General features: G+C 68.4%; 47 protein-coding genes and 1 pseudogene (1 of these 48 running past the window's edge). 32 read left to right on the forward strand and 16 right to left on the reverse strand.

Translation table 11 applies throughout. The features are described from left to right. From A5747_RS25050 to rfbA, 13 genes and pseudogenes are all read left to right on the forward strand, one after another. The coding region (locus A5747_RS25050) for a hypothetical protein (protein WP_076123540.1) at window positions 1-1,884 on the forward strand (1,884 nt) is incomplete at its 5' end. Between the two features lie 237 nt (window positions 1,885-2,121). Next, complete coding sequence (locus A5747_RS09350) at window positions 2,122-3,573, forward strand: hypothetical protein (protein WP_083700265.1); 1,452 nt, start codon at window positions 2,122-2,124, stop codon at window positions 3,571-3,573. A gap of 134 nt (window positions 3,574-3,707) precedes the next feature. Then, complete coding sequence (locus A5747_RS09355) at window positions 3,708-4,802, forward strand: hypothetical protein (protein WP_076123607.1); 1,095 nt, start codon at window positions 3,708-3,710, stop codon at window positions 4,800-4,802. Between the two features lie 178 nt (window positions 4,803-4,980). Further along, window positions 4,981-6,468: a hypothetical protein gene (locus A5747_RS09360; RefSeq protein ID WP_233147999.1), complete on the forward strand. Its 1,488-nt coding sequence runs from the start codon at window positions 4,981-4,983 to the stop codon at window positions 6,466-6,468. 86 nt (window positions 6,469-6,554) lie between these two features. Continuing rightward, complete coding sequence (locus tag A5747_RS09365) at window positions 6,555-7,880, forward strand: UDP-glucose/GDP-mannose dehydrogenase family protein (RefSeq protein WP_076123542.1); 1,326 nt, start codon at window positions 6,555-6,557, stop codon at window positions 7,878-7,880. A 392-nt stretch (window positions 7,881-8,272) separates the two neighbouring features. Further along, window positions 8,273-11,875, forward strand: a pseudogene (locus A5747_RS09370) (nitrate reductase subunit alpha); the annotation flags it as partial. Window position 11,876: 1 nt separating this feature from the next. After that, window positions 11,877-13,481 (forward strand): nitrate reductase subunit beta, encoded by a 1,605-nt coding sequence (gene narH / locus A5747_RS09375; protein ID WP_076123544.1) that lies wholly within the window; start codon window positions 11,877-11,879, stop codon window positions 13,479-13,481. Further along, complete coding sequence (gene narJ / locus A5747_RS09380) at window positions 13,478-14,164, forward strand: nitrate reductase molybdenum cofactor assembly chaperone (protein ID WP_076123545.1); 687 nt, start codon at window positions 13,478-13,480, stop codon at window positions 14,162-14,164. Before narH ends, narJ begins: the two co-directional genes overlap by 4 nt. Beyond that, window positions 14,161-14,904: a respiratory nitrate reductase subunit gamma gene (gene narI / locus A5747_RS09385; RefSeq protein WP_076123546.1), complete on the forward strand. Its 744-nt coding sequence runs from the start codon at window positions 14,161-14,163 to the stop codon at window positions 14,902-14,904. Before narJ ends, narI begins: the two co-directional genes overlap by 4 nt. 112 nt (window positions 14,905-15,016) lie before the next feature. Beyond that, on the forward strand, window positions 15,017-16,459 hold the full coding sequence (locus A5747_RS09390; protein ID WP_076123547.1) for a NarK/NasA family nitrate transporter: 1,443 nt from the start codon (window positions 15,017-15,019) through the stop codon (window positions 16,457-16,459). 35 nt (window positions 16,460-16,494) lie between these two features. Beyond that, entirely contained in the window at window positions 16,495-17,244 is a 750-nt protein-coding gene (locus A5747_RS09395) for a maleylpyruvate isomerase family mycothiol-dependent enzyme (protein WP_076123548.1), read from the forward strand. Window positions 17,245-17,279: 35 nt separating this feature from the next. Beyond that, window positions 17,280-17,654, forward strand: coding sequence for a nuclear transport factor 2 family protein (locus tag A5747_RS09400; RefSeq protein ID WP_076123549.1), 375 nt, complete (start codon window positions 17,280-17,282; stop codon window positions 17,652-17,654). Window positions 17,655-17,670: 16 nt separating this feature from the next. Beyond that, complete coding sequence (rfbA, locus tag A5747_RS09405; RefSeq protein WP_076123550.1) at window positions 17,671-18,537, forward strand: glucose-1-phosphate thymidylyltransferase RfbA; 867 nt, start codon at window positions 17,671-17,673, stop codon at window positions 18,535-18,537. Here rfbA and A5747_RS09410 read toward each other — a convergent pair. The 8 genes from A5747_RS09410 to A5747_RS09445 all read right to left on the reverse strand — a co-directional run bounded on the left by A5747_RS09410 (window position 18,488) and on the right by A5747_RS09445 (window position 29,010). Further along, complete coding sequence (locus A5747_RS09410; RefSeq protein ID WP_076123608.1) at window positions 18,488-19,753, reverse strand: YibE/F family protein; 1,266 nt, start codon at window positions 19,751-19,753, stop codon at window positions 18,488-18,490. The genes rfbA and A5747_RS09410 overlap by 50 nt on opposite strands. A 31-nt stretch (window positions 19,754-19,784) precedes the next feature. After that, window positions 19,785-21,074 carry a pyridoxal phosphate-dependent aminotransferase gene (locus tag A5747_RS09415; RefSeq protein WP_076123551.1) on the reverse strand — a complete coding sequence of 430 codons (1,290 nt, stop codon included), beginning with the start codon at window positions 21,072-21,074 and terminating at the stop codon, window positions 19,785-19,787. Between the two features lie 30 nt (window positions 21,075-21,104). Continuing rightward, window positions 21,105-23,903 (reverse strand): (Fe-S)-binding protein, encoded by a 2,799-nt coding sequence (locus A5747_RS09420; RefSeq protein WP_076123552.1) that lies wholly within the window; start codon window positions 23,901-23,903, stop codon window positions 21,105-21,107. A gap of 118 nt (window positions 23,904-24,021) precedes the next feature. Beyond that, window positions 24,022-25,683, reverse strand: a complete 1,662-nt coding sequence (locus tag A5747_RS09425; protein ID WP_076123553.1) for an Hsp70 family protein — start codon at window positions 25,681-25,683, stop codon at window positions 24,022-24,024. A 54-nt stretch (window positions 25,684-25,737) separates the two neighbouring features. Then, window positions 25,738-26,160, reverse strand: a complete 423-nt coding sequence (locus A5747_RS09430; RefSeq protein WP_142245503.1) for a hypothetical protein — start codon at window positions 26,158-26,160, stop codon at window positions 25,738-25,740. Window positions 26,161-26,256: 96 nt separating this feature from the next. Then, a complete protein-coding gene (locus A5747_RS09435; protein ID WP_076123555.1) occupies window positions 26,257-26,805 on the reverse strand; it encodes a hypothetical protein in 549 nt (182 codons plus the stop codon). 35 nt (window positions 26,806-26,840) lie between these two features. Then, a complete protein-coding gene (locus tag A5747_RS09440) occupies window positions 26,841-27,392 on the reverse strand; it encodes a hypothetical protein (RefSeq protein ID WP_142245508.1) in 552 nt (183 codons plus the stop codon). Between the two features lie 163 nt (window positions 27,393-27,555). Next, on the reverse strand, window positions 27,556-29,010 hold the full coding sequence (locus A5747_RS09445; RefSeq protein ID WP_076123557.1) for an amino acid permease: 1,455 nt from the start codon (window positions 29,008-29,010) through the stop codon (window positions 27,556-27,558). Window positions 29,011-29,160: 150 nt separating this feature from the next. Here A5747_RS09445 and A5747_RS25055 point away from each other — a divergent pair, with 150 nt between their 5' ends. The 5 genes from A5747_RS25055 to A5747_RS09470 all read left to right on the forward strand — a co-directional run bounded on the left by A5747_RS25055 (window position 29,161) and on the right by A5747_RS09470 (window position 35,015). Continuing rightward, entirely contained in the window at window positions 29,161-30,606 is a 1,446-nt protein-coding gene (locus tag A5747_RS25055) for a hypothetical protein (RefSeq protein WP_076123558.1), read from the forward strand. Window positions 30,607-30,869: 263 nt separating this feature from the next. Further along, on the forward strand, window positions 30,870-32,738 hold the full coding sequence (dnaK, locus tag A5747_RS09455; RefSeq protein WP_076123559.1) for a molecular chaperone DnaK: 1,869 nt from the start codon (window positions 30,870-30,872) through the stop codon (window positions 32,736-32,738). Next, entirely contained in the window at window positions 32,735-33,400 is a 666-nt protein-coding gene (gene grpE / locus A5747_RS09460; protein ID WP_076123560.1) for a nucleotide exchange factor GrpE, read from the forward strand. Before dnaK ends, grpE begins: the two co-directional genes overlap by 4 nt. Before the next feature lie 53 nt (window positions 33,401-33,453). Then, on the forward strand, window positions 33,454-34,629 hold the full coding sequence (gene dnaJ / locus A5747_RS09465; protein WP_076062775.1) for a molecular chaperone DnaJ: 1,176 nt from the start codon (window positions 33,454-33,456) through the stop codon (window positions 34,627-34,629). Then, the gene (locus tag A5747_RS09470; protein ID WP_076117103.1) at window positions 34,629-35,015 is read left to right on the forward strand and encodes a heat shock protein transcriptional repressor HspR; all 387 of its coding nucleotides are present in this window, start codon (window positions 34,629-34,631) and stop codon (window positions 35,013-35,015) included. Before dnaJ ends, A5747_RS09470 begins: the two co-directional genes overlap by 1 nt. A gap of 11 nt (window positions 35,016-35,026) precedes the next feature. Here A5747_RS09470 and A5747_RS09475 read toward each other — a convergent pair whose 3' ends face one another. Further along, complete coding sequence (locus A5747_RS09475) at window positions 35,027-35,917, reverse strand: aldose 1-epimerase (protein ID WP_076123561.1); 891 nt, start codon at window positions 35,915-35,917, stop codon at window positions 35,027-35,029. A gap of 9 nt (window positions 35,918-35,926) precedes the next feature. Next, window positions 35,927-37,099, reverse strand: coding sequence for an FAD-binding oxidoreductase (locus tag A5747_RS09480; RefSeq protein WP_076123562.1), 1,173 nt, complete (start codon window positions 37,097-37,099; stop codon window positions 35,927-35,929). Window positions 37,100-37,203: 104 nt separating this feature from the next. Between A5747_RS09480 and clpB the strand changes: the two genes are divergently transcribed. The 9 genes from clpB to A5747_RS09525 all read left to right on the forward strand — a co-directional run bounded on the left by clpB (window position 37,204) and on the right by A5747_RS09525 (window position 48,704). Further along, window positions 37,204-39,750: an ATP-dependent chaperone ClpB gene (clpB, locus tag A5747_RS09485; protein WP_076123609.1), complete on the forward strand. Its 2,547-nt coding sequence runs from the start codon at window positions 37,204-37,206 to the stop codon at window positions 39,748-39,750. Window positions 39,751-39,868: 118 nt separating this feature from the next. Next, window positions 39,869-40,720, forward strand: coding sequence for a trehalose monomycolate transport factor TtfA (ttfA, locus tag A5747_RS09490; RefSeq protein ID WP_076123563.1), 852 nt, complete (start codon window positions 39,869-39,871; stop codon window positions 40,718-40,720). Window positions 40,721-40,764: 44 nt separating this feature from the next. Further along, entirely contained in the window at window positions 40,765-41,538 is a 774-nt protein-coding gene (locus tag A5747_RS09495; RefSeq protein WP_076123564.1) for an SDR family oxidoreductase, read from the forward strand. After that, window positions 41,525-42,064 (forward strand): orotate phosphoribosyltransferase, encoded by a 540-nt coding sequence (gene pyrE / locus A5747_RS09500; protein ID WP_076123565.1) that lies wholly within the window; start codon window positions 41,525-41,527, stop codon window positions 42,062-42,064. The genes A5747_RS09495 and pyrE overlap by 14 nt, the downstream gene beginning before the upstream one ends. Before the next feature lie 12 nt (window positions 42,065-42,076). Continuing rightward, entirely contained in the window at window positions 42,077-42,982 is a 906-nt protein-coding gene (locus tag A5747_RS09505; RefSeq protein WP_076123566.1) for a hypothetical protein, read from the forward strand. Further along, window positions 42,979-43,623: an RNA methyltransferase gene (locus A5747_RS09510; protein WP_076123567.1), complete on the forward strand. Its 645-nt coding sequence runs from the start codon at window positions 42,979-42,981 to the stop codon at window positions 43,621-43,623. Before A5747_RS09505 ends, A5747_RS09510 begins: the two co-directional genes overlap by 4 nt. A gap of 63 nt (window positions 43,624-43,686) precedes the next feature. Continuing rightward, window positions 43,687-45,546 (forward strand): MFS transporter, encoded by a 1,860-nt coding sequence (locus A5747_RS09515; protein ID WP_076123568.1) that lies wholly within the window; start codon window positions 43,687-43,689, stop codon window positions 45,544-45,546. 69 nt (window positions 45,547-45,615) lie between these two features. After that, window positions 45,616-46,758, forward strand: a complete 1,143-nt coding sequence (locus A5747_RS09520) for a glycoside hydrolase family 76 protein (RefSeq protein ID WP_076123569.1) — start codon at window positions 45,616-45,618, stop codon at window positions 46,756-46,758. Further along, on the forward strand, window positions 46,755-48,704 hold the full coding sequence (locus A5747_RS09525) for an acetoacetate--CoA ligase (protein WP_076123570.1): 1,950 nt from the start codon (window positions 46,755-46,757) through the stop codon (window positions 48,702-48,704). The genes A5747_RS09520 and A5747_RS09525 overlap by 4 nt, the downstream gene beginning before the upstream one ends. Here the strand turns inward: A5747_RS09525 and A5747_RS09530 are convergent. After that, complete coding sequence (locus A5747_RS09530; protein ID WP_076123571.1) at window positions 48,666-49,382, reverse strand: DedA family protein; 717 nt, start codon at window positions 49,380-49,382, stop codon at window positions 48,666-48,668. The two genes, A5747_RS09525 and A5747_RS09530, sit on opposite strands and share 39 nt — an antisense overlap. A gap of 73 nt (window positions 49,383-49,455) precedes the next feature. On the opposite strand from A5747_RS09530, the gene fbaA reads away from it, so the two are divergent. Then, a complete protein-coding gene (fbaA, locus tag A5747_RS09535; protein ID WP_076123572.1) occupies window positions 49,456-50,487 on the forward strand; it encodes a class II fructose-bisphosphate aldolase in 1,032 nt (343 codons plus the stop codon). A gap of 80 nt (window positions 50,488-50,567) precedes the next feature. On the opposite strand, the gene A5747_RS09540 is transcribed toward fbaA, so the two are convergent. Further along, the gene (locus A5747_RS09540) at window positions 50,568-51,428 is read right to left on the reverse strand and encodes a hypothetical protein (protein WP_076123573.1); all 861 of its coding nucleotides are present in this window, start codon (window positions 51,426-51,428) and stop codon (window positions 50,568-50,570) included. A gap of 18 nt (window positions 51,429-51,446) precedes the next feature. Here A5747_RS09540 and A5747_RS09545 point away from each other — a divergent pair, with 18 nt between their 5' ends. After that, window positions 51,447-51,860, forward strand: a complete 414-nt coding sequence (locus A5747_RS09545; RefSeq protein WP_076123574.1) for a DUF3151 domain-containing protein — start codon at window positions 51,447-51,449, stop codon at window positions 51,858-51,860. Here the strand turns inward: A5747_RS09545 and A5747_RS09550 are convergent. The 4 genes from A5747_RS09550 to A5747_RS09565 are packed head-to-tail and all read right to left on the reverse strand — an operon-like array spanning window position 51,857 to window position 54,650. Next, window positions 51,857-52,756: a cation diffusion facilitator family transporter gene (locus tag A5747_RS09550; protein WP_076123575.1), complete on the reverse strand. Its 900-nt coding sequence runs from the start codon at window positions 52,754-52,756 to the stop codon at window positions 51,857-51,859. The genes A5747_RS09545 and A5747_RS09550 overlap by 4 nt on opposite strands. 40 nt (window positions 52,757-52,796) lie before the next feature. Next, window positions 52,797-53,576: a site-2 protease family protein gene (locus A5747_RS09555; protein ID WP_076123576.1), complete on the reverse strand. Its 780-nt coding sequence runs from the start codon at window positions 53,574-53,576 to the stop codon at window positions 52,797-52,799. A 9-nt stretch (window positions 53,577-53,585) separates the two neighbouring features. Next, window positions 53,586-53,960 carry a DoxX family protein gene (locus A5747_RS09560; RefSeq protein WP_076123577.1) on the reverse strand — a complete coding sequence of 125 codons (375 nt, stop codon included), beginning with the start codon at window positions 53,958-53,960 and terminating at the stop codon, window positions 53,586-53,588. Between the two features lie 33 nt (window positions 53,961-53,993). Then, window positions 53,994-54,650 carry a peptidase M50 gene (locus A5747_RS09565; protein WP_076123578.1) on the reverse strand — a complete coding sequence of 219 codons (657 nt, stop codon included), beginning with the start codon at window positions 54,648-54,650 and terminating at the stop codon, window positions 53,994-53,996. A gap of 81 nt (window positions 54,651-54,731) precedes the next feature. Here A5747_RS09565 and A5747_RS09570 point away from each other — a divergent pair, with 81 nt between their 5' ends. The 3 genes in view from A5747_RS09570 to purT are tightly spaced (at most 35 nt apart) and all read left to right on the forward strand, a layout consistent with a single transcriptional unit that may run on beyond the window. Next, window positions 54,732-56,030 carry an adenylosuccinate synthase gene (locus A5747_RS09570; protein WP_076123579.1) on the forward strand — a complete coding sequence of 433 codons (1,299 nt, stop codon included), beginning with the start codon at window positions 54,732-54,734 and terminating at the stop codon, window positions 56,028-56,030. After that, complete coding sequence (locus A5747_RS09575; RefSeq protein ID WP_076123580.1) at window positions 56,027-56,683, forward strand: PaaI family thioesterase; 657 nt, start codon at window positions 56,027-56,029, stop codon at window positions 56,681-56,683. The genes A5747_RS09570 and A5747_RS09575 overlap by 4 nt, the downstream gene beginning before the upstream one ends. A gap of 35 nt (window positions 56,684-56,718) precedes the next feature. Next, window positions 56,719-57,671: the 5' portion of a formate-dependent phosphoribosylglycinamide formyltransferase gene (gene purT, locus A5747_RS09580; RefSeq protein ID WP_076123581.1), read on the forward strand. 322 nt of this gene lie beyond the right edge of the window; the window shows 953 of its 1,275 coding nt (coding positions 1-953); the start codon lies at window positions 56,719-56,721; its stop codon lies off the right edge, out of view.

The following is a 57,671-nucleotide window of genomic DNA, read 5'->3' on the forward strand; positions in this document are numbered from 1 at the left end:
GTCAGCGCGTCCGACCGCGTGGTGGCCGCCATCCTGGCTACCCGCGAAGACTCCGACGCTGCGGGCCTCGAGCTGTCCTCCGTCGGGGTGGCGTGGACCGACCAACTCGAAGCGGCAACCCTGCGCGACGCACTCGCCGCCCACAAGCTCGAGAACGTGATGCTGGTCTCGACGTTTCTCGCCGCGGCGGCGCTCGGTCAATTCGTCGGCGGCGCAATGGGTTACGAGCGCACGGCGGTGCTTTTCGTCGAGCCCGATGCCGCCACGCTGGCCGTCGTCGAGACCTCCGACGGTTCCATCGTCGACCTCTATCGAGAACAGATCTACGCGGAGTCCTACGCCGAGGCCACCGCACAACTCACCAAGATGATCTCGGGGCTGGACGGGCTGGAATGGGGGCCGGGCGGCCTCTTCTTGATTGGTTCGGGTGTCGACATCGCCCCGATTAAGCCGACGCTGGAATGGGCGACCTCGCTCGTAGTGAGCGCGCCCGAGGAGCCCGGCACCGCGCTGGCCCGCGGGGCCGCCCTGGCCGCGGCGAACGCGCCGACGTTCGCCTCATCGACCGCTGCACTGGCCTACGCACAAGACCCGGGCACCGGTGCCGCCGTTTCAGTGCCCGAATACCTCAGTGTTTCAGGGCTTCTCGACGCTGACGACGACTTCGCTTACAGCGCCGTCCCCGACGAGGACGACGACGTCCCGACGGTCGTCATCGACCGGTCCGACGTTGCTGATCTGGAGAACCAACCCCGGCGCAGGCCGGTGCTGCTGGTCGGTAGTGGTTTGGCGGTCATTGGCATCAGCGCGGCGCTGGCCCTGGAAATCGCGCTGGCCATTGGCATCCGCGCGACCGGGACGGTCGCCTTGCGACCCACCCCGAGCCAAAATCTAATCGTCCCCACGCAGCAAACGCCCGCCCCCGCGCACCTAGAGGCATCCGTCCCGGCGCAGAAACTCAACGCCCCGATACCCCTAGCCGCGCCTATGCCGATACACCCGCAAGCCGCGCCGCTGCCCGCGGCGCCCGCGATGCCGGCGCCGCCGGCTCCCGCGGCTCCGGTGATTCCAGTGCCTGTCGTGGCGCCTCCGCTGGCGCCGGTTCCGGCGACCCCGCTCCTGGTGCCAGGTCTCGAAACGGTGATGCGACCGCCGGTGATCCAGCTCCCGCCGCGCGTATCGCCGCCGGTGGTGAATCAGCCGCCGGCCCAGGTCCCGCAGCTGCCATCGCCGCCGCAGGTGACTCCGCCGGTCCACGTGCCGCAGCCGCCGCAGGTGACCCCGCCGCAGGTGACCCCACCGGTCCACGTGCCGCAGCCGCCGCAGGTGACCCCGCCGCAGGTCACTCCGCCGGTCCACGTGCCGCAGCCGCCGCAGGTGACCCCGCCGCAGGTGACTCCGCCGGTCCACGTGCCGCAGCCGCCGCAGGTGACCCAACCTCCGGTCCACATTCCGCAGCCGCCGGTCGTAGCCCAGCCTCCAGTCCATGTCCCGCAGCCGCCAGTCATAGCCCCGCCTCCGGTCCACGTCCCGTTACCCGGCACGGGGTCCGGTAGTCCTGGCGGTGGTGGGCCGTTCGGCGGCGGGCCCCTCGGCGGAGGTGGTCACAGTGGCGGCGGGCCCTTTGGCGGCGGACCGATTGGCGGCGGACCGATCGGAGGCGGGCCCTTTGGCGGCGGCGGACCGGCCGGCGGCGGACCGATTGGTGGAGGACCGTTCGGAGGCGGCCACAGCGGCGGTGGTGGTGGGCCGTTCGGCGGTGGCGGCGGACCGTTCGGAGGCGGCGGCCTCGGCGGTGGTGGCGGCCTCGGCGGTGGCGGCTTCGGCGGTGGAGGTGGCGGCTTCGGCGGCGGCCACAGTGGCGGTGGAGGCGGCCACAAGTAACCGTCCGTCGTGTCCGGACGGGCTCGAAGTGCAACTCGAAAACGCACCGCGACGGGTACTGACCACCCCGCGGCCTCGGGGGTAGGCTCGGACAGATAAGGGCTGGTCAAGAAGATGTGCCGCCCATTCGCTAGAACTTCATAAGGCTCAGCAAATCCCGGATCGTGGGTCCTGCGCGGTGCTGCGGGACCAAAATCCTTGGGTAACAACGAGACTGTCGAGGGAGAACTTTCAGCGGTGGTGGGCGTCGTGCTTGGCGTATCGATGGCGCCGACGAAGGTCCGCATGGTGCTTGTCGAAGGTGAAAGCGCCGACGGGGCCGCCGTCGACCAGGACAACTTCGACGTCGCCGACGACTCGCCCCGCACCGCGCCCACCCAGGTCGTCTCGGCCATCCTCGGCACGCGCGAAGGCGCGGAAGAGGGTGGTTATCAGCTGCTGTCGGCCGGAGTGACCTGGACCGATCACGTCGGGGCGGCGTTGCTTCGGGACGCGCTGATTTCGCACAAGGTCGAGAACGTCATGCTGGTGTCGGCGTTCATGGCCGCGGCCGCGCTGACGCAAGCAGTCGGCGACGCCACCAACTACGCCAACACCGCGATGCTCTTCGTGGAGCCGTATACCGCGACCCTCGCCGTGGTCGATACCGCCGACGGATCGGTGTCCGATGTGCACCGCAGGGTTCTCCCCGACGACGAAGACCAGGCCGTCGCCGAACTCGTCCAGCTGGCCGCCCGTGCTGAATCGCTGAAAACGCGCCCCGACGGTCTGGTCGTCGTCGGCTCCGGCGTCGATATCCCGTTGATCAAGCCGGCGCTGGAGGCCGCGACCACACTCGCGCTTTCGGTACCCGACGAGCCGGAAATGGCGTTGGCTCGCGGCGCGGCGCTGGCGTCGGCGAACGCGCCGTTGTTCTCGTCGTCCACCGCCGCACTCGGTTATGCGCTGGATCCCGGCACCGGCGAGGTCGACCCCCTGGCGCTCACCGCGCAGTCGCCTGGACTACTACCCGCGTACTTGCCCGAATCCCGTGGCGCCGCAGCGCCATCTGCCGCCGTTGAGCCGGGCGATCCGGACGTTGCTTACAGCGCGGTACCGGACGACGACGCGGAAGCGGGCGTGGGTGTGGATGACGCCGCGCAACGCCGTCGGTCCGTCCTGCTGGTGGGCAGCACGCTCGCGGTGATATTCATCACCGCTGTGGTCGCGCTGGAGATTGCGCTGGCGATCAGCATCCGGCCGACGGTCGCGTTACGTCCCAGCCCCGCCCAAAACGTCGTCGTCCCAACCCAACCCGCGCCTGCGCCCGCCCCCGCCCCGGCGCCACCCGACATTGCAAGGCCGAAAATCCAGGCGCCCGCCCCGGTGGCGGTGCCGCATCCCATCGCCCCGCCGGCCGCGGTGGCGGTGCCCGCCGCTCCGCCGATCCCGGCACCGGTGCTTGTCCCCGTCCCGCGCGTGCCGATCATCGGACCCCCGGCACCCCGCGGGCCCTTCGGTGGTGGGCCCGGTCCCCGCGGGCCCTTTGGCGGCGGTCACGGTCCGTTTGGCGGCGGCCCCTTCGGTGGGGGACACGGGCCCTTCGGCGGGCACGGCTTCGGACCCTTCGGTGGCCACGGATTCGGCGGCGGCCACGGCTTCGGCGGCTTCGGTGGCGGCCACGGATTCGGCGGTTTCGGGCACAGGTAGCCGCGCGCGTCAGTGCGGCGAAACGGCCGCGTCGAGCTATGGTGGCGGACTGGGGCTTAGTCGCGCCCGTGATCGGCAAGCCCCGCGATGCGTTGTGTAACGCAGCAAATCCGTTGGGGGACTTGGAGATAACGGTGGACATCGTACTTGGCGTTTCTATGGCGCCGGAGACAGTCCGCATGGTGCTCATCGAGGGTGCGGGCGCCGGCGGCGTGACCGTCGATCAGGACGACTTCGACGTCACCGGTGATGCGGCGGTCGACGCCGCGGCGGATCGTGTGATCGCCGCGATCCTCGGGACTCGGGAAAGCGCCGTCGAAGGCGGCAACCAGCTGGTGTCCAGCGGTGTGGCCTTCACTGGTCCGGCCGAGGCCGACGCGCTGCGTGATGCGTTGGCCGCACACAAGCTTGAGAACGTCATGCTGGTGTCGGCGTTCATGGCCGCGGCGGCGCTGGCTCAGGCGGTCGGAAGCGCGACGAATTGCGCGCGCACCGCCCTGCTGTTCGTCGAGCCGGCCAACGCGACGCTGGCCGTCGTCGACAGTTCCGCGGGGTCGATCGTCGATGTGCGCCGCCGGCCCCTGCCCGACGGCGACGACGCGGCGCTCGCGCAGCTGACCGCGATGGTTTCGGGTGCGGAATCGATGAAAGCCCGCCCCGACGGGGTGTTCCTCGTGGGATCTGGCGTGGACATCCCGTCGATCAAGCCGACGCTGGCGGCGGCGACGTCGCTGTCGGTCACGGCACCCGAGGAACCGGATATGGCATTGGCGCGCGGGGCCGCGCTGGCGTCGGCGAACGCTCACTTGGGAGCCCCGTCCACCGCTGCGCTGCCCGACGCGGGTCCGGCCGGCTCGGGCTCAGCCGGGCTCGCCTACAGCGACGTCGCGGACGACGACACTGGCGCCGCCCCCGAATCCGAGGCCGGTGCCCGGCGCAGCCGCAAGGCTCTGGTCGCGGTCGCCATCGCGGTGGTGGTCTTCGTCGGCGGGACCGTCGCGCTCACGCTCGCGTTGGCCTTCGGCATCCGCCCGCACGTGGAACCACGGCCGGACGTCGGCAAGTCCGTCGTCGCACCGGCCCCCGCGCCGCCGCCGTCGGCGGGCCCCGGCCCGGAAACCGCGGCACCCCCCAAAGACGCGCCGCCGCAAGACCCCTCCACGCGCACCAGGGACCGCGTCGACGACTGGTTGCACCGCCACATCGGGCACGGCATTCCGGGCTCGTAGCGGGTAGCCTCGGCCAAGACCCCGGTGCTTCGAACGAGCGTAAAATCGGGCAATTGGGGAACCCAGGGGGAGTTCGCGGCGTAGCGCCGCCGGTTGAGCGTGCGACGACGACGTCCCTGGCCGTGATGGCTAGCAATACGACCATGGAGGAGCTTTGGACACCGTACTTGGTGTGTCGATGGCGCCGACTGCAGTCAGGATGGTGCTGGTCGAGGGTGAAAACGGGGATGGCGCCACCGTCGACGAAGACAACTTCGACGTTTCCGCTGACGACGACGCGGCCACAGTGAGCGCTGCCGACCAGGTGGTGTCGGCGATCCTGGGTACCCGCGAGGGCGCCGCCGAGGGCGGCTACCAACTGGCGTCGACCGGAGTCACCTTCACCGACCCCGTCGAGGCCGCGGCCCTGCGCGATGCACTGGCTGCGCACAAGATCGAGAATGTGATGTTGGTCTCGGCCTTTCTGGCCGCGGCCGCACTGGCTCAAGCGGTCGGCAACCAGACCAACTACGCCCAGACGGCGCTGCTGTACATCGAGCCCGATACCGCAACCCTGGCGGTCGTCGACAGCGCCGACGGATCGATCGCCGACGTCCATCGCGAGGCCCTCCCGGAAGACGACGAGGCAGCGGTGGCAAAGCTCGCCACGATGGTCTCCGCCGCCGAGGGCTTGCAGGCGCGCCCGGACGCGGTGTTCGTCGTCGGCTCCGGCATCGACATCCCGTTGATCAAGCCGGCGCTGGAGGCGGCGACCACCCTTCCGCTGACCGCACCCGAGGAGCCGCACACGGCACTGGCCCGCGGAGCCGCGCTGGCGTCGGCGAGTGCGCCGCTGTTTGTCTCGTCCACCGCAGCGCGTGCCTACGCTCAGGATCCCGGCACCGGAGCCATCGAGCCGCTCGCGGTCGCGCCCGGCTATTTCGAATTTCCCGGCACACAAGCCCGCGAGGACCTGGCCTACAGCGCCGTCCCTGAGGACTTTGCCGACACGTACACCGGCGAGCACGCTCCGGCGACGGGTTTTGTCGACGTCGGCGAGCGGAGATCGTTCGGCATGGTGGGGAGCGCCCTGGCGGGCATCTTCATCGTGGGTGTGGCGGCGCTGGTCGTTTCACTTGCGATCGCCATCCGGCCGACGTCCGGTGTGCGGCCCGTTCCCGGTCACAACGTCGTCGCCCCCGCCCAGCCGGCGCCGGCGGCCCCGGCGGCTCCCGCGCCTGCCCCGGCCGCGGTGCCCGCGCCCGCCCCCGCGCCAGTTCCTGAGGCGCCGGCACCGCAGGCTCCCGCTCCCGTCGCGGTGCCGCCGGCCCCGGCACCGCCCGTTGTGGCACCCGCCCCGGCTCCCGTACCCATCCCGGAGGCTCCGGCACCCGCACCGATTCCTGCCGCGCCGGCGCCGGCCCCCGTGCCCGTGGCGCCGATTCCGGTGCCGATTCCGTTGCCGATACCCGGCATCGGCGGTGGGCCCGGCGGCGGCGGATTCCCCGGCGGCGGTGGCGGCGGTCACGGTGACTACGGCGGCGGCGGTGGCCACGACGGCGGCGGCCCGTTCGGCGGCGGCGGGGGTGGATTCCCCGGCGGCGGCCACGGAGGCTTCGGCGGTGGCGGCCCCTTCGGCGGCGGCGGCGGCTTCGGTGGCGGCCACGGCGGAGGCCGCGGGCACTAGCTCCCGCGGCCACCTGTCACCTCCCGTTTGCCTGTCGCTCAGCGGGACGATGCAGTTAGCTCATCGCGGCCACCTACACCGGTTGTATGCGATGCACCGTTTTCGGCACCGGCTATCTGGGTGCCACGCACGCTGTCGGGATGGCCGAGCTAGGACATGAGGTCATCGGGGTCGATATCGATCCGGGTAAAGTCGCCAAGCTCGCGGGCGGCGACATTCCTTTCTACGAGCCTGGCCTGCAGAAGCTGTTGACCGAGAACCTGGCGGCGGGACGACTGCGGTTCACCACCGACTACGACCTGGCCGCGGAATTCGCCGACGTGCACTTCCTGGGGGTCGGCACGCCGCAGAAGAAGGGCGAGTACGGCGCCGACCTGCGCCACGTCCACGCCGTCATCGACACGCTGGTGCCCCGCCTGACCCGGCCGTCGGTGCTCGTCGGCAAGTCGACCGTCCCGGTGGGAACGGCAGCCGAGTTGAGTCAGCGGGCCGCAACGCTGGCGCCGCGGGGCGTCGACGTCGAGGTCGCCTGGAATCCGGAGTTCCTGCGCGAGGGATACGCCGTGCACGACACCTTGCACCCGGACCGCATTGTGCTTGGCATTCAACAGGATTCGACACACGCCGAGGCCGCGGTCCGCGAACTCTACGGACCGCTGCTGCAGGCGGGGGTACCGTTCCTGGTGACGGACCTGCAGACCGCCGAGCTGGTCAAGGTGTCGGCCAATGCCTTTCTGGCGACCAAGATTTCGTTCATCAACGCGATCTCCGAGGTGTGCGAGGCCGCTGGCGCCGACGTCAGCGTGCTGGCCGATGCGCTTGGATACGATCCGCGGATCGGGCGCCAATGTCTCAACGCGGGTTTGGGTTTCGGCGGCGGCTGTCTGCCCAAGGACATCCGCGCCTTCATGGCCCGCGCCGGTGAGCTCGGTGCCGACCAGGCGCTGACGTTCCTGCGCGAGGTGGACAGCATCAACATGCGCCGCCGCACCCGGATGGTCGAACTGGCCACCGCAGCGTGCGGGGGATCGCTGCTGGGCGCCAACATCGCCGTGCTCGGTGCCGCGTTCAAACCCGAGTCCGATGACGTCCGCGACTCACCCGCGCTCAACGTCGCGGGCCAGCTGCAACTCAACGGCGCCGCGGTCAATGTGTACGACCCGAAGGCGCTCGACAACGCGCAGCGACTCTTCCCGACGCTCAACTACGCGGTGTCGGTGGAAGAGGCCTGCGAGCGCGCCGACGCGGTGCTGGTACTCACCGAGTGGCGGCAGTTCGTCGACCTCGACCCCGGCGACCTCGCCGACCGGGTGCGCGCCCGGGTCGTCGTCGACGGCCGTAACTGCCTCGACGTCGCTCGCTGGCAGCGGGCGGGCTGGCGCGTGTTCCGGCTCGGCGCGCGACGGCCCTAGCCGGGCCATAGCGGGCCGTGCGGGCTCCCTCGACACGCGACTCGCCCTGGGCCCCAACGCATGTGTTAACGAGATGAAAAATGCTTGATTCCGCGCTGTGACGGCCGCGCGGCCCGCCGCCGTCACGTTCCGGCAGCCATGCCTCCCATCAGTGCTTTTCCGGCGCCGCTGGCAAAAGTGCGACCCGGCTCACACACCGCAATATGACCGTGGTGTTACGGCAACCGCACAACCGTGAGACCGTGTCGGTGCGAATTTTTGATCGGGTAAAAACCTGCCTTACCCTCGGTAAATGACCGCGCGATAGCCGTCGTTCGAGAGGAGGCGCCATGGTCGATCTGAACCCGAATTACCAGAGCGCCGGGGACGCGTTGCTCGGTTTCAGCAAATATTTTCACCGCGGCGAGATTTCGCCGGACCACCGCGCGCTGCACAAGGTCGGCGGCCGGTCGGCCGACGACTTCTACCGGGACCGCTGGGCACACGACAAGGTCGTCCGTTCGACGCACGGCGTCAACTGCACGGGATCGTGCTCCTGGAAGATCTACGTCAAGGACGGCGTCATCACCTGGGAATCCCAGCAAACCGACTACCCATCGGTCGGCGCCGACAAGCCGGAGTACGAGCCGCGCGGCTGCCCCCGCGGCGCCTCGTTCTCCTGGTACACGTATTCGCCTGCGCGCGTGCGTTATCCGTACGTCCGCGGGGTCCTGCTGGAGTACTATCGCGAGGCCAAGGCGCGGCTGGACGACCCGGTGCTGGCGTGGGCCGACATCGTCGACGATCCCGTCAAGTCCGCCCGCTACAAGGCGGCGCGCGGCAAGGGCGGGTTTGTGCGCGCCGAGTGGTGGGAGGCCGCCGAGATCGCGGCGGCCGCGCACGTGCACACGATCAAGAAGTACGGGCCCGACCGGGTCGCCGGCTTCTCGCCGATACCGGCGATGTCGATGGTCAGTCACGCCGTTGGGGCGCGGTTCATTTCGCTCCTCGGCGGGTCGATGCTGTCGTTCTACGACTGGTACGCCGACCTGCCGGTGGCGTCGCCGCAGGTGTTCGGCGACCAGACCGACGTTCCGGAGTCGGCCGACTGGTTCGACGCCGGATACCTGATCATGTGGGGCTCCAACGTTCCGGTCACCCGGACGCCGGACGCGCACTACATGACCGAAGCCCGGTACCGCGGCCAAAAGGTGGTCGTGGTCTCGCCCGACTACGCGGACAACACCAAGTTCGCCGATGAATGGCTGCCGGCCCGACCGGGCACCGACGCGGCGCTGGCGATGGCGATGGGACACGTCATCCTCAAGGAGTTCTTCGTCGACCGGACGACCCCCTACTTCACCGACTACGTGAAGCGCTACACAGATCTGCCGTTCCTGGTGACGCTCACCGAGCGAGACGGGGGCTGGCTGCCCGGAAAATTCCTCACCGCAGCGGATCTCGGCGACACTAGCGAAGGGGCCGAGTCCAAGACCGTGCTGCTCGACGCGCAGGCCAACCCGGTGGTGCCGAACGGCTCGCTGGGCCACCGGTTCACGGCGTCCGGCGAGGGCAAGTGGAACCTCGACCTGCACGGCGTGGACCCGCTGCTGACGCTGCACGGCGTCGGCGACGACATGGCCGAGGTCAAACTGCCGCGCTTCGACGGCGACAGGCCCGGTGTCCTGGTCCGCGGGGTACCGACGAAAATCGTTGCCGGACAACGCGTGACGACGGTCTTCGACATCCTGCTCGCCCAATACGGCGTGCACCGCGACGGCCTGCCGGGGGAGTGGCCCGCGGACTACGACGACGCCACCGTCCCGTACACCCCCGCCTGGCAGGAGCCGATCACCGGTGTGCCCGCCAAGGCGGTCGAACGGATCGCGCGCGAATTCGCCGACAACGCCGAACGTTCGCGCGGCCGATCGATGATTCTGATGGGCGCGGGAACCAATCACTGGTTCCATTCCGACCAGATCTACCGATCGTTTCTCACGCTGGTGATGCTCACCGGCTGTCAGGGCGTCAACGGCGGCGGCTGGGCGCATTACGTCGGGCAGGAGAAATGCCGGCCGGTCACCGGCTGGTCGACGCTGGCGTTCGCGTTGGACTGGCAGCGGCCGCCGCGCCAGATGCAGGGCACGGTGTTCTGGTACCTGGCGACCGACCAGTGGCGCTACGACCGGTTCACCTCGGAGGTGATGGCCTCCCCGCTGGCCGAGGGGCGGTTCGCGGGCCGGACCGCGGCCGACAGCATCGCCCTGGCCAGCCGGCTGGGCTGGATGCCGAGTTATCCCACCTTCAACCGCAATCCGCTGGATCTGGCCGACGAGGCGGCACGGCTGGGCAAGGACGCGTCGGAGCACGTCGTCGACGGCCTGAAGTCCGGCCATCTGCAGTTCGCCTGCGAGGACCCGGACGCGCCCGAGAATTTCCCGCGCTGCCTGACGGTGTGGCGGTCCAACCTGCTCGGCTCGTCGGCCAAGGGCAACGAGTACTTCCTCAAACACCTGCTGGGCACCGACTCCAACGTCGCGGCAACAGACGAAGACGCGGTGCGGCCGCAGGAAGTGCGCTGGCGCGACGAGGCGCCGGTGGGAAAGCTGGACCTGCTGTTGTCGATCGACTTCCGCAATACCAGCACCACACTGTTTTCCGACATCGTGCTGCCCGCGGCCACCTGGTATGAGAAGCACGACCTGTCCAGCACCGACATGCACCCGTTCGTGCACGCCTTCTCGCCGGCGATCTCACCGCCGTGGGAGACCAAGACCGACTTCGAGGCCTTCCACCGGATCGCACGCGGGTTCTCCTGGCTGGCCGAGAAGCACCTGGGCAAGCGCAAAGACATCATCGCCGTGCCGCTGCAGCACGACAGCGCCGACGCCACCGCGCAGCCCGGGGGACGGGTGCTGGACTGGAAAGCCGGTGAGTGCGAGCCGATTCCCGGCAAGACGATGCCGCGGCTGGTCGTCGTCGAGCGGGACTATCCCGCGGTCGGCGACAAGATGGCGGCGCTCGGGCCGATGGTGGAAACCGTCGGGCTGACGACCAAGGGCGTGACGACGCACCCCGACGCGGAGGTCGAGTACCTCAAGGGCGTCAACGGCACGGTGGTCAGCGGCATGGCCGTCGGGCGGCCGTCACTGGCCAAGGACACCCACGCCGCCGAGGCGATCCTGGCGCTGTCCGGGACGACGAACGGGCGCCTGGCGGTCGAGGGGTTCGAGGCGCTGCAGCGGCGCACCGGCACCGAGCTGGCCGACCTCGCGAAGGAGAACGAGGGCCGGCGAATCACGTTCGCCGACACGCAGTCTCGGCCGGTGCCGGTGAACACCTCGCCGGAGTGGTCGGGTTCGGAGACGGGCGGCCGGCGGTACTCGCCGTTCACGATCAACACCGAACGGCTCAAGCCGTGGCACACCCTGACGGGTCGCCAGCACTTCTACCTCGACCACGACTGGATGAGCGAACTCGGCGAGCAGTTGCCGATCTTCCGTCCGCCCCTGGACATGACCGCGCTGTTCGACGAGCCGGCCGTCGGCGACACCAGCGGTGGGATCACCGTGCGGTATCTGACGCCGCACTCCAAGTGGTCCATCCACTCCGCCTACCAGGACAACCTGCACATGCTCACGCTTTCCCGTGGCGGGCAGGCGATCTGGATGTCCGACGTGGACGCGGCGAAGATCGGCGTCAAGGACAACGACTGGATCGAATGCACCAACCGCAACGGCGTGGTCAATGCGCGCGCGATCGTCAGTCACCGGATGCCCGAAGGTCTGGTGTTCATGTACCACGCGCAGGACAAGGCGGTCGACGTGCCCCGCACCGAGAAGACCGGAAAACGCGGCGGTATCCACAACGCGCTGACCCGGATCATGATCAAGCCGTCGCACCTGATCGGCGGCTACGCCCAGCAGTCGTTCGCGCTGAACTACCACGGGCCCACCGGAAACCAGCGCGACGAGGTCACCACGATAAGGCGCCGTTCGCAAGAAGTGGAGTACTGACATGAAAGTCATGGCTCAGCTCGCGATGGTGATGAACCTCGACAAGTGCATCGGCTGCCACACCTGCAGCGTCACGTGCAAGCAGGCCTGGACCAACCGCGGCGGCATGGAGTACGCCTGGTTCAACAACGTGGAAACCCGCCCCGGACAGGGATACCCGCGCCGCTACCAGGACCAGGAAAAGTGGAAGGGCGGCTGGACGCTCAACAAGCGCGGCAAGCTGACGCTCAAGTCGGGGTCGCGGATCAAGCGGCTGCTCAACATCTTCGCCAACCCCGACCTGCCCACGGTGTCGGACTACTACGACCCGTGGACCTACGACTACGAGAACCTGCTGTCCGCCCCCGCGATGGACACCACGCCGGTGGCCCGCCCCAAGTCGCTGATCACCGGCCAGGACACCAAGGTGACCTGGGGCGCCAACTGGGACGACGACCTCGGCGGTGGGCCAGAGCAGGTGGGCCGGGACCCGTTGCTGGCCAAGCTATCCGACGAAGTGAAGCTCGAATTCGAGCAGACGTTCATGTTCTACCTACCGCGCATCTGCGAGCACTGCCTCAACCCCTCGTGCGCCGCGTCATGCCCGTCCGGCGCGATCTACAAGCGCAGCGAAGACGGCATCGTGCTGGTCGATCAGGACAAGTGCCGCGGCTGGCGGCAGTGCGTCACGGGCTGTCCCTACAAAAAGATCTACTTCAACCACAAGACCGGCAAGGCCGAGAAGTGCACGTTCTGCTACCCACGCGTGGAGGTGGGCATCCCGACGGTGTGCTCGGAAACCTGCGTCGGCCGGCTGCGCTACATCGGGGTGCTGCTCTACGACGCCGATGCCGTCGCGGCCGCGGCGTCGGTCCAAGACGAGCAGGACCTCTACCCGGCCCAGCTCGGTGTCTTCTTGAACCCGCACGACCCCCGGGTGGTCGCGGAGGCCGAACGCGCCGGGATATCGAGCGAGTGGATTGAGGCCGCGCAGAATTCGCCGGTGTATCGGCTCATCGTCGACTACCAGCTGGCGCTTCCGCTGCACCCGGAGTACCGCACCATGCCGATGGTTTGGTACATCCCGCCGCTGTCGCCGGTCGTCGACGTGCTGGCCAAGACCGGCCACGACGGCGAGAACAAGAACAACCTGTTCGGCGCCATTGATGCCCTGCGCGTCCCGATCGAATACCTGGCCGAGCTGTTCACCGCCGGCGATCCCGGCCCGGTTCGCCTTGCGCTGCAACGGCTTGCGGCGATGCGATCGTACATGCGCGCGGCGAACCTGGGCGAGGAGTTCGACGACACCATTCCGGACTCGGTGCGGCTAAGCGGCGACGAGATCGAATCGATGTACCGGCTACTGGCGATCGCCAAGTACGCCGACCGCTACGTGATCCCCAGCGGCGCGGGGTCCGACGCGCACCGACTCGACGCGCTAGCCACCGGGTGCAGCCTCGACGGCGACGGCGGGCCGGGAATGACGGCCTACGACGCGATGGCCGACAAATTCCATGTCACCAACGGCAACGGCAACGGCACCGACAACGGCGATCGCAGCAAGTCCGGCAGGAACCTACTCAACTGGGACGGCAAGAGCACCGACGGGCTGGTGCCCTCGAAGTGAAAACGTTGACCCGCAATCGGCGCCCGGCCCGCGCCGCCGTTCCCGAACGCGACCGCCGGCTGCTGTGGCGCATCGCCGCGCTGCTGCTGGACTACCCCAGTGACCAGACGCTCGCGATGACCGATGAATTGACCGCCGCCGCAACGCAACTGCCCGTAGCGCTGGGCGCGCCGCTACTCGAGTTTCTGCGGCAGGAGTTCCGCGGCGCCGATCCGATGCAGCTGGCGGGGCGGTACGTCGAGACGTTCGACATGCGCCGGCGCGCCAGCCTGCACCTGACCTACTACGCCTACGGCGACACCCGCAAGCGGGGCATGGCGTTGCTGCGCTTCAAGCATGCCTACCGCCAGGCGGGGATGCAGCTGGGCGACGACGAACTGCCCGACTACCTGCCGCTGGTGCTCGAGTTCGCTGCGACCGTCGACCCCGCGCAGGGCGAGCGGCTGCTCGCCGAACATGTGCCGGTACTGGAATTGCTCCGATTGTCGCTGCGGGACAGCGGTTCTGGCTACGCCGGTATCCTCGCCGCCGTCCTCGCCACGCTGCCGCCGATCAGCACCGCCGACCGGCGCCGCATCGCCGAACTGGCCGCGGAGGGACCGCCGGAGGAAGACGTCGGACTCGAGCCGTTCGCGATGGATCCGCTCGCGATGGATCCGCTGAGCGCCGGAGGTCGCCGATGAACATCGTGCTCTGGATGACCGCGCCGTATGTCGCGTTCACATCGTTTGTCGTGGGCCACCTCTGGCGCTACCGCACCGATCAGTTCGGCTGGACCACACGGTCGTCGCAGATCTACGAAAGCCGGCTGCTGCGCATGGGCAGCCCGCTGTTTCACTTCGGCCTGCTTGGTGTCTTCGGTGGACACGTCGTCGGCCTGATGATCCCCGAATCCTGGACGTCGGCGGTCGGGTTCCCCGAATGGGCATACCACCTGATGGCCGTGACGATGGGTTCGCTGGCCGGCGCCGCGGTCGTGACGGGGCTGGGAATCCTGCTGTACCGGCGCGTCACGGTGCCCGAGGTCAGGAAGGCAACCACCCGCAGTGACAAGGTGATGTATGCGCTACTGGTAGGTGCGCTGGTGAGCGGGATGCTCAACACCCTGAACAACGTGTTCACCACCTACAACTATCGCGAGACCGTATCGCCGTGGTTCCGCAGCCTTTTCACGCTGGATCCGGCGGTCGAGCTGATGGCCAACGCGCCGTGGACGTTTCAGGTGCATGCGCTGATAGTCCTTGCACTGCTTGGTATTTGGCCTTACACGCGGCTGGTGCACATGTTCAGCGCGCCGGCCGGATATCTGGTCCGCCCTTACCTTGTCTACCGCAGCCGCGACCCGCAGAAGGCGTCGGCCAACCGCTACGCGAAGGCCTGGGTGGCACCCGTGGCGCCGCCCGCACGCAGCCGCTGGGTGTGACGGCGATCTCATAAATAGCTCACGCCCCCGGCGTGCCCGGATGTGAGCAGCTTGTAGCACGCGGGTCATCGCGGGAAGCGTTGCCGCAATAACACTTTCCTACGGTGATTGCATGCTGTTACAGACGCGCCGACACACGATCGATGACTGGGACGCCGAAGACGTCAACGCCTGGAACAACGGCGGTGCGAAGATCGCGCGCCGCAACCTGATCTGGTCGATCTTCGCCGAGCACGTCGGGTTTTCCGTCTGGTCCATCTGGTCGGTGATGGTCCTTTTCATGCCGCAGAACGTCTACCACATCGACGCCGCCGGAAAGTTCTTCCTCGTCGCGATGCCGACACTGGTCGGCGCGATCCTGCGCCTGCCGTACACGTTCGCGACCGCGACATTCGGCGGGCGCAACTGGACGGTGTTCTCCGCGGTGGCGTTGGCGCTACCCACGGCGTTGACGCTCTACTTCATGGCCCACCCCGGCACGTCCTACACGACCTTCATGATCGTGGCGGCTATCGCCGGCCTGGGCGGCGGCAACTTCGCGTCGTCGATGACGAACATCAACGCGTTCTATCCACAGCGGCTCAAGGGCTGGGCGCTCGGGCTGAACGCAGGCGGCGGCAACATCGGTGTCGCGATGATCCAGATCGTCGGGCTGCTGGTGATCGCCACCGCGGGTAACCGTGCGCCGCACCTGGTGTGCGCCGTGTATCTGGTCCTCTTGTCGCTCGCCGCGGTCGGTGCCTCACTGTTCATGGACAACCTGACCAACCAGCGCACCAACGGCCGCTCGATGATCGACGTGATGCGCTACCGCGACTCGTGGTTGATCGCGCTGCTCTACATCGGGACGTTCGGTTCGTTCATCGGCTTCTCCTTTGCGTTCGGCCAAGTGCTGCAAATCAGCTTCCTGGCCAACCTGTCTCACGGCGCGAAAGTCACCCCGGCCATGACCGCCCACGCGGCCCTGCACGCCGCCCAGATCGCGTTCATCGGCCCGTTGCTGGGTTCGATCGCGCGGCCGCTGGGCGGTTCGCTGTCCGACCGCATCGGCGGCAGCCGGGTCACTCTTTACGTCTTCGCCGCGATGATCGCGGTGGCCGGCTGGCTGGTGGCGCTGGGCCGGATGGCCGACGCCGCCCACGGCGCCGTGTCGGGCGGCGGTATGGCCGCCTACGTGGCCGGGTTCGTGGCGCTGTTCATCCTGTCTGGAATCGGCAACGGCTCGGTGTACAAGATGATCCCGTCGATCTTCGACGCCAAGGCGCACAGCATCGACGATCTCGGGCAGGCCGAGAAGGCCGACTGGTCGCGCCGGATGTCGGGCGCGCTGATCGGGATCGCCGGGGCCATCGGCGCGCTCGGCGGTGTCGGCATCAACGTCGTGCTGCGCGCGTCGTACCTGTCGCCCGCGAAATCGGCGACGACCGCATTCGGGGTCTTCCTGGCCTTCTATGTGGTGTGCGCCGTGATCACCTGGTTCGCCTACGTCCGCACCCCTGGTCGGGCGCGCTTCCGGAAGCCGGCCACGGTCGCGGAGGCCGCCGCACCCGCGTGATACCCGCGCCCAACGGGCCCGGGTAGCCTGACCGCGTGGACTATGCGGCCGCGTTCCTGAAGGAGAACCGCGCGTTCTCAGAGCTTTTCCGCGACGTCGACGACGCCACGCCCGTGCCGACGTGCCCGGGCTGGAGCCTCAAGCAGTTGCTGCGCCACGTGGGCCGCGGCGATCGCTGGGCGGCCCAGATCGTGCGGGACCGGCTCGACAGCTACCTCGACCCGCGCACCGTCGAGGGCGGCAAGCCGCCGCCGGACCCCGCCGACGCGATCTCCTGGCTGCAGGGCGGCGCCCAGCGCCTCGTCGATGCCGTCGAGCTGTCGGGCGTCGAGACGCCGGTATGGACGTTTCTCGGGACGCGTCCGGCGAATTGGTGGATCCGGCGCCGGCTGCATGAAGTCGTGGTGCACCGGGCCGACGCGGCCATCGCGCTGGGCCGCGAGTTCACGCTCGAACCCGACATCGCGGCCGATGCGATCACCGAATGGCTTGAACGCGTAGCGATCCAGGCCGGAAGCGACGGGGAGGCATTGCCGCTCGAGGAAGGCGACACCATCCACCTGCACGCCACCGATTCCGGTGCAACCAGCGAATGGACGATCAGCGCCGCCGGCGGCCGGATCGGCTTTGCGCACGAGCACGGCAAGGGCACCGTGGCGCTGCGCGGCGGCGCCACCGAGCTGCTGCTGGCGCTAGTGCGCCGCGTTCCCGTCGGCGACACCGGCGTCGAGGTGTTCGGCGACGATTCGGTCTGGCGCAACTGGCTCGACCACACGGCTTTCTAGCCACGGCCGGGTGCCCACACGGTAACTTTCAGACCATGACCACATCGGAGATCGCCACCGTTCTGGCGTGGCACGACGCTCTCAACGCCGCCGACCTCGACACGTTGGTGGCCCTGTCCAGCGACGACATCGACATCGGCGACGCCCACGGGGCCGCGCAAGGCCACGAGGCGCTGCGCAGGTGGGCCGCCTCGCGCAAAGCGACGGCGGAGATCGGCCGGATTTACGTCCACGACGGCGTTGTCGTCGTCGAACAGAAGCTCAGCACACCCGACGATCCCGGCGGGGTCACCAACTCGGCGTCGGCGTTCCGGGTGGTGCACGACCGCGTCACCTCGGTCTTCCATCATCACGACCTGGCATCGGCGTTGGCGGCCACCGAGCTCACCGAAGCCGACGCCGCCGATTAAGGCATCAGGAGCATTCATGCGCGGGATCATCTTGGCGGGCGGCTCGGGCACGCGCCTGCACCCGATCACCATGGGCATCAGCAAGCAGTTGCTGCCGGTCTACGACAAACCGATGGTCTACTACCCGCTGTCCACCCTGATGATGGCGGGCATCCGCGACATTCTGGTGATCACCACCCCGCACGACGCGGAGGGCTTTGAGCGACTCCTCGGTGACGGCTCGCAATTCGGCGTCGATATCAGCTACGCGACGCAGCATCGACCCGACGGGCTGGCGCAAGCCTTCGTCGTCGGCGAAAAATACATCGGCGGCGATTCGGTGGCATTGGTGTTGGGGGACAACATCTTCTACGGCCCGGGACTGGGCACCAGCCTCAGTCGCTTCCAAAAGATCAGCGGCGGAGCAATTTTCGCTTACTGGGTGGCCAACCCGTCGGACTACGGCGTCGTCGAGTTCGGGCCCGACGGCATGGCCCTGTCACTCGAGGAGAAACCGGCCACACCCAAGTCCCAGTACGCCGTGCCCGGCTTGTATTTCTACGACAACGACGTAGTCGAAATCGCCAAGGGCTTAAAGAAATCCGCGCGCGGCGAGTACGAGATCACCGAAGTCAACCAGATCTATCTCAACCGGGGACGGCTCGCGGTCGAGGTGATGGCCCGCGGCACGGCGTGGTTGGACACCGGCACCTTCGACTCGCTGCTGGACGCCAGCGACTACGTCCGCACCCTGGAACGACGGCAGGGCCTGAAGGTCAGCGTTCCCGAGGAAGTGGCGTGGCGCCAGGGGTGGATCGACGAGGAGCAGATGGAGCGCCGCGCGCACACCTTGGTCAAGTCCGGGTATGGGCGCTACCTGCTGGAGCTGCTGGAACGGAACTGACGCCGCCCGGTTTGGCCAGCACCGCCGCGATCGCCGTCGTCAGCGGCACCGAAAGTGCCAGCGCCACACCGCCAACCGCTGAGCGCGCCAGCTCGATCGCCACACTCTCGCTCGTCAGCACGTCACCGAGCGAGCGGTTGGCGACGCTGAATAGCAACAGCAGCGGCAGCGAACTGCCGGCGTAGGCGAGCACCAGCGTGTACACCGTGCTGGCGATATGATCGCGGCCCACCCGAATCGCGCCGAGGAAGATGGCCCGCCGCGAGCCGCCGAGGTGGGCGAGCTCGAACACCGTGGACGCTTGGGTCACGGTCACGTCGTTGAGCACACCCAGCGATCCGATGATGAACCCGGCTAGCAGCAGGCCGCTGATCGAGACGTTGCCCAGATACGCGCTGACCGTGGAGTTCTGGTCGTCCGACAGCCCGGTCAGATGAGCGAATTCGATTGCCGCCCAAGATAATCCCGCGGCCAGCAGCAATGCCGACAAGGTGCCAAGCAGCGCGGCGCTAGTGCGCAGGTTGACCCCGTGCGCGAGGTAGATCACCACGTAGAGGATCGCGGCCGACGCCACCAGTGCCACGGGGATGGCCGGCGCGCCGTCTCGCAGCGCGGGCAGCAGGAACACCACCAGCACCAGGAACGCGACGACGATGCCCACCAACGCGAGCAGCCCACGCCAGCGCGCCACCGCGACGATCACCACCGCGAACACGATCGCGAGGCCGACCAGGGCCCAGCCCCGTTCGAAGTCGTAGAAGGCGTAGCTGGTAGCGCCCTGCTCGTCGACCTGCCGGACGAGCCGGATGTGGTCGCCCGCCGCGAATTGGGGCTGACCGGGGCCTGGGGAGGACTCCAGCAAGGTGTTTGCGCCCGCGTTCGGTCCGGAATCGATTGCGACCAACGTCAGTACGCACCGTCCGGCGCCCGGCGTTCCGGGCTGGGGCGCGGTGCTCAGCACCTGGCCTGTCGACGGGCTGCCGCAGTCGCTCAGCAGGCTGGACAGCACGTGGCCGCGCTGGGTGCTCACCGCGCCGCCGGAGGCGTTCTGGAACGGCATCGGGATGGCGACGTGCTGGCGGCTGGGCCACAACAACACCGCGCCGGCGATCACGGCCAGGCCGATCGCGGCCAGCAGCCCGACGACGATCCGGGCGGGCAGGGGTCCCAGCGGGGCCGGGCCGGACGACAAGGTGTGCGAGTGTGAGTGGGTCACCCGCTCCACCGTAGAGGCGGCCGGAAACCGCCTACGGCCGGTAGCTGGCCAGGAAGTTGCCCAACCGGTCGATCGCGGCCGCCAGATCCCGGGCCCAGGGCAGCGTCACGATGCGTAGGTGATCCGGTGTGGGCCAGTTGAACCCGGTGCCCTGGGTGACCAGGATCTTCTCCTGCAGCAGCAGGTCGAGCACCAGCTGTTCGTCGTCCTCGATGTCGTAGACCTCGGGGTCCAGCCGCGGAAACGTATACAAGGCGCCCTCGGGTTTGACGCAGGACACCCCGGGAATCTCGTTGAGCTTCTTCCACGCGACGTCGCGCTGCTCGAGCAGCCGGCCGCCGGGAAGCACGAGGTCCTCGATGCTCTGGTGGCCGCCGAGGGCAACCTGGATCGCGTGCTGGGCGGGAACGTTCGGGCACAGTCGCATATTGGCCAGCAGGCTGACGCCCTCGATGAAGCTTTCGGCGTGGTCCTTGGGTCCGGTGATGGCCAGCCAGCCCGCGCGGTATCCGGCGACGCGGTAAGCCTTGGACAGGCCGTTGAAGGTCAGGCACAGCATGTCGTGGGCGAGCGACGCCACGCTGATGTGCTTGGCATCGTCGTAGAGGATCTTGTCGTAGATCTCGTCGGCAAGTAGCAACAGCTGGTGCTTGCGCGCCAGGTCGACCATCTGGGTGAGGACTTCGCGGCTGTAGACGGCGCCGGTGGGGTTGTTCGGGTTGATCACCACCAGCGCCTTGGTGCGCTCGGTGATCTTGGATTCGATGTCGGCGATGTCCGGCTGCCAGCCCTGGGTCTCGTCACACAGGTAGTGCACCGGGGTGCCGCCCGCCAGGGAGGTCGACGCCGTCCACAGCGGGTAATCCGGCGAGGGGATCAACACCTGATCGCCGTTGTCCAGCAGGGCCTGCAGCGTCATGGTGATGAGCTCGGAGACCCCGTTGCCGAGATAGACGTCGTCGACGTCGAACCGTGGGAAGTCGTCGACCAGCTCGTATCGGGTGACCACCGCACGCCGGGCCGGCAGGATGCCCTGCGAGTCCGAGTAGCCCTGCGCGTACGGCAGCGCCTGGATCATGTCGCGCATGATCACGTCGGGCGCCTCGAAGCCGAACGGCGCCGGGTTGCCGATGTTCAGCTTGAGGATCCGATGCCCTTCGGCCTCCAGCCGTGCCGCGTGCTGGTGCACCGGGCCGCGGATTTCGTACAGGACGTCCTGCAGCTTGGACGACTGCGCGAAGGCGCGCTGCCGGTGGTGACCTGCGGTATGCAGGTGTAGCTGGTGTGCGGTCACGTCACCTATGGTGCCATCTCTGTCCACCGAAATTTGCTGACAGAGCTCAAACTGTGATCAACGCTTCCCCGGGGGGCGGGCGCCGCGCGCGATGCCCAGCCCTTTAACAGGCGCGGCGGGCGCCGGCGGCGGGGCCGCCTCGCCGTCGGCCTGCTCGGACGGCTCCGGTTCGGCTTTCGCTTCCGGTTGCTGCTCGGACGGCTCCGGCTGCGCGGGCGCCGCGGGCGCGGCTTTCTTCGCGCCGGGCCGTTTGGCGCCCGCGGCGATACCCAACCCCTTCACCGGGGCGGCGGGTGCGGCGGGCGTGGCCGGGGCCTCGGCTTCCGCCGCCGGCGCACTTTGCTCGGCCGCCGGGGCCGCGGCCTTCTTGGCGCCGGGTTTCTTGGCGCCGGCGGCCAACCCCAGGCCCTTGGCGGGTGCGGCCGGCGCGGCGGGCGCCGCGGTTGCCGATGCCTCCGCCGCCGGGGCCGCTTTCTTGGCGCCGGGTTTCTTCGCGCCGCCTGCGATGCCCAGACCCTTGGCGGGTGCGGGAGCCTTGGCGGGCTGCTCGGCGGGCTTGGGTGCGTCGGCGGGGGCTTGCGGGGGTGCGCTCGGCGCCGCGGCCTTAGGCGCCGCGGCGGCCCGCTTCTCGGCCTCCTTGGCGGCCGTGCCCTTCGCCGGCAGGGTCGCCTTGTCGTACTCGAGCGACCCCAACAGCACCTGGGCCACGTCGAGCACCTCGACGCCGCTGCGACCGGCTTCCTCCTGCCGGTCGTTGACGCCGTCGGTGACCATCACCCGGCAGAACGGGCACGCGGTGGCGATGGTGTTGGCCCCCGTGGCCAGCGCCTCGTCGACGCGTTCGTGGTTGATGCGCTTGCCGATGTGCTCTTCCATCCACATGCGGGCACCGCCGGCGCCGCAGCAGAAGCTGCGCTCGGCGTGGCGCGGCATTTCGGTGAACTTCGCGCCGGAGGACCCGATCAGTTCGCGCGGCGCCTCGTACACCTTGTTGTGCCGGCCCAGATAGCACGGGTCGTGGTAGGTGATGTCCTGGGACACGGGGGTGACCGGGACCAGCTTCTTGTCGCGCACCAGCCGGTTGAGCAGCTGGGTGTGGTGCAGCACGGTGTAGTTGCTGCCCAGTTGCCGGTATTCCTTGCCGATGGTGTTGAAGCAGTGCGGGCAGGTGACGACGATCTTTCGGTCGACGGTCTCCACACCCTCGAACAGCCCGTCCAGTGTTTCCACGGCCTGCTGGGCCAGCTGCTGGAACAGGAATTCGTTGCCCGACCGGCGCGCGGAGTCGCCGTTGCAGCTTTCACCGGTGCCGAGCACCAAGTACTTCACGCCCGCGATGGACAGCAGCTCGGCGACAGCCTTGGTGGTCTTCTTGGCCTTGTCGTCGTAGGCGCCCGCGCAGCCGACCCAGAACAGGTATTCGTAGCCGTCGAAGCTCTCCACATCCTGGCCGTAGACCGGGACGTCGAAGTCCACCTCGTCGATCCAGTTGGTTCGGTCGCCGGCGTTCTGCCCCCACGGATTGCCCTTGGTTTCCAGATTCTTGAACAACGTGGACAGCTCGGACGGGAACTCCGACTCCATCATCACTTGGTAGCGGCGCATGTCGACGATGTGGTCGACGTGCTCGATGTCGACCGGGCACTGCTCGACGCACGCGCCGCAGGTGACGCAGGACCACAGCACGTCGGGATCGATCACGCCGCCCTGTTCCTCGGTGCCGACCAGCGGGCGGTTCACCTGCTCGGGTCCCGACCCGGGGACGCGGCCGAACCCGGACTCCGGCACATGATGGTGCTCACCGCGACCCGACTCGACGTAGCCGCCCTCGGCGGCGGGTTCCTTTTCTCCCAACAGGTACGGCGCCTTGGCCATCCAGTGGTCGCGCAGGTCCATGATGACGAGCTTGGGCGACAGCGGCTTGCCGGTGTTCCAGGCCGGGCACTGCGACTGGCAGCGCCCGCACTCGGTACAGGTGGCGAAGTCGAGCATGCCCTTCCAGGTGAAGTCCTCGATCTTGCCGCGCCCGAATTCCGCGTCGTCGGGCGGGTTTTCGAAGTCGATCGGCTCGCCGCCGGACTCGACCGGCAGCAGCGGGCCCAACCCGTCGGGCAGCCGCTTGAACACCACGTTGATCGGCGCCAGGAAGATGTGCAGGTGCTTGGAGTGCAGCACGATGATCAGGAAGGCCAGCATGACGCCGATGTGCAGGAGCAGCGCCACCGTTTCCAGGTACTCGTTGCCGGTGTGGCCCAGCGGCCGCAGGATCGTGCCGAACAGCTGCGACAGGAACGCCCCGTCACCGTAGGGCAGCGTGCCGTTGTTGACCGCCGACCCGCGCACCAACACGTACGTCCAGATGACGTTGAAGATCATGAACAGGATCAGCCATGCGCCACCGGTGTGCGAGCCGTAAAACCTTGAGGTGCGGCCTATTTCGCGCGGGCTGCGCATGATGCGGATCACCGCGAAGGTGGCGATGCCGAGGAACACGGCCGTCGCGAAGAAGTCCTGCAGAAAACCCAGCGCGTCCCATCGGCCGATGATCGGGATGTGGAAGTTCGGCTGGAAGAGCAACCCGTAGGCCTCGATGTAGACCGTGAGCAGGATGAAGAAGCCCCACATGGTGAAGAAGTGCGCCAGCCCCGGGATCGACCATTTCAGCAGCCGGCGCTGCCCGAAGACTTCGGCGACCTCGGTCCAGATCCGGGTGCCGACGTTGTCGGTGCGCCCGGTCGCCGGCTGGCCGGACATCACCAGCTTGTACAGCCATAGGACCCGGCGGGCCGCGAATGCGCCCACCAACACGGTCATGCCCAGGCCCACTACCAGTCTGATGACGGTCTGCGTGGTCACAGAAGGTCTCTCCCATGCATCGTTGCTCTAGCGTGCTTTGTTGCCTGCTCAGGCTTGCTCATAGTGACACCTTCGCCGCTTTCGACGCGAGAGAGGCTGCCCTAACTTCCCGCCCGGGTTAGCGCCCGAACGGAAGCTGCGGCAGCGGCAGTCCCCCGCGCGTGGTCGTCGGCGCCGCGGTGGTCGTTACCTGCGACGTCGTGGTCGGCGGGGCCGTGGTGGCCGTGGTGGTCGGCGGCGGGCTCGTCGTCGTGGGCGGCGCGGTGGTCGTCGTCGTGGTGGGGGCCGGGGTTGTCGTCGTAGGCGCGGGCGACTGTGTGGTGTTCGTCGACGGCGGTGGCGGTGGGATCACTGTCACAGTGGGGCTGTTGTTCGGCCCGGTGATGGTGACGGTTTGCGACGTCTGCGGCGGCCCGGGTGCGTTCGTCGGGGTGGACTTGGTGCGGAGCAGGGTCAGGGCCAGCACGATGGCTACCAGCACTGCCGCGAGCGCCGCGGCCACGGTCAACACCAGCGCCGTGCGCTTGTACCAGGGCAGCCCGGCGGCCGGCGCGGCATAACGATCCTCGTCGGTGTCGCCGAATCCCGTTGGTTCCCTGCCGTAGCCGGCCGGGTGTTCGGGGCCGGTATAGGGGACCGGCTCCGCCCCCTCCGCGTCCTGTGACCACGCCAACGGGGTGGGCGGCACACCGGCTGCAGCGGCGGTGGCAACCGCTTCGGTCGGGTTTTCGACGAGCGGACTCGCGGCGGTGGCCGCGCCCGCCGACGACTGCAGTCCCGCGAGCGCCGCCGCGCCGATGGCGGCGCTGTAGACGGGCTGCGGCGTGGTGAGGACCGGCACCTGCAGGCGCCCCGACAGTCGCGTCGTGATCAGCGGGATGCTCGCGCCGCCGCCGACAATCGCCACGGCGGCGAGGCTGGATCGCGCAATCCCGTTGCGCCGCAACAATTCTTCGACGGAGCCTACGAATCGATCCAGGGGCTGGGAAATGAGTTGTTCGAACTCGCTGCGCGAGAGCGTGACACCCCTACCGGAACCGTCCTGGATCGTGGCGATCGTCGCCGCCGACAGATGTTCCTTGGCGCGCTGGCATTCGACGAGCAGAGGGGTCAGCGACCCAGGCCGGGTGACGCCGGCGACGGCGCGGGTGGTATCCGCGTCGGCCGCCGACCGCACGTGGTTGAGGATGAGCTGATCGATGGCGTCGCCGGAGAACTCCGTGTGCCGGACCGAAGGGCCGGTCTGCTGAGGGTTCGTCGCCGCGTCGGTCAGCGTGACGGTGGTGCCGCCCGCGCCGAAATCGCACAGCGCGACCGTGCCGGCGGTCGGGAATCCGGGCTTGGTGCGCAGGGCCATCAGCGCGGCCGTGGCGTCGGAGATCAATGCCGGCGCCACGCCGCCTTGGGCCAGCGTCGGTTGGGCGAAAAACTCGGCACGCAGGGCGGCGTACTGTGCCTCGGACCAATACGCGGGGACGGCCACGGTGATCGGCGACCCGTAGCCGGCCGCGCGCGCCATCGCCTCGAGCGCCTCGACGGTCAGGGCCTCGCCGAGGTATTTGCTTCCGTCGGCGGCCACCAATGGAGCCCGGTCTCCGACCCGCTCGACGAATCCACGCATCACCAGCCCGGCCGGGTTCGGATTCTCTTCGGGCAGGCCAACTTCGGATGGTCGGTCGTTATACAGCGTCAGCACCGATCTGCGGACCAGCGGGGCGGTGCCCTCGCGGGCCGCGACCAGGTTGGCCACGCCCAGCGACAACCCGAGCGACTCGCCCATATCGCGCACCCCCGTGTCCGTTGTCTCGCTGGCGAGTCTAGGTGCGCCGCCGCATCACCGGCCTGGCGGCAAGGTGACCTCGGTCATTGGTGGCGGCGACGTGATCATCGTGGGCACCTCTGGGAAAGCCTCGGGCGGCGGCGACGTGACGACCGAGGGTACCTCCGGGAAAGCCTCGGGCGCCGGCGAGGCGATGGTTGCTCCGGCGGCCGTCGCCGACTCGTCGAGCATCGGTCGAGGCCGCGGAACGACGGGCGCGGCGGTGGTCGGCGTGGTCTCGATTACCGGCGCTGACATGGAGGGACCCTGGGCCAGCTGCAGGACGCCCCAGATGTTCAGTGCGACGAGGACCGCGATGGGGATGCCCCATCCGACCAACGCGATCAGTTTGCGCCAGCGCGGGACCGACTCCGCGGGCTCAGGCTCTTGGATTCCCCCGATCACGCCAATCGCACGTGGCGGCGCGTAGCTTGTCATGGTCGTGACGGTATCGGCGGGCGCTACCCGCGGGCCGCTGCCACGCGCGCCGCCACCGATCAGCGACCAAACCTTGATCGCACCGCGACCTGCGCCTCAGCGCAGGGCGGGCGGGACCGTCATGGTTGGCCCGCCCGGAATGGTGATCACCGGCGGAAGCGACGGCATGTGATGCCGATGCGATGGCTGCTGTGAGGGCTGCTGCGTGGGCTGCTGGGTCGGCTGTTGGGCCGGCGGCTCGACCGCACTGCTGCTCGGTGGTGACTCGGTCGTCGTGCTCGGCGACGTCGTCGTGGTGGTGGTGGTTGTGCTGGTGGGCGACGTCGTGCTGGTGCTCGGGACGTGGCTGGTGCCCTGGTCTCCGCCGAGCAGCTGCGTGATGCCGAAAACGATCAACGCGATCAGGATCAGGACGAGCAAGGCCCACCCGAGCAGCATGACCGGCCTGCGATACCACGCGGTGGGCTCGGATTCCTCGTCGAACGGATCGACGGATTGATCCGGTTGGTACTCCCCGGGCGGAGGTTCCCCGGGGGCCTGACCGGTGGGGGCCGCTTCGGTGAACGGCGGCCGCTCACCCATGCCGAAACCCGCATGCCGGGTCGGTTCGTTGTGGAAGTCGTCCGGCGGGCCAGTGCGTGCCACGGCACCGATGGTACTGACCCCTCCGGCGGGTCAGCTCAGAACGTGTTCACCTTGTCGACGCTGACGAACATTCCGTGCCCGGTGTGGTCGTTGGTGAACCGGGTTCCGTCGGTGCTGGCGTTGATCGTCCAGCCCTGGGCCGCGTACGTCTTGTAGTCGATGGTGACGGTCGGGATGGCCCCCAGGTTGCCTAGCACCCACTCGACGGAACCGCCCGAGGTGATGCTGACGCCGTTAGCATGCTCGCCGTCTTGCAGCGGAGAGTTGGTGAACGGTGCCTCGCACCCGACGCTGTCCTTGTTGATCTGGCAGCGCGTCACGCCGGACTTGGTTTCGATGAAGACGTAGCCGTTGTTGTCGGGCGGCAGCGGGATGGCTCCGGCCGGCGCGGTCGGGCTGCTCGGCGTCGGGCTGGTGGGGGGCGTCGACGACGACGGTGAGGGGCTCGACGTCATTGTGGGGAAGGTGGGTTCCGTCGGCCCGGTACCCGGCTTGGCGATCGGCCTGCCCTCGATGACGGAGCTGCAGCCGGAAACCAACTCAAGGCTCGCCAGCAGCGCCACGAGCAGCAGCGAGCCACCGGCCAGACTCCGCTGCGTCTTCCGCGATAACCGCACGCGTTACTCCCCGAGGATCTCCGATATCAGGAAATCAGCGTACGGCCGGCATAACGAAAGTTGCTGCAGGCGGGCGGTTATCGATATCGAGCCGATGGCTCAGGTTTATCGCCGCGTGACACGCGTGCGCGGCCTAAGCCGCCACGGATGGATCGGTGGGCGGTAGGGCCGGGATCGCGTCGAGCGCGGCGGCTCGCACCCGACCGCGGACCAGGAACCAACCGCCGATGAGCCCGGGCACACCGATGATCGTCGCGCCGAGCAGCCAGGGCCCTTGCACCTTGTCGAAGAACATCAGGACCACGACGCCGGCCAGGAACGCCAGCGTGAGATAGCCGCTGTACGGCGACAGGGGCATGCGGAAATTCGGCCGTTGCAACCGCCCGGCCTTCGCCCACCGGTAAAGCTGCAGCTGGCTTGCCACGATGGTCCCCCAGGCGAACACGATGCCCACGGCCGCGACGTGCAACACGATTTCGAACGCCTGGCTCGGCTTGACGGCGTTGAGCACGATGCCCAACAAACCGACCGCGCTGGTGAGCAGGATCCCGCCGTATGGCACACCGTTCCTCGACATCGGCGCGGTGAACTTGGGGCCGCTGCCGTTGATCGCCATCGAGCGCAGGATTCGGCCCGTGGAATACAGCCCCGCGTTCAAACTCGACAACGCCGCCGTGAGCACCACCACGTTCATCACGCTGCCCGCGCCGCTGTAACCCATTTTGGAGAAGAACGTCACGAACGGGCTGACGTGATCCCGGTATGCGGTGTAGGGCAGCAGCAGCCCAAGCAGGACCGTGGACCCGATGTAGAAGACCGCGATGCGGAACACCACCGAGTTGATCGCGCGCGGCATGATCTTCTCCGGGTTTGCCGTTTCCCCGGCCGCGATGCCCACCAATTCGATTGCGGCGTAAGCGAACACCACCCCCGAAGTGACCAGCACCAAGGGCAGCAGGCCGGTGGGCAATAGGCCGCCGTGGCTGTCCCACAGACCCGTCCCGGTGTCATGCCCGTCGACCTTGAAGCGCCCGACCACAAAGACCGTGCCGACGACGAGGAAGGTCACCAACGCCAGGACCTTGACCAGCGAGGCCCAGAACTCCAGCTCACCGAAGGCCTTGACCGAGATCAGGTTCATCGACAACACCAGGACGAGCGCGATCAACGCGAGGGCCCACTGCGGAACGACCTGCAACGCCTTCCAGTAGTGGCAGTAATGCGCGATCGCCGTGGTGTCCACGATGCCCGTCATCGACCAGTTGAGGACATACATCCAGCCCGCGACGAAAGCCAGCTTCTCCCCGAAGAATTCGCGGGAGTAGGACACGAACGACCCCGACGACGGGCGGTGCAGCACCAGCTCGCCGAGCGCGCGCAGGATCAGGAAGACGAAGATGCCGCAGATCCCGTAGACCAGAAACAGTCCGGGCCCCGCCGACGCGAGCCGTCCACCGGCACCGAGGAAAAGGCCCGTCCCGATGGCGCCACCGAGGGCGATCATTTGTATCTGGCGATTTTTGAGGCCCTTGTGATAGCCCGCGTCTTCGCGCGCGAGCCGCACGGTGGCGCTGTCTGGCTCTGACATCGAGCTCCTGCCGTGGTGGCTTCGGGAAAGCTCAGGCTAACCCATGGCTGTGCCGCCCGCTCGTCACCGGGAACGAAGGCCCGCACGCGCACGTTGTGGTTCGATCGGCGGGAATAGGCGAACCCAACGCGGGCTGACGACGGGAGAACTGTGACACGACGATTCGGTGGCCTCCTGGCGCTTCCGCTTATCTGGGTGCTGGCCGCGGTGCTGGCTTCGCCGGCGCACGCCGACAACTACACCGACGCGCTGGTGGCCAAGTTCAACGCCCAGACGCATGTGGTGGCCGACCCTGCGGCGAGCCCGCCGTTGCAGAACCCGGACACGTTGAATGAGCAGATCCTCACCGGCCGGTGGACGTGGAGTTCGGCACCGCCGGTCTGGGTGGCGGCGGTGGCACCCGCCCAAACCGGTATCACCACAACGGACGCCATTCACGACGTCATGGTGGGCCGCAATCCCAACTTCGGTGGCGTCATCCTGGTCATCGACGCCAAGGGCTACCAGGTGCGCGCCTACAACGTGCCGAAGGAGGTCGCGGACAGCGTCAACCGACTCATGGACCAGGCGGCCAGGGATAACCGCCATGACCCCCGCGGCGCGGCCCGTCAGTTCGTCGCCAGACTGACCGCCGTGCAGGTGGCTTCCGGCGCGCCGGCAACGAGCTCCCCGGTGGTGCACCAGAAGCACACCAGCTGGACGTGGTTGTGGGTGCTGCTGGCCATCGTCGCCCTCGTCCTAGCGACGATCGGTTTAGTCTCGTTCGTCGCGAGCCGGAATCGTAAGCGCCGCAAGGACTCCGAGGCGCGAGAGCGGTTCAAGCAGGAACTGATCGCGGCGGAATCCGACGTCGCCGACCTAGATAACGCGGTGCTCGCCGAGAGCACCCCGGACGTCAGCGCCGAGCAGGTGAAGGCCAACGCCGGCCTGCACGACGCCCGCAAGGCAGCCGAGGCGGGGGACTACACCGCGGCGCTGGCACACCTCAGGGCGGTGCGGTCCACGGTGGAGAAGGCCGACCGGAAGCTCAACCCGGCGAAGTATGCGGCGAATCCCGAGGAAGACCCCAAGCAGGCGCAGGTGCGGGCGAAGAACCCGGACACCGGGCAGTACGTCACGATCAGCAACAACGACTACCGGGCGGTGCCGCAACCGGGCTACCCGCACTACTACGCCGGTGGCTACTACAACGGGATGTTCTTCAATCCGGGCTACTACCCGTACGCGTTCTGGGGTCCGGGCTGGGGCTGGGGTCTCGCCGATGTGGTGGTGCTGGACGCGCTGCTGGACGACCGTTGGGGCGGCGGCTACGGCGGCTACGAGCGCGGCTTCGAAGCGGGCCGGGATTCGGCGTTCGCGGATTCGGGCTTCACCAGTGGTCAATCCGACGGCTACGACAGCCAGCAGGCCAACGTCGGGTTTGACGGGGGCTACTCGAGTTCCGGTGGCGACGTCGGATTCGGCGGCGGTTACGACTCCGGCGGCGGCAACTTCGACTTCGGCGGGGGGTCCGATTCCGGCGGTGGCTCGGACTTCGGCGGTGGCTCGGACTTCGGCGGCGGGTCCGACTCCGGCGGCGGCGACTTCGGGTTCTGAGAGCTCGGGCGCGCCTTCTCCGCCGAGATTGCCGTGAGGGTCGCGATTTGGACGCCTGCGACGACCCTCACGGCAATCTCGGCGGAATCCGGAGCGGGACCCCGGGAACAAGACGCTGCCGCCTGCCGTTAGGATGATCAACAAGTTGAGTGACCCAGGCTCAATTCTGGGTTGACACCCGGAAGCCCGAGAGGGCAGGCTTGAGTGGGGTTCACTCAGCATAGTGCCACCAAAAAAGCTCTACACACTCAGGAGGAATCACTATGGCTCGTGCGGTCGGTATCGACCTCGGGACCACCAACTCCGTCGTCGCAGTACTCGAGGGTGGCGACCCCGTCGTCGTCGCAAACTCCGAGGGCTCACGCACCACTCCGTCGATCGTCGCGTTCGCGCGCAACGGCGAAGTGCTCGTCGGCCAGCCCGCCAAGAACCAGGCGGTCACCAACGTCGACCGCACCGTGCGGTCGGTCAAGCGGCACATGGGCACGGATTGGTCCATCGAGATCGACGACAAGAAATACACCGCGCAGGAAATCAGCGCCCGCGTTTTGATGAAGCTGAAGCGCGACGCCGAGGCCTACCTCGGTGAGGACATCACCGACGCGGTCATCACCACACCCGCCTACTTCAACGACGCCCAGCGTCAGGCGACGAAGGAGGCTGGCCAGATCGCCGGCCTGAACGTCCTACGCATCGTCAACGAGCCGACCGCGGCCGCGCTGGCCTACGGGCTGGACAAGGGCGAGAAGGAGCAGCGCATCCTGGTCTTCGACCTGGGCGGCGGCACCTTCGACGTCTCGCTGCTGGAGATCGGCGAGGGCGTCGTCGAGGTCCGTGCCACCAGCGGTGACAACCACCTCGGTGGCGACGACTGGGACGACCGCATCGTCAACTGGCTCGTCGACAAGTTCAAGGGCACCAGCGGCATCGACCTGACCAAGGACAAGATGGCGATGCAGCGGCTGCGTGAGGCCGCCGAGAAGGCCAAGATCGAGCTCTCGAGTTCGCAGAGCACCTCGATCAACCTGCCCTACATCACCGTTGACTCCGACAAGAACCCGCTGTTCCTCGACGAGCAGCTGACCCGCGCCGAGTTCCAGAAGATCACGCAGGATCTGCTCGACCGCACCCGTCAGCCGTTCCAGTCGGTGATCAAGGACGCCGGCATCTCGGTGTCCGAGATCGACCACGTCGTGCTGGTGGGCGGTTCCACCCGGATGCCCGCGGTGTCGGATCTGGTCAAGGAGATGACCGGCGGCAAGGAACCCAACAAGGGCGTCAACCCCGACGAAGTCGTCGCCGTGGGTGCGGCGCTGCAGGCGGGTGTCCTCAAGGGTGAGGTGAAAGACGTTCTGCTGCTTGACGTTACGCCGCTGAGCCTCGGTATCGAGACCAAGGGTGGCGTGATGACCAAGCTCATCGAGCGCAACACCACGATCCCGACCAAGCGGTCGGAGACCTTCACCACGGCCGACGACAACCAGCCATCGGTGCAGATCCAGGTCTACCAGGGTGAGCGCGAAATCGCTTCGCACAACAAGCTGCTCGGCAGCTTCGAGCTGACCGGTATCCCGCCGGCTCCGCGCGGCGTCCCGCAGATCGAGGTCACCTTCGACATCGACGCCAACGGCATCGTGCACGTCACGGCCAAGGACAAGGGCACCGGCAAGGAGAACACGATCAAGATCCAGGAGGGCTCCGGCCTTTCCAAGGAGGAGATCGACCGGATGATCAAGGACGCCGAGGCGCACGCCGAGGAGGACCGCAAGCGTCGCGAGGAGGCCGACGTTCGCAACCAGGCCGAGACGCTGGTCTACCAGACGGAGAAGTTCGTCAAGGAGCAGCGTGAGGCCGAGGGTGGCTCGAAGGTCCCCGAGGACACGCTGAACAAGGTGGATGCCGCTGTGGCCGAGGCGAAGTCGGCGCTCGGTGGTACGGACATCACCGCGATCAAGGCGGCGATGGAGAAGCTGGGTCAGGAGTCTCAGGCGCTCGGACAGGCCATCTACGAGGCCACCCAGGCGGAGTCCGCGCAGGCCGGTGGCGGTGAGCCCGGCGGCGGCGCGGGAGCCGGCTCCGCTGACGACGTCGTGGACGCGGAGGTGGTCGACGACGACCGGGAGGCCAAGTGACCGAAGGCAACCCGCAAGAACAGGTAACGGTTACCGACAAGCGGCGGATCGATCCCGAGACCGGCGAAGTACGGCATGTCCCTCCCGGCACCGCGCCGGGAGGGGCGGCGCCGGCGGCCGGTGACAAGGCCGACGAGGCGGGTGCCAAGGTCGCCGAGCTGACCGCCGATCTGCAGCGTGTGCAAGCTGATTTCGCCAACTACCGCAAGCGGGCGCTGCGCGATCAGCAGGCGGCGGCGGACCGGGCCAAGGCCACCGTGGTCAGCCAATTGTTGGGCGTGCTCGACGATCTCGACCGGGCACGCGCCCACGGCGACCTCGACTCCGGCCCGCTGAAGTCGGTCGCGGACAAGCTGATGAGCGCGCTGACCGGGCTCGGCCTGGCGGCGTTCGGAGCCGAGGGCGAAGACTTCGATCCGGTGTTGCACGAAGCGGTGCAGCACGAGGGCGACGGCGGCGAGGGCTCCAAACCGGTCATCGGCACCGTCATGCGACAGGGCTACCGCCTGGGCGAGAACGTGCTGCGGCACGCCCTCGTCGGCGTGGTCGACACGGTCGCCGAGGACGGCGAAGACTCGCCCCCCGCTGGTGAACCCGTCGAAAGCGAGGCCGAACCCGAGCCGGCCGATGCGGACGATAACGCCGACACCTCAGGTGACTAAGGCTCAGAATCAACACAACAACCGAAGAGAAAGGTGGGAGGGGGTGGCGCGACATGGCCCAGCGTGAATGGGTCGAAAAGGACTTCTACAAGGAGCTGGGCGTCTCCTCCGACGCCAGTCCCGAGGAGATCAAGCGTGCCTACCGCAAGCTAGCGCGCGATTTGCATCCGGACGCGAATCCCGACAACCCCGCCGCCGGCGAGCGATTCAAGGCGGTGTCGGAGGCGCACAACGTTTTGTCGGATCCGGCTAAGCGCAAGGAATACGACGAAACCCGCCGGCTGTTCGCCGGCGGTGGCTTCGGTGGCCGCAGGTTCGACACCGGCGGCTTCAGCTTCGACGTCGGCGGTGACGGCGCCGAGTTCAACCTCAACGATTTGTTCGACGCCGCGGGCCGAACCGGCGGCACCAACATCGGCGACCTCTTTGGCGGCCTGTTCGGTCGCGGCGCCAGCGCACGTCCCAGCCGGCCGCGGCGCGGCAACGATCTGGAGACCGAGACCGAGCTGGATTTCGTCGAGGCCGCCAAGGGTGTCGCGATGCCGTTGCGGCTGACCAGCCCCGCGCCGTGCACCAACTGCCACGGCAGTGGCGCGCGACCGGGCACTAGCCCGAAGGTGTGTCCGACGTGCAATGGCTCCGGCGTAATCAGCCGGAATCAGGGCGCTTTCGGCTTTTCGGAGCCGTGCACCGATTGCCGGGGGAGCGGGTCGATCATCGAGCACCCCTGCGAGGAGTGCAAGGGCACCGGCGTCACCACCCGCACCCGCACCATCAACGTGCGGATACCGCCGGGTGTCGAGGACGGACAGCGGATCCGGCTCGCCGGGCAGGGTGAGGCCGGATTGCGCGGCGCCCCGTCGGGCGACCTGTATGTGACCGTGCATGTGCGGCCCGACAAGATCTTCGGCCGTGACGGCGACGACCTCACCGTGACCGTTCCGGTCAGCTTCACCGAATTGGCTTTGGGCTCAACGCTTTCGGTGCCAACGTTGGATGGCAAGGTGGGTGTTCGGGTGCCCAAGGGCACCGCCGACGGCCGAATCCTGCGGGTGCGTGGACGCGGCGTGCCCAAGCGCGGCGGCGGCAGCGGCGACTTACTCGTCACCGTCAAGGTCGCCGTCCCGCCGAACGTGGAAGGCGCCGCCCAGGAGGCCCTGGAGGCGTACGCGGAGGCCGAACGCTCCAGTGGCTTCAATCCCCGGGCCGGGTGGGCAGGTAATCGCTGATGGCCAAGAACCCCAAGCGAGACGACGCGCGGACCTTCCTGATTTCGGTGGCCGCCGAACTGGCCGGCATGCATGCGCAGACCCTGCGGACCTACGACCGCCTCGGCCTGGTCAGCCCGCGCCGGACTTCCGGTGGGGGGCGCCGTTATTCGCAGCACGACGTGGATTTGCTGCGCGAGGTGCAGCGGCTGTCCCAGGACGAGGGCGTCAACCTCGCCGGCATCAAGCGGATCATCGAGCTGACCAATCAGGTCGAGGCGCTGCAGTCGCGGCTGAAGGAAATGTCCGAGGAAATAGCCGTATTGCGCGCCAACCAGCGCCGTGATGTCGCGGTGGTGCCCAAGAGCACCGCACTGGTGGTGTGGCAGCCGCGCAAGGGCCGCTGAGACTTCCGTCGCTAGACCCGGATCGAGAATTGGGTGACCGCTGGCTTGCCGGGTCGCGCACACCGGTAGCCGCCGCGGCGCAGGGCGTCGGTCGGCGCGGCCATCGGTTCGAAACAGATCACGTCTTCGGCGAGCGGCGCGAAGATCTGCGCCGCCGGGAACCCCCGCTCGAAGTGCACTTCGAGGCGGCGGCCGCCGCCGGACACGGCGAACACCTCCCCATCGGCCACCTCGTCGTAGGCATCGTCAAAGGCTTTGTCGCCCAACGGCTCTTCCCGCCCCGGCTGCTCTTCCGATTCGCCAGTGGGTAGACCCTTTTCGTCCAGGCTCAGATGACGAAGCGGTGGCGTCTCGATGATCCACTCCCCGCGGGCCACGTCCGGCAGGCGCAGATACGGATGAAAGCCGAAGCACAGCGGTACGGCCGTCTCCCCGGTCGCGGTGACGGTGGCGCGCACGGTTAGCCTCCGATCCGCCAGCCGCACTTCCACCGTCAGCAGATGCCGATAGGGGAAGCTGGCCAGCAACCGGGGATCGGCGCCGAAGTCAAGCTCGGCGGTCAACTCGTCGGCCGACTGCGCGGTCACCCGCCAGGCCGGGTAGGCGGCCAGTACGCCGTGGATGGGCAACCCATTGGGATCGGCACGCACACCGTTTTCGCCCGGCACCAGCGTCACGGTCGCCTTCTCCGCCGTATATGTGTTGTCGCCCAATCGATTTGCCCAGGGATACAGAATCGGAATCCCCATCGTCTTGCCGTCGGAGACATAGGCGTCCAGCCCGCGGCGTTGCCCGAGCAGTTCGATACCGCAGTCGGCCAGCGACGTCCCGATCATGCCCGCGTCGGGCACCCACTGCGCGGTCACCGATGACGACGCATCGTGCAGCGTCACGACATGCACGCGGTCAGCTTAACGCGACAGCGGGTCGTGCTGAATGCGTTCCGGTGGGGCGCCTTTCGCGACGAGAGCGGCCTTGGTGGCGCGGACCATGGCCGGACCGCCGCAGATCAGGATCTGCCGGTCGCCCCAGCCGCCGTACTTGGTCACCACGTCGGGCAACCGTCCGCTCTGGCGCACGTGCAGGCCGCGCGGCGGCGTCACGTCGGGATAGTCGGCGGCCCAAGGTGGATCGCGGTTGTACTCGGTGACCGGCGAGACCGACAGCCACGGATTGTGCGTGGAGATCTGCCACAGGGTGGGCAGGTCGTAGAGCTCGCAGAAGTAGCGGGCGCCGAAGAACAGGTGCACCCGCGGGTTCTGCGCGTAGCGGGACATGTCCATGATCAGCGCCCGCAGCGGCGCCAGGCCGGTGCTGCCCGCCACCATCAGCACGTCGCCGCCGTCCCGGTCGACGCTGAGGCCGCCATGCGGGCTGGACAACCGCCAGCGGTCGCCGGGGCGGGCTTCCTCGAGGATTGCGGTGCTGACCAGCCCCCCGGGCACCAGGCGGACGTGAAATTCGATGCCGCCGTGCGGGTCGGCGGGAATGGCGGGGCTCAGATACCGCCACCGGCGCGGGCACTGCGGAACCTGGACGTTGACGTACTGACCCGGGTGATAGGGCATCGGCCGGTCCAGCCGCAGCCGGACGACCGCGAGGTCCCGGGATACCCGAAGGTGCTCGATCAGGGTGCCGTCCCACCAGGCGGGCCCCTCTTCGGCGTCGGCGGCCCCGCTCATCACCCCGGTGATGAGGTGAAGCGACTGGGTGGCCGCGTCGTCGACCGCGTCGGTCCAGCCATCACCGATGTGCCCGCGCAGCGACGCGTACAGCGCGCGATGCAACGTCTCGTAATGCGTTGGCAGCACACCGTATTTGCGGTGATCGCGGCCGAGCTGGACCAGAAAGGCCACCGGCTCCTGCGCCCGCTGCGCGACCAGCTCGCCGTACACCCAGTGCAGCGCGTGGGCGAAAGCGGCGCGCTGGGCCTCCATCTCGGGCGGGAACAGGTCGCGGATCGAGACGTCGAGGTCGAACCAGTTGGTGTAGAACCGGCGGACGAGGTCGTTCCCGAGGCCCGGGCCGTCCGGCGCGAAGGCGTCGCGCAGCACCTGCAGCGCGTCCCGGTCGTCTAAGCCCACGGACGCCGATTCTAAGTCCGGTAGAGTTGAGCGGAACAGACTCAACCTTGACGGCGTTGAACATCGCGACAAGCATTTTCACTACGTACTTGAACGGAGGTGTCGTGGACTCTTTCAACCCGACAACCAAGACGCAGGCGGCCCTGACATCGGCCCTCCAGGCGGCGAGCGAAGCCGGGAATCCCGAGATCCGGCCCGCTCACCTGCTGTTGGCGCTGCTGACCCAGAACGACGGGATCGCCGCGCCGCTATTGGAGGCTGTCGGCGTCGAGCCCGCCACCGTCCGCGCCGAAGCGCAGCGGCTTCTGGACCAGCTGCCCCAGGCCAGCGGCGCCAGCTCGCAACCGCAGCTGTCCCGCGAATCGCTGGCCGCGATCACCACCGCCCAGCAGCTGGCCACCGAGATGGACGACGAATACGTCTCCACCGAGCACCTCATGGTCGGGCTGGCCACCGGTGACTCCGACGTCGCCAAGCTGCTGACCGGACACGGCGCCTCGCCGCAAGCGTTGCGCGAGGCGTTCGTCAAGGTGCGCGGCAGCGCCCGGGTCACCAGCCCCGATCCCGAGTCCACCTACCAGGCGCTGGAAAAGTACTCCACCGACCTGACCGCGCGGGCCCGCGAGGGCAAACTCGACCCGGTTATCGGGCGGGACAACGAGATTCGCCGCGTCGTGCAGGTGCTCTCCCGTCGCACCAAGAACAACCCGGTGCTCATCGGCGAGCCCGGCGTCGGCAAGACTGCCATCGTCGAGGGCCTGGCGCAGCGCATTGTCGCCGGCGACGTGCCGGAAAGCCTGCGGGACAAGACCGTCATCGCCCTGGACCTCGGGTCGATGGTGGCCGGCGCCAAGTACCGCGGCGAGTTCGAGGAACGGCTCAAGGCCGTGCTCGACGACATCAAGAACTCCGCGGGCCAGATCATCACGTTCATCGACGAGCTGCACACCATCGTCGGCGCGGGCGCGACCGGCGAGGGCGCGATGGACGCCGGCAACATGATCAAGCCGATGCTGGCCCGCGGCGAGCTCCGACTCGTCGGCGCCACCACGCTCGACGAATACCGCAAGCACATCGAAAAGGACGCCGCGCTGGAGCGGCGCTTCCAGCAGGTCTTCGTCGGCGAACCGTCGGTCGAGGACACCGTCGGCATTCTGCGCGGGCTGAAGGACCGCTACGAGGTGCACCACGGTGTGCGCATCACCGACTCCGCGCTGGTGGCCGCGGCGACGCTGTCCGACCGCTACATCACGGCGCGCTTTTTGCCGGACAAGGCGATCGACCTCGTCGACGAGGCGGCATCGCGATTGAGGATGGAGATCGACTCGCGGCCCGTCGAGATCGACGAGGTCGAGCGGCTGGTGCGCCGGCTCGAGATCGAAGAAATGGCGCTGGCCAAGGAAGAGGACGAGGCGTCCAAGGAGCGGCTGGAGAAGCTGCGCGCCGAGCTGGCCGATCACAAGGAGAAGCTGGCCGAGCTGACCGCCCGCTGGCAGAACGAGAAGAACGCGATCGACATCGTTCGCGAACTCAAGGAGCAGCTCGAGACGTTGCGCGGCGAATCCGACCGCGCCGAGCGCGACGGTGACCTCGCCAAGGCGGCCGAGCTGCGCTACGGGCGCATCCCCGAGGTGGAGAAGAAACTCGACGCCGCGCTGCCGCAGGCCGAGGCCCGCGAGAATGTGATGCTCAAGGAAGAGGTCGGTCCCGACGACATCGCCGACGTGGTGTCGGCGTGGACGGGGATCCCGGCCGGGCGGCTGCTGGAGGGCGAGACCGCCAAGCTGCTGCGGATGGAAGACGAGCTGGGCAAGCGCGTCGTGGGGCAGAAGAAGGCCGTGCAGGCCGTGTCCGACGCGGTGCGGCGCAGCCGGGCCGGGGTCGCCGACCCCAACCGGCCGACGGGATCGTTCTTGTTCCTCGGCCCCACCGGCGTCGGCAAGACGGAGCTGGCCAAGGCGTTGGCGGACTTCCTGTTCGACGACGAGCGGGCGATGGTCCGCATCGACATGAGCGAGTACGGCGAGAAGCACTCGGTGGCCCGCCTGGTGGGCGCGCCTCCCGGATACATCGGCTACGACCAGGGCGGTCAGCTCACCGAGGCGGTGCGCCGTCGGCCCTACACGGTTGTGCTGTTCGACGAGGTCGAGAAGGCCCATCCGGACGTGTTCGACGTGCTGTTGCAGGTGCTCGACGAGGGTCGCCTGACCGACGGCCAGGGCCGCACCGTCGACTTCCGCAACACGATCCTGATCCTGACGTCCAACCTCGGGTCGGGCGGCAGCGAGGAGCAGGTGCTGGCCGCGGTGCGCGCCACGTTCAAGCCGGAGTTCATCAACCGCCTGGACGACGTGCTGGTCTTCGACGGCCTCAACCCCGAAGAGCTGGTGCAGATCGTCGACATTCAGCTGGCCCAGCTGGGCAAGCGGCTGGCGCAACGCCGGCTGCAGCTCGAGGTGTCGCTGCCGGCCAAGAAGTGGCTGGCGCACCGCGGGTTCGACCCGGTCTACGGCGCCCGGCCGCTGCGCCGGTTGGTGCAGCAGGCCATCGGCGACCGGCTGGCCAAGATGTTGCTGGCGGGCGACGTGCACGACGGCGACGTGGTGCCCGTCAACGTCAGCCCCGACGGCGACTCGCTGGTTCTCGGCTAACGGCGCGGCTCGCAGTCAAAACCGCCAGCGCACACTGGGACGCCTGGTGCATGCTGTGATGGGGTTGTGACCTGGTCGGTTTCTGTATTCCCGGCCGATAGCAGATACCCTGTTGGGGATGGTCCCCCTTTGGTTCACGCTCTCCGCGCTGTGCTTTGTCGGCGCGGTGGTGTTGCTGTACGTCGATATCGATCGACGCCGGGGACGCAGCAGGCGGCGTCGATCGTGGGCGCGGTCGCACGGCTTCGATTTCGAGCGTGAATCCACCGACATCCTGAAGCGCTGGAAGCGCGGCGTGATGTCGACGGTCGGCGATGTTCCGGCCCACAACGTCGTGCTGGGTCAGATTCGCGGCGAGGCCGTGTACATCTTCGACCTCGAGGAAGTCGCCACGGTGATCGCGCTGCACCGAAAGGTGGGCACGAACGTCGTCGTCGACCTGCGGCTCAAAGGGCTGAAAGAGCCACGGGAGAGCGACATTTGGTTGCTGGGCGCCATCGGGCCCCGGATGGTGTACTCCACCAATCTGGATGCGGCGCGGCGGGCCTGCGACCGCCGCATGGTCACCTTCGCGCACACCGCGCCCGACAGCGCCGAGATCATGTGGAACGAGCAGAACTGGACGCTGGTCGCGATGCCGATCGCGAGCACGCGCACCCAATGGGACGAGGGCCTGCGCACGGTCCGCCAGTTCAACGACCTGTTGCGGGTGTTGCCGCCGCTGCCGGAGGAGACCTCCGCCGAGGCGGGGGCGCCGGCCGGCCTCCGCAATGCGTCGCCGAGCCGACCGTTGGCTCCGGCCGGGCGCGCGGAGCTGACGTCGCGGCGCCCGCAGCAAGACGTGGCCGGGCTGCTGGGCTCCGACGTTCAGGGCGCCCGCCGCAAACCCGAGCCGGTGCGCCGCGACCCCGGCGGCCGTCCGCCGCCGGCGGGGCGCAACGGCCATCAGGCCACTAACTACCAGCGCTGATAGCGCGCCGGGCCGGTCGGGGTCCGGTCAGTACACTGTCGCTCATGCCACGCCCCGTCGCCCTGATCACTGGGCCAACGTCCGGGATCGGCGCCGGCTACGCGCGACGCTACGCACGCGACGGCTACGACCTGGTTCTGGTCGCCCGCGACGTCGATAGGTTGAACGAATTGGCGGGAGAGCTGAAGGGCGAGGCGGGCAGCGTCGAGATTCTGCCCGCTGATCTCGCCGATCGCGGCGACCGCGACAAGGTTGCCGAGCGGCTTGCCGCCGGTGTGCGAGTCCTGGTGAATAACGCGGGATTCGGCACCTCCGATCAATTCTGGGCAACGGATCCCGCGGTGCTGCAGGCGCAGCTCGAGGTCAACGTCGCCGCCGTCATGCACCTCACCCGCGCCGCCCTGCCGGCCATGCTCGACGCCGGCAGGGGCACGGTCGTCAACATCGCGAGCGTTGCGGGCCTGGTACCCGGCCGGGCGCCAACCTATTCGGCATCCAAGTCGTGGGTGGTCTCGTTCAGCGAGGCCCTGGCCGCCGATTTGCGGGGCACAGGCGTCGGTGTGCACGCCGTGTGCCCCGGCTTCGTGCACACCGAATTCCACGCCCGGGCAGGGATGGACATGGCGGGTGTGCCCTCGTTCATGTGGCTCGAGGTCGACGACGTGGTCAGTCAGAGCCTGGCCGATATCGCCCGCGGCAAGGTGCTCATCATTCCGGGGCTGCAATACAAGGGGATTGTCACCGCCGGGCGGATGATGCCGCGGGGCCTGTTGCGGCTAGTGGCCCAGCGAGCTGGAGGCGGCAGTGGGCGAACCTGATCGCGCGGAGCTGGCGGAGCTCGTGCGACGGCTGTCGGTGGTGCACGGGCGGGTGACGCTGTCGTCGGGCAAGGAGGCCGACTACTACGTCGACCTGCGCCGCGCCACCCTGCACCACCGGGCCTCCGCACTGATCGGCAGGCTGATGCGCGAGCTCACCCGCGACTGGGACTACGCCGTCGTGGGCGGCCTGACACTGGGCGCCGACCCGGTGGCGACGGCCATCATGCACGCGCCGGGCCGGCCGATCGACGCGTTCGTCGTGCGTAAGTCGGCGAAAACCCATGGCCTGCAACGGCTTATCGAGGGGTCAGAGGTCGTCGGTCAGCGCGTGCTGGTGGTCGAGGACACCAGCACCACGGGCGCGTCGGCGCTGACGGCCGTGCGTGCCGTGCAGGACGCGGGCGGCGACGTCATAGGCGTGGCCACCGTGGTGGACCGCGCCACCGGCGCCGCCGAGGCCATCGAGGCCGAGGGCCTGTCGTACCGCAGCGTGCTGGGCCTCGCCGATCTGGGGCTGGGGTAGGCCGCCGGCGGTATGCGCAGCTTCATCGCGGTGTTCGCCTGTCTGGCGGTTTGCCTGCTCGGCTGCTCGGGTTCCACCCATCCCGTCAACCCCTACGGCGCCCAGGGCGCGCGGCTCGGCGAATCGCTGGCGCTGCTCGGCTGGAACATGTCGGTGTCGAACCTGCGCTGGGACGGCGACTACGTGCTGGTCGACGTCTCGGCCGCCGTGGCCTCCAAGGATCCCCACGCGCCGCACGCCAAGGCCGAAGACATCCGGTTCGGGCTTTACGGCGCGCTGGCTCATCCCATCGAGTCGTTCGGGCTGGGCAGTTGCGACGCCGCGGCGACCAGCGTGCACGACCTCGGCTCTCCGCTGTCGGCGCCCCCCGACCGGCTGACCGGCACGGTCTGCCTCGGCCCGCTGAAGGATCACAGTCAGGTCCGCGGGATCTACACCTACTCGCCGCGGGACCGGATCCCGAATACGTCGGCGGCCTATCCGGCGGCGTTCCCGCTGGGGATGATGCCGACCAACGCCAACGACACCGGCCTGGTCGTCAAGACCACCAGCCTGTCGGCCTGGCGCGCGGACGGAATCCCGGTCACCAAGGCGCAATTGGGTGATGCGGGAGCTTTCAATGGCAACGGCTACATGCTGCTGGGGCTGGAGGCCGACTCCGTCGCCGCCCGGTATCGCGACGACTCGGCCAAGCGCGGCGGCCCGTTGATGCTGCTCTCCTCGCCGACGCTGCCTGGGCCGGGATTGAATCCGGCCTGCGCGGCGTACGGGTCGTCGGTGCTGATCCTTCCCGACGCGTCGCTGGACGCGGTGCACGTCAACGCGTCGCTGTGCACCCAGGGCGAGATCAACGAGGCGCTGCTTTACGCGACGGTGGCGGTCGACGGCACCCATGCGGGGGTGTGGACGCAGAAATGACCGGACCCGGACCGACCGAATGGGGCATACCGGCCGGGGGCGTCGGGCCCTGGGAGGGCGACCTTCCCAACGACCCGCGCTACGACCCAAACCTGTTGCGCGACGGCGATACTCGCAATGTCGTCGATGCCTACCGCTACTGGACCCGGGAAGCGATCATCGCCGACATCGATACGCGCCGTCAGCCGCTGCATGTGGCGATCGAGAACTTCGGCCACGACGCGAACATCGGCTCGGTGGTGCGCACGGCCAACGCGTTCGCCGTGCACACGGTGCACATCGTCGGGCGGCGGCGCTGGAATCGCCGCGGCGCCATGGTGACCGATCGTTACCAGCGGCTGTGTCATCACGACAGCGCGGCCGAACTGCTGGACTTCGCCGCCGACGCGGGTCTGACGGTCGTCGCCGTGGACAACGTTCCCGGGGCGGCGCGTCTGGAGGAGACGGCGCTGCCGCGCGAGTGCCTGCTGGTGTTCGGCCAGGAGGGGCCCGGCATCACCGGCGAGACCCGGGCCGGTGCGGCGATCACGGTGTCCATCGCCCAGTTCGGCTCGACGCGCAGCATCAACGCCGGCGTCGCCGCCGGGATCGCGATGCACGCCTGGATCCGGCAGCACGCGGACCTGACCCGCGCCTGGTAATCGCTCCGCGACCCGAGCGCGGCTTGCGAACGCACCTCAGCGGGTACCAGACAGTTCATGGCAGTGAGCACGCAAACCGACATCCCCGGCGGTGCTGCCGGGCCCGAGCAGCGGCCGCGCGGATCGCATCCATGGCTGGTCCTGGCGGTCATCGGCATCGCCCAGTTGATGGTGGTGCTCGACACCACGATCGTCAACATCGCGTTGCCCTCCGCGCAGGCGTCCCTGCATTTCGGCGTCGAAAGCCGGCAATGGATCATCACCGCCTATTCGCTGGCGTTCGGCAGCCTGTTGCTCCTGGGCGGCCGGTTGTCGGACATCTTCGGGCGCCGCCGGACGTTGCTGATTGGCCTGGCCGGATTCGCCGCCGCATCTGCGGTCGGCGGCGCGGCGACCAGTTTCGCGGTGCTGGCCGGCGCGCGCGCATTCCAAGGCGCCTTCGCGGCGGTGCTGGCCCCGGCGGCCTTGTCCACCCTCAACGTCGTCTTCACCGACACCAAAGAGCGCGGCAAGGCGTTCGCCGTGTACGGCGCGATCGCGGGCGGCGGCGCCGTCGTGGGTCTGTTGCTCGGCGGCGCGCTCACCGAGTGGCTGTCGTGGCGGTGGTGTTTGTACGTGAATTTGGTTTTCGCGGTGGTCGCCGCCGCGGGGGTGCTGGCGTTGGTGGCGGCGAAAGATCACCGCGGCAGCCTGGCCCGGCTCGACTGGCTCGGCGTCATCACCGCTTCCGGGGGCTTGTTCTGTCTGGTTTACGGCCTGTCCAACGCCGAAACACACAGCTGGAGCGCGCCGCTGACCGTCGTGATGTTCATCGGCAGCGGCCTGCTGCTGGCCGCCTTCGCGGTGATCGAGGCGCGGGCCGACGCGCCGTTGCTGCCGCTGCGGATTGTCATGGACCGCAACCGCGTTGGCGCATACCTAGCGATCATGATCGCCTTTTGCAGCATGTTCAGCGCCTTCCTGTTCCTGACCTACTATGCCCAGCAGAACCTCGGCTACAGCCCGCTCAAGACCGGCGTGGCCTTCCTGCCGCTGGCCGGCGGTATCGCGGTAGCGGCCGGTCTGGCCAACGCGCGATTGATTCCGAGGCTGGGGCCCCGCCGGGTGATTCCGCCCGGGATGCTCATCGCCGCCGGCGGCATGTTCTGGCTGGCCCAGCTCGACGTTCACTCCACCTATGCGGGCAACGTGTTTGGGCCGCTTCTGGCCCTGGGAGTGGGCATGGGCCTAACGTTCGCGCCCGCGATCGCCACGGCGACGGCAGGTGTTGCCGGACCGGATGCCGGCGTCGCGTCGGCGATGGTGAACACCAGCCAGCAGATCGGCGGTGCCATTGGAACGGCCGCGCTCTCAACCATTTTCGCGTCCGCACTCACCCGCTACATGGCCAGTCATCGGCCCCCCAGCCCCGCCCTGCAACCCGCCGCTGCGGTACACGGCTACACCGTCGCGTTCGGCGTCAGTTGCGGGCTGTTCCTGGCCGGGGCGCTGACTACCGCGCTGCTGTTGCGTCGCGAACCCGCGACTGAGCCCCACCATCGCGACGCGGGCGACGGTGCAGACCGAGGCGGGATCATCGCCGATCTCGAGCGGAAAATCGCGCGGCTGGAAGCCGAAAACCGCCACCTGTCAGCACAATTGAGCCAACTGACCGCGGACCGGACGCCGGTGTCTCGCCCCGCGCCGCGCAATCCGATCAGGTTGGACGCCAAGCTACTTGCAGCCGCACTGGGCGTTGCGCTGATTGCGGTCGCCATGATGGCCGCGACATTGCAAGGATCGCGATCGAACACCGGCATTGTCTGGAACTGCGTCGCCAACACAAAACCACAAGCCGAGCATTACCGGCCGGGTTCACTCAACCAACTCGCCAACGCGCCCGACTGCGAATTCGTGGGAGGCAAGCTAGTAGGTGTGCGTTGACGGCGGAGCTCCTCGTCGTGTCGGCGCCCTGGACGGGGCGGGCGCTGCGCTGAGGCAGGATCGGACGGTATGGACCAGCTATGGGCGAACCGGGCGGCCAGCTCCGAAGCCGCGATCACGCAACGACACCTGAAACGGCTGTGGGCGCTGCCGGGCACCCAGCTCGGCGTGGTGGCCTGGCCGTCGACCCGCAAGGACCGCTTGTTCGGCACCTGGCACTACTGGTGGCAGGCGCATCTGCTGGATTGCCTGGTCGATGCGCAGCTGCGGGATCCGCGGCCGCAGCGGCGGACCGAGATCAACCGCCAGGTGCGCTCGCACCGGCTGCGCAACAACTTTCGCTGGACCAACAGCTACTACGACGACATGGCGTGGCTGGCACTCGCGCTGGAACGGGCCGCGCGGATCGCCGGCGTCGAACGCCACCGCGCGCTGCCCAAGCTCGCCGGCCAGTTCGTCAAGGCGTGGGTGCCCGAGGACGGCGGTGGCATCCCATGGCGCAAGCAGGACCAGTTCTTCAACGCGCCCGCCAACGGACCGGCGGGACTGTTCCTGGCCCGCTACTCCGACAGCCATCCGGACGTCCTGAAACGTGCCGAGCAGATGGGCGATTGGATCGACGCCACACTGATCGACCCGGAGACGCACCTGGTGTTCGACGGCATCAAGGCCGGGTCGCTGGTACGCGCGCAGTACACCTACTGCCAGGGAGTGGTGCTCGGGCTGGAAACCGAGCTCGCGGCGCGCACCGGCGCGGAAGCCAGGGCCCGGCACCAGGCGCGCGTGCATCGCCTGGTCGCGGCCGTCGACGAGCACATGGCGGCGTCGGGCGTGCTCAAGGGCGCCGGCGGCGGGGACGGCGGGCTGTTCGCCGGCATCACCGCCCGCTACCTCGCGCTGGTGGCCACCACGCTGCCGGGCGACTCCGCCGACGACGCGGTGGCCCGCGACACCGCACGCACCTTGGTGCTCGCCAGCGCGAAATCCGCATGGGAAAACCGGCAAACGGCGAACGGACTGCCGGTCTTCGGGGCGTTTTGGGACCGCGACGCCCAATTGCCCACCGCCGGCGGCCAGGCGGCGCAATTCGTCGCGGGCGCGGTGATGGAATCCGAGGTCGCCGAGCGCGATCTGTCGGTGCAACTGTCCGGGTGGATGCTGATGGAGGCCGCCTGTAACGTCACCGCCGTGACGGCGGCCGGCGCGACATGACCGAACCCGGCGACTGGATCCCCGACGAGGCAACGGTTTCCGGCGCCAACATCACCCGTTTCCTGCGCTGGCTCGCCGAGACGGGACGCGGCGAGTTCGCGGACTACCACGCGCTGTGGGCGAAGTCGGTGGCCGACATCGAGTGGTTCTGGGACGCGGTCTTCACCTACTTCGACGTCCAGGCGGCGAGCCCGCCCCGCTCGGTGCTGGGCGACCGCGCCATGCCGGGCACCGAGTGGTTTCCCGGTGCCACGCTCAACTACGCCGCCGAGGTCTTCCGCCACGCCACCGACGAGCGACCCGCCCTGATCGTCGTCGGCGAGGACGGCTCGGCCGAGTGGTCGTGGGCGCGGCTGGAGCGGGAGACGGCGGCGTTCGCGGCCTACCTGAAGGGCCTCGGCGTCCAGCCCGGCGACGCCGTCGTCGGATACCTGCCCAACGTCGCCGAGGCCGTCGTCGCCGCACTGGCCGCGGCCAGCGTGGGCGCGATCTGGGCGGTGTGCAATCAGGACCTGGCCGTGGAAGGCGTGGTCGCGAGGCTCGGTCAACTGGAGCCGGCCGTGCTGGTCGCCAGCGACGGCTCGCGCTACCACGGCAAGCGCATCGATCGCCGCGACGAGCTGGCCATGATCCGGCGCGCGCTGCCGACCCTGCGGGCCACCGTGGTGGTGCCGCGGCTCGGGCTCGACGTGGACCCCGACGGCGTGGTGCCGTGGCTCGCGGCCGTCCAAGCGGAGGCCGCCCTGGAGACGACGGCGGTTCCATTCGCGCACCCGCTGTGGGTGCTGTTCTCGTCGGGGACAACCGGCAAACCGAAGGGCATCGTGCACGGCCACGGCGGCGTGCTGCTGGAGCACCTGAAGTATCTGAGCCTGCAGCTGGACCTGCACCCCGGCGACCGGTACCTGTGGTACTCATCGACCAGCTGGGCGATGTGGAACATTCAGCTGTCCGGTCTGCTGGTCGACACCACCATCGTGCTCTACGACGGCAGCCCGACCCACCCGACGACCGACGGCCTCTGGCGGGTCGCCGCCCAGGCCGGTGTCACGTTCCTGGGCACCGGGGCGGGCTACGTGTTGGCCTGCGCCAAGGAAAAGCTGAAACCCGGTGCGTCGTATCCGCTGGACGCGCTGCGCGCGGTGGGTTCCACGGGTTCACCGCTGCCCGCCACCGGATTCCGTTGGGTACAAGAGGGACTCGGCCGGTGCGTTCCGGTGATCTCGATGAGTGGTGGCACCGACGTGTGCACGGCGTTCCTCGGCGGTTGCCCGATTCTGCCGGTGGTAGCAGGCGAGCTGTCGTGCATCTGCCTGGGCGCGGCCGTCGAATCATGGTCGGCCGACGGACGCCCGGTCATCGGGGAAGAGGGCGAACTCGTGCTCACGCAGCCGATGCCGTCGATGCCGGTCTTTTTCTGGAACGACGACGACGGCAGCCGCTACCGCGCCGCCTACTTCGATAAGTACCCGGGCGTGTGGTGTCACGGCGACTGGATCACCATCACCGACCGGGGATCCGTTGTGGTGCATGGCCGTTCGGATGCCACCCTCAATCGGCTCGGTGTTCGGATGGGCAGCACCGAGATCTACAGCGCGGTGGAGGGCCTGCCCGAGGTGCGTGATTGCCTGGTGGTCGGCGTCGAGCAGGACGACGGCGGCTACTGGATGCCGCTGTTCGTGGACCTGACGGACGGTGTCGAACTCGACGAGGAGCTGAAGTCGCGCATCGTCGCCGAAATCCGTCGGCACGCCTCGCCGCGGCACGTACCGGATGCCGTCCTCGCGGTTGCGGGTATCCCGCGGACGCTGACCGGCAAACGCTTGGAAATCCCGATCAAACGGATCCTGCTCGGGGCGGCACCGGGTGAGGCCGTGCAACGCAGTTCGGTCGACAGGCCGGAACTGCTAGACGCTTTCGTTGCGTACCGGCGAAGTCGGGTCTGACTCGGGCTCCTGCTCGGCTGCGGGCTGCGTGGTCGAGCGGCGGCGCCCCCGGTAGCCGCGCCACGCGGCGATGAACGCCGGCATCAGCGACACGAACAGGATCGCCAGGATGATCTTTTCCAGGTTCTGGTGGACGAACGGCACGGTGCCCAGGAAGTAGCCCGCCAGCGTCGCGCCGCCGCCCCAGGCGATGCCGCCGACGATGTCGAACCCGAGGAACACCGGGTAGCGCATGTACGACACCCCGGCGACCACCGGCACGAACGTCCGCACGAACGGCGCGAAGCGGGCCAGGATGATCGCCCACGGCCCGTACTTCTCGAAGAACGCGTGCGACTCCGTCACGTAATGCTTCTTGAAGAACCGGGAGTCTTCCTTCTTGAACAGCGCCGGCCCGATCCGTCGCCCGATGAAGTATCCGGTCTGATCGCCCAGGATCGCTACCAGCGCGACGGCGGGCGCCAGCACCCAGATGCTGGCGGGCGGGTTCGGGTGCGCGGCCAGCAGCCCGCCGGTGAACAACAGCGATTCCCCGGGCAGCAGCGGAAACAGCAATCCGGTCTCGATGAAGACGATGATCAGGATCCCGGGCAGCACCGCGGACCCGAAGACGCCGTTGGCGCCCAGCCAGTACATCGGGTCGAGGATGTCCGGCAGGGCCGTGACGGCGGTGTGCATGGTGGTTCAACATACCGTCGTTGCCTTGCGGGCCGGGAAACAACGCCCGACGCCTGGTTGCGATACTTACCGCATGCCTATCGCAACGCCCGAGGTCTACGCCGAGATGCTGGGCCGTGCCAAGGAGAACTCGTACGCTTTCCCGGCCATCAACTGCACCTCCTCGGAGACCGTCAACGCTGCCATCAAAGGCTTCGCCGACGCGGGCAGTGACGGCATCATCCAGTTCTCCACCGGCGGCGCGGAGTTCGCGTCGGGGCTCGGGGTGAAAGACATGGTCAGCGGCGCGGTGGCGCTGGCCAAGTTCACCCGCAGCATCGCGGCCAAATACCCGATCAACGTCGCGCTGCACACCGATCACTGCCCGAAGGACAAGCTGGACACGTACGTGCGGCCGCTGCTGGCGATCTCGGCCAAGCGGGTGGCCGCCGGCAAGGACCCGCTCTTCCAGTCCCACATGTGGGACGGCTCCGCGGTGCCGATCGACGAGAACCTGGACATCGCGCAGGGGCTGCTCAAAGAGGCCGCGGCCGCCAAGATCATCCTCGAGATCGAGATCGGCGTGGTCGGCGGCGAAGAGGACGGTGTGGCCAACGAGATCAACGACAAGCTCTACACCACCCCGGACGACTTCGAGAAGACCATCGACGCGCTGGGCCACGGCGAGCACGGCAAGTACCTGCTGGCCGCGACCTTCGGCAATGTGCACGGCGTGTACAAGCCCGGCAACGTCAAGCTCCGCCCCGACATCCTGGCCCAGGGGCAGCAAGTGGCGGCGGCCAAGCTCGGGTTGTCAGCGGACGCCAAGCCGTTCGACTTCGTGTTCCACGGCGGCTCGGGCTCGGAGAAGTCGGAGATCGTGGAGGCGCTGCGCTACGGCGTGGTGAAGATGAACGTCGACACCGACACCCAGTACGCGTTCACCCGCCCGATCGCCGGCCACATGTTCACCAACTACGACGGCGTCCTCAAGGTCGACGGCGAAGTGGGCAGCAAGAAGGTCTACGACCCGCGCAGCTACCTCAAGAAGGCCGAAGCCGCGATGACCGAGCGCGTCATCGAGGCCTGCAACGACCTTCATTGCGCCGGGAAGTCGGTCAGCTAGCCGGCCGCCGCGGCCTGCGAACGTGCGGCTGGCCGCACACTCGGCACCGAACGTGCGGCTGGCCGCACGCTCGGCACGCGCTAGCCGCTGGGGGACTGGCAGATCTCCCACTTGTCGTCGCGGTATTGCAGGTCCAGGCTGCGGGTCGAGCGCACCTGCGGGTCGTAGGCCATGAACGTGGTGACGTTCGCCTCGGCGTGTTGGCCGTTGACGACCACCTGGTCGATGCTGGCGATCACCGGATATTGCTTGGCCGCCGAGACGCGCTGATAGGTCTCGGCCCACGCGTGCTCGTCGTAATCCACATACCCGTCGCGGGTGGTGCCGCACGTGATGCTGCGCAGCGCCGTCAGATCGCCCCGCTGCACCGCGACGTCGAACTCCTGGATGGTGTGGCGGACCTGATCCTCCGGCGAGACCTTCAGGTGCTTGCTGCGGGTCAGCAGCACCGTGCCCAGGATCGCGATCGCCGCCAGCGCCAACACCACGACGATCAGCGCCAGCACCAATCCCCAGTTGAATTGCCTTGATGTCCGGACCTTTTCCCCGTCACGAGGTGGAATCGATTGTGGTACAGCCGATTTCGGCGGCATGCCGGCGGGGGGCGTTGTCACCGGAGTGGTCGGCGGCGATGCGAAGACCTCGGTGGCCGGCTCGGGGGTGGTGGCGATGATCGCCGTCTCTTTCGCGTCGAATCCCGGTGCGGTGAAACGACGTTCGCGCTGCTGCCCCTCCGGATTCTCCGGATCGCCGGCCGGCTCGGGTTTGTTGATCACCACGGTCTCGGTCTCGGCGTCGTTGGGAATCAGGGGCTGGCCCTCGGGTTGCTCTTCGCCGGACTCGGCGGCCCGCTCGTCGGCCGGGTCGCTCCGGGATTCCGGCGGCTCGGACCCAGGCCGGTTCGGCGCGCCGCCGCGGTCGGGCTCGGGTGCGTTGGGCATGACGGCAGAATAGACGACATGACGCCGATGGGTGATCTTCTGGGACCTGATCCAATTCTGTTGCCTCCTGACAGCGATGCCGAGGCCGCGCTGCTCGCCAAGGAGAACCCGGGCATCGTCGCCGCCGCGCATCCGTCGGCGTCGGTGGCCTGGGCGGCGCTGGCCGAGGAGGCGCTGGCGGACGACAAGGCGATCACGGCCTACGCGTATGCGCGCACGGGTTATCACCGGGGCCTGGATCAGCTGCGCCGCAACGGCTGGAAGGGTTTCGGGCCGGTGCCGTATTCGCACGAGCCCAACCGGGGCTTCCTGCGGTGTGTGGCGGCGCTGGCGCGGGCCGCCGACGCGATCGGCGAGACCGACGAGTACGCGCGTTGCCTGGATCTGCTCGACGACTGCGATCCCACCGCCCGCCCGGCGCTCGGGCTCTAGCAGCCCTCCGAACAGTCGCCGTTGCCGCCCGGACAGTCGATCTGAACCGTGGCGTGGCGCAGCCCGCGCGCGGACAACACCTCCCGCGCGTCCTGCAGCACCCGCGCGGAGTCGGCGGTGCTGGTCAAGTGCGCCGTGCACATGTCCTTGCCGGGCGAAAGCGTCCACACGTGCAGGTCGTGCACCTCGGTCACGCCGTCGACGGCGTGCAGGGCCGAACGCAGCTCCTCGACGTCGATGTGGACCGGCGATGATTCGGACAGGATCCGGAGCGCGTCGCGGGCCAGGGAGATGGCCCGGGGCAGCACCCAGAGCGCGACCAACACGGCGACCACCACGTCGGCGTACGGCCAGTGTGTGGTGACGGTGACGACGCCGGCGATCAGGACGCCCACGCTGCCGACCGTGTCGGCGACGACCTCCATGTAGGCGCCCTGCACGGCCAGGCTCTGCGACGAGTGGGACCGAAGCAGTAGCGCCACGACGAAGTTGGCGGCGAGGCCGGCCAGCGCGACCACAATCATCGGCACGCCGGGGATCGACGGCGCGTCCCGGAGCCGCCGGATGGCCTCCCACAGGATGAACAGGGCGACCCCGATCAGCAGGCCTGCGTTGGCGACCGCGGTGAACACCTCGGCGCGATGCCAGCCGTAGGTGCGTGCGGGCGACGAACTGCCGCGCCGGGCCAGCATGACGGCGGCCAAGCCCATGAACACCGCCACGACGTCGGTGAGCATGTGGCCGGCGTCGGCCAGCAACGCGATCGAATTGATCAGCAGCGACGTCGTCAACTCCACGACGAAGAAGGCCGCCAGAATCGCGGCGGCCATGATCATGCGGGGGATCATCCGGGACGCGTCGGCCTCGGCGGGGGTGTGGTTGTGGCCGGCGCCCATGGAGTGCAATATATGCGCGTTAGCGCATATATTGCAAGGGTCAGAACCAGCGGCTCCAGAACCGGGTGAGGGAGTTGCCGGCGCCCGCCAGCATGTGAGGCACGCCCGAGAGATCGAAGAGCCAACCCACGATCCCGAAGAGCCATTGGTTCAACACCGGCGCCAGGAGCACGAACAGCAGGATGAAGATTCCCCACTGCTTGGCGGGTGCCACCGCGCGCTGGGTCTCGGGGCTCAGGTGTGGCTCCAGGGCGTCGTAGCCGTCCAGGCCCGGGATCGGCAGCAGGTTCAGCACGACGGCCATGATCTGGAGGAAGCCCAGAAACGCGACGCCGGCCCACAGCACCACATGGTTCGGGTCCAAGAACAAGCGGGTCAGCGTCAGCAGCAGGATCGCCAGCAGCAGGTTGGCCGCCGGGCCCGCCAGGCTGACCAGGGTACGGCGGGTGGGCGTCATGAACCCCGTCCGCAAATACACCGCGGCGCCCGGCAGGCCGATGCCGCCCAGGGCGATGAACACCATCGGCAACAGCAGCGACAGCCCGGGATGGCTGTAGCGCCGCGGATCCAGTGTCAGGTAGCCGCGCACGGCGGCGTCGTGGTCGCCGAAGCGCCAGGCGGTCAGCGCGTGCCCGAATTCGTGCAGGCACAACGACACCAGCCAGCCGGCGATCACAAAGGTGAAAACCCCGGCGTAGGCCAGCGGCCGCACGGTCGCCCCGGCCAGCCAGGCGAGCACGCCGCCGACCGCGGTCAATCCGAGCAGGGCCAAGAAGATCGGGCTGGGGCGCACCGATTCGTGCACCCTGGAAAAGCTCACCGATCGAAACTACCGGACCACCACGCGCCGCCGCTGTGGGCGCAACGCCCAGGAGGCCACGGTGAGCCCCACGAGAATGACGGGACCCACCAGCGTTTTGGCGTCATCGCCCGCCCAGATGTGCGAGGCCGTCGCGCCGAGGTAGACGAACATCAGGCCCGCGTACGCCCATTCCTTCACCAGGGGCAGGCGCGGCGCCAGCAGTGCGATGCCGGCCGCCACGTAGCAGACGCCGAGGATCGTCATGAAGTACGGCGGATATCCCAGATGTGTCACGACGCCCTTGAACGGTTGCAGGCGTAAGGCGCCCATCACCCCACCCACGAAACATTCGGCGGCGAGCGGGCCGGTCGTCAACCAATAGGCGACGTTGATACGCGTCATAAAACATCGACACCGCGCGAGCCCGAAATGTGACTACCGGACCTGCAGCCAACCCTCGACGTGGCGGTAGAACGTCGACCGGCGTGCGGACCGGGACGCCGGAACACCGTCGCGCACCACGACGACGCCCGTGCTGCCCAGCTGGACGGCGCGGCCGGTGATCCATCGGCCGCCCGCAGTCCTGGCCCGCAGGCCCGGCACGGCCAGCGTCGGCTCGATGTCCACGCCGTCGACGTCGCCGTCGAACAGCGCGGTGTCATCGACGACGGCTTCGCCGTGCAGCGGCTCCCGGTCCTCGGCGGGTCGCCAGCTGGCCCGGCCCACGATCACCGACCCCGTCTCGTCGCGGATCAGCGGCACCCGCCGGGCCCTTCCGCGGCGGGCGCGCCGGGCCGCCCGGCGTCCGGAGGCCACCCGATACACCCGGGTCGCCGCGGTGCGCCGGCGCGGCACGTACGCCACCTCGACGTCGAGCCGTTCCGCACGCAGCAGCCGGCTGAGCACCGCGGCCAGGTCGGCGTCGCCGCCGACCACCGCCAGCCGTCGGTGTGGCCCGATCGCGTCGTCGATGGCGGCCGAGTCAGTTGGGCCATCGGCTCGGCGGATCGGCAGGCCGTTCAGCCGCCCGGGCACCCGCGCGTCGCCGAACACCAACACCGCCACACCGGGCGTGGTATCGGCCGTGTTCACGACACTCCTCGCAAATCGCTGGGATAGGGTAGGTCACCGGCTGGACCACAATAAGCAGGCGAGACCAGGTGGGAGCATGTCATGCCGGCAATCGTCCTCATCGGCGCCCAATGGGGCGACGAGGGCAAAGGTAAGGCCACCGACCTGCTTGGTGGGCGCGCGCAGTGGGTGGTGCGTTATCAGGGTGGCAACAATGCCGGGCACACCGTCGTCTTGCCGACCGGCGAGAACTTCGCGCTGCATCTGATCCCGTCCGGGGTGCTGACGCCGGGCGTCACCAACGTGATCGGCAACGGCGTGGTCGTCGACCCCGGCGTGCTGCTCGACGAGCTGAAGGGCCTCGAGGCCCGCGGGGTCGACACCTCCAAGCTGTTGATCTCCGCCGACGCGCACCTGCTGATGCCCTACCACGTCGCCATCGACAAGGTCACCGAGCGCTACATGGGCAACAAGAAGATCGGCACCACCGGCCGCGGCATCGGGCCGTGCTATCAGGACAAGATCGCCCGAATGGGAATCCGGGTCGCCGACGTGCTCGACCCGGAGCTGTTGTCGCACAAGGTCGAAGCGGCGCTGGAACTCAAGAACCAGATCCTGGTCAAGGTCTACAACCGCAAGGCGCTGGAGGCGGACCACGTCGTCGAGGTCCTGCTGGACCAGGCCGACGGATTTCGGCACCGCATCGCCGACACCCGGCTGTTGCTCAACGCGGCGCTGGAAGCCGGCGAAACGGTGTTGCTGGAGGGCTCGCAGGGCACGCTGCTCGATGTCGACCACGGCACGTATCCCTATGTGACGTCGTCGAATCCGACGGCGGGCGGTGCGGCCGTCGGATCCGGCATCGGCCCGACCCGGATCACCACCGTGCTCGGCATCCTCAAGGCCTACACCACCCGCGTGGGTTCCGGCCCGTTCCCCACCGAATTGTTCGACGAGAACGGCGAATACCTGTCGAAGACGGGCGGCGAATTCGGTGTCACCACCGGGCGGCGCCGGCGCTGCGGCTGGTTCGACGCGGTCATCGCCCGCTACGCCACCCGGGTCAACGGCATCACCGACTACTTCCTGACCAAACTCGACGTGCTGTCCAGCCTGGAGACGGTGCCGGTGTGCGTCGGCTATCGGATCGACGGCACCGAGACTCATGAAATGCCAATGACGCAAAGCGATCTGCACCGCGCCGAACCGATCTATGAGGAGCTGCCCGGCTGGTGGGAGGACATCTCGGCAGCGCGCGAATTCGACGACCTTCCGGCCAAGGCCCGCGACTACGTGTTGCGTCTGGAAGAGCTTGCCGGAGCACACGTTTCGTGCATCGGGGTCGGTCCCGGACGTGATCAGACGATCGTGCGCCGCGACATCCTGGCGGCCCGCCCGTGACCCAGCAACCAGAACAAGTCGAGCCGGACCCCAAACAACTCGACCCCGAATACGAGCATCACGGCGGCTTTCCGGAATACGGCCCCGCCAGCCCCGGCGCCGGATTCGGCCGCTTCGTGGAGTCCATGCGCCGGCTGCAGGACCTTGCCGTGTCCGCCGACCCCGGCGACGGCGTCTGGGACGACGCGGCCGATCGTGCCGCGGCGCTGGTGGAGCTGCTGGGCCCGTTCGAAGCCGACGAGGGCAAGGCGCCGGCCGGGCGGACGCCCGACCTGCCCGGCATGGGCAGCCTGCTGCTGCCGCCGTGGACCTTGACGCGGTATGCGCCCGACGGCGTCGAAATGACCGGCTATTTCACCAGGTTTCACGTCGGCGGCAACCACGCGGTGCACGGCGGTGTGCTTCCGCTGCTGTTTGACCACATGTTCGGGATGATCTCGCACGCCGCGGGACGACCGATCAGCCGGACGGCCTTCCTGCACGTCGACTACCGCAAGATCACCCCGATCGATACGCCCTTGGTAGTGCGCGGTCGCGTCACCAGTACCGAGGGACGCAAGGCGTTCGTGTCCGCCGAATTGGTCGACGGCGACGAAGCGGTGTTGGCCGAAGGCACCGGCCTGATGGTGCGATTGCTCCCGGGCCAGCCCTGAGCTGCGCTTTTGCCCCGCCGACCTATCCTTGTGCAGTGACTGACGGCTTGACCCACGGACCCGCCGACGACGACAAGACGTCGGCGATCGTGGTGGCCCCGCAGGCCGGCGACGCGCGCGCCGGCGGGGACGGCGACGTGCGTCCCCGCGTGATGCTGCTGGGTTCCGACGAGCTCAGCCGGGAGCTGACGATCGCGTTGCGGCGGCTGGGCGCCGAGGTGATCGCGGTCGACGGGTCTGCGGGCGCGCCCGCCCACCGCGTCGCCGACCAATCGCTCGTCATCGCCATGACCGACGCCGACGAGCTGTCGGCGGCCTTCCTGCGGCTGCAACCCGACTTCGTGGTGACCGCCGCCGACGCGGTCTCCGTCGACGCCCTCGACGCCCTGGCGACCGGGACACACAACGAGCTCGCCGAAGCGGTGCCCAGCGCCCGCGCCGTGCGGCTCGCCGCCGACCGTGAGGGCCTGCGCCGGCTGGCCGCCGACCAGCTGGGCCTGCCCACGGCGCCGTTCTGGTTCGCCGGATCGGTCGGCGAGCTCGAGGCGGTGGCCGCGCACGCGGGGTATCCGCTGCTGGTCAAACCCGTCAGGGGGCCGGTAGGCCCGGGACGATCGATGGTCGACGGACCCGACGACATCGGGCCCGCCTGGCGGCGTGCCGCGGGCGGTCATGCACAACCGCGGGTGCTGGCCGAGGCGGTGGTCGAGATCGAATTCGACGTCACCCTGTTTGCGGTGCGCAGCGAAGGCGCGCGCGGACCGGTGATCGAGTTCTGCCCGCCGATCGGTCATCGCCGCGCCGAGGCCGGCCTGCTGGAATCCTGGCAACCCCAAGAAATGAGCAGCGCCGCGATGGACGCCGCCAAATCCATCGCCGCGCGCATCGTCAAGGCGCTCGGCGGGCGTGGGGTGTTCGGTGTCGAATTGATGATCAACGGCGACGAGGTGTACTTCAACGACGTCACCGCATTCCCGCGCCAGAGTGC

Origin of the sequence: Mycobacterium sp. IS-836, assembly GCF_001954275.1 — a bacterium.
Lineage (GTDB): Bacteria > Actinomycetota > Actinomycetes > Mycobacteriales > Mycobacteriaceae > Mycobacterium.

Coding starts and splice junctions, on each gene's coding strand:
- A5747_RS09510 (WP_076123567.1), top strand. CDS start 42,979: ATGACCGGACCCGGACCGACCGAATGGGGCATACCGGCCGGGGGCGTC.
- ttfA (WP_076123563.1), top strand. CDS start 39,869: ATGGTCCCCCTTTGGTTCACGCTCTCCGCGCTGTGCTTTGTCGGCGCG.
- A5747_RS09430 (WP_142245503.1), bottom strand. CDS start 26,160: ATGACAAGCTACGCGCCGCCACGTGCGATTGGCGTGATCGGGGGAATC.
- narI (WP_076123546.1), top strand. CDS start 14,161: ATGAACATCGTGCTCTGGATGACCGCGCCGTATGTCGCGTTCACATCG.
- A5747_RS09445 (WP_076123557.1), bottom strand. CDS start 29,010: ATGTCAGAGCCAGACAGCGCCACCGTGCGGCTCGCGCGCGAAGACGCG.
- A5747_RS09390 (WP_076123547.1), top strand. CDS start 15,017: ATGCTGTTACAGACGCGCCGACACACGATCGATGACTGGGACGCCGAA.
- narH (WP_076123544.1), top strand. CDS start 11,877: ATGAAAGTCATGGCTCAGCTCGCGATGGTGATGAACCTCGACAAGTGC.
- A5747_RS09400 (WP_076123549.1), top strand. CDS start 17,280: ATGACCACATCGGAGATCGCCACCGTTCTGGCGTGGCACGACGCTCTC.
- A5747_RS09495 (WP_076123564.1), top strand. CDS start 40,765: ATGCCACGCCCCGTCGCCCTGATCACTGGGCCAACGTCCGGGATCGGC.
- A5747_RS09505 (WP_076123566.1), top strand. CDS start 42,077: ATGCGCAGCTTCATCGCGGTGTTCGCCTGTCTGGCGGTTTGCCTGCTC.
- dnaK (WP_076123559.1), top strand. CDS start 30,870: ATGGCTCGTGCGGTCGGTATCGACCTCGGGACCACCAACTCCGTCGTC.
- A5747_RS09560 (WP_076123577.1), bottom strand. CDS start 53,960: ATGACGCGTATCAACGTCGCCTATTGGTTGACGACCGGCCCGCTCGCC.
- rfbA (WP_076123550.1), top strand. CDS start 17,671: ATGCGCGGGATCATCTTGGCGGGCGGCTCGGGCACGCGCCTGCACCCG.
- A5747_RS09550 (WP_076123575.1), bottom strand. CDS start 52,756: ATGGGCGCCGGCCACAACCACACCCCCGCCGAGGCCGACGCGTCCCGG.
- A5747_RS09360 (WP_233147999.1), top strand. CDS start 4,981: ATGGCGCCGACTGCAGTCAGGATGGTGCTGGTCGAGGGTGAAAACGGG.
- A5747_RS09545 (WP_076123574.1), top strand. CDS start 51,447: ATGACGCCGATGGGTGATCTTCTGGGACCTGATCCAATTCTGTTGCCT.
- A5747_RS09525 (WP_076123570.1), top strand. CDS start 46,755: ATGACCGAACCCGGCGACTGGATCCCCGACGAGGCAACGGTTTCCGGC.
- A5747_RS09570 (WP_076123579.1), top strand. CDS start 54,732: ATGCCGGCAATCGTCCTCATCGGCGCCCAATGGGGCGACGAGGGCAAA.
- A5747_RS09365 (WP_076123542.1), top strand. CDS start 6,555: ATGCGATGCACCGTTTTCGGCACCGGCTATCTGGGTGCCACGCACGCT.
- A5747_RS09425 (WP_076123553.1), bottom strand. CDS start 25,683: ATGGGCGAGTCGCTCGGGTTGTCGCTGGGCGTGGCCAACCTGGTCGCG.
- dnaJ (WP_076062775.1), top strand. CDS start 33,454: ATGGCCCAGCGTGAATGGGTCGAAAAGGACTTCTACAAGGAGCTGGGC.
- A5747_RS09520 (WP_076123569.1), top strand. CDS start 45,616: ATGGACCAGCTATGGGCGAACCGGGCGGCCAGCTCCGAAGCCGCGATC.
- A5747_RS09530 (WP_076123571.1), bottom strand. CDS start 49,382: ATGCACACCGCCGTCACGGCCCTGCCGGACATCCTCGACCCGATGTAC.
- fbaA (WP_076123572.1), top strand. CDS start 49,456: ATGCCTATCGCAACGCCCGAGGTCTACGCCGAGATGCTGGGCCGTGCC.
- A5747_RS09540 (WP_076123573.1), bottom strand. CDS start 51,428: ATGCCCAACGCACCCGAGCCCGACCGCGGCGGCGCGCCGAACCGGCCT.
- A5747_RS09470 (WP_076117103.1), top strand. CDS start 34,629: ATGGCCAAGAACCCCAAGCGAGACGACGCGCGGACCTTCCTGATTTCG.